At 56.4% G+C, this 57671-nt stretch carries 45 protein-coding genes and 1 tRNA gene (2 of these 46 cut by a window edge); 22 read left to right on the forward strand and 24 right to left on the reverse strand.

Annotation, left to right across the window (positions count from 1 at the left end):
• From AC2FID_RS05070 to AC2FID_RS05105, 8 genes are all read right to left on the reverse strand, one after another.
• Nucleotides 1-5475, reverse strand: the 5' portion of a protein-coding gene (locus AC2FID_RS05070; RefSeq protein WP_496835721.1) for an ATP-binding protein. 174 nt of this gene lie to the left of the window's left edge; 5475 of the gene's 5649 nt are visible here — the first part of the coding sequence; its start codon is at nt 5473-5475; its stop codon lies beyond the left edge, outside the window.
• Entirely contained in the window at nt 5472-7019 is a 1548-nt protein-coding gene (locus AC2FID_RS05075; protein ID WP_496835723.1) for a hypothetical protein, read from the reverse strand. Before AC2FID_RS05075 ends, AC2FID_RS05070 begins: the two co-directional genes overlap by 4 nt.
• A gap of 7 nt (nt 7020-7026) precedes the next feature.
• A complete protein-coding gene (locus AC2FID_RS05080; RefSeq protein ID WP_496835725.1) occupies nt 7027-8862 on the reverse strand; it encodes a hypothetical protein in 1836 nt (611 codons plus the stop codon).
• Nucleotides 8863-9517: 655 nt separating this feature from the next.
• Nucleotides 9518-9593 (reverse strand) — tRNA-Thr (locus AC2FID_RS05085).
• Nucleotides 9594-10294: 701 nt separating this feature from the next.
• Nucleotides 10295-11536, reverse strand: a complete 1242-nt coding sequence (locus AC2FID_RS05090) for an RNA-dependent RNA polymerase family protein (protein ID WP_496835726.1) — start codon at nt 11534-11536, stop codon at nt 10295-10297.
• A gap of 5 nt (nt 11537-11541) precedes the next feature.
• A complete protein-coding gene (locus tag AC2FID_RS05095) occupies nt 11542-11748 on the reverse strand; it encodes a helix-turn-helix transcriptional regulator (RefSeq protein WP_496835728.1) in 207 nt (68 codons plus the stop codon).
• Nucleotides 11749-11899: 151 nt separating this feature from the next.
• Nucleotides 11900-12742, reverse strand: coding sequence for a hypothetical protein (locus tag AC2FID_RS05100; RefSeq protein ID WP_496835729.1), 843 nt, complete (start codon nt 12740-12742; stop codon nt 11900-11902).
• Nucleotides 12743-13202: 460 nt separating this feature from the next.
• Nucleotides 13203-14786 carry a nucleotidyltransferase domain-containing protein gene (locus AC2FID_RS05105; RefSeq protein ID WP_496835731.1) on the reverse strand — a complete coding sequence of 528 codons (1584 nt, stop codon included), beginning with the start codon at nt 14784-14786 and terminating at the stop codon, nt 13203-13205.
• A gap of 887 nt (nt 14787-15673) precedes the next feature.
• Here AC2FID_RS05105 and AC2FID_RS05110 point away from each other — a divergent pair.
• A complete protein-coding gene (locus AC2FID_RS05110; protein WP_496835732.1) occupies nt 15674-17686 on the forward strand; it encodes a DEAD/DEAH box helicase in 2013 nt (670 codons plus the stop codon).
• A 61-nt stretch (nt 17687-17747) separates the two neighbouring features.
• Here AC2FID_RS05110 and AC2FID_RS05115 read toward each other — a convergent pair whose 3' ends face one another.
• The 5 genes from AC2FID_RS05115 to AC2FID_RS05135 are packed head-to-tail and all read right to left on the reverse strand — an operon-like array spanning nt 17748 to nt 23685.
• Complete coding sequence (locus AC2FID_RS05115) at nt 17748-19244, reverse strand: class I adenylate-forming enzyme family protein (RefSeq protein ID WP_496835733.1); 1497 nt, start codon at nt 19242-19244, stop codon at nt 17748-17750.
• Nucleotides 19241-20662 (reverse strand): acylating sulfoacetaldehyde dehydrogenase, encoded by a 1422-nt coding sequence (gene sauS / locus AC2FID_RS05120; protein ID WP_496835735.1) that lies wholly within the window; start codon nt 20660-20662, stop codon nt 19241-19243. The genes AC2FID_RS05115 and sauS overlap by 4 nt, the downstream gene beginning before the upstream one ends.
• Nucleotides 20663-20717: 55 nt before the next feature.
• Nucleotides 20718-21677 carry a Bug family tripartite tricarboxylate transporter substrate binding protein gene (locus AC2FID_RS05125; protein ID WP_472723032.1) on the reverse strand — a complete coding sequence of 320 codons (960 nt, stop codon included), beginning with the start codon at nt 21675-21677 and terminating at the stop codon, nt 20718-20720.
• A 44-nt stretch (nt 21678-21721) separates the two neighbouring features.
• Nucleotides 21722-22177, reverse strand: coding sequence for a tripartite tricarboxylate transporter TctB family protein (locus AC2FID_RS05130; protein WP_496696361.1), 456 nt, complete (start codon nt 22175-22177; stop codon nt 21722-21724).
• Entirely contained in the window at nt 22174-23685 is a 1512-nt protein-coding gene (locus AC2FID_RS05135; RefSeq protein ID WP_282118881.1) for a tripartite tricarboxylate transporter permease, read from the reverse strand. Before AC2FID_RS05135 ends, AC2FID_RS05130 begins: the two co-directional genes overlap by 4 nt.
• 113 nt (nt 23686-23798) lie before the next feature.
• On the opposite strand from AC2FID_RS05135, the gene AC2FID_RS05140 reads away from it, so the two are divergent.
• A complete protein-coding gene (locus AC2FID_RS05140; RefSeq protein ID WP_496835736.1) occupies nt 23799-24827 on the forward strand; it encodes a LacI family DNA-binding transcriptional regulator in 1029 nt (342 codons plus the stop codon).
• A gap of 18 nt (nt 24828-24845) precedes the next feature.
• Here AC2FID_RS05140 and AC2FID_RS05145 read toward each other — a convergent pair whose 3' ends face one another.
• The 5 genes from AC2FID_RS05145 to AC2FID_RS05165 are packed head-to-tail and all read right to left on the reverse strand — an operon-like array spanning nt 24846 to nt 30615.
• On the reverse strand, nt 24846-25856 hold the full coding sequence (locus AC2FID_RS05145; protein WP_472723036.1) for an Ldh family oxidoreductase: 1011 nt from the start codon (nt 25854-25856) through the stop codon (nt 24846-24848).
• A 10-nt stretch (nt 25857-25866) separates the two neighbouring features.
• Nucleotides 25867-26496 carry a DUF3726 domain-containing protein gene (locus tag AC2FID_RS05150; RefSeq protein WP_496707029.1) on the reverse strand — a complete coding sequence of 210 codons (630 nt, stop codon included), beginning with the start codon at nt 26494-26496 and terminating at the stop codon, nt 25867-25869.
• Nucleotides 26493-28178, reverse strand: a complete 1686-nt coding sequence (locus tag AC2FID_RS05155) for a hypothetical protein (protein ID WP_496835739.1) — start codon at nt 28176-28178, stop codon at nt 26493-26495. Before AC2FID_RS05155 ends, AC2FID_RS05150 begins: the two co-directional genes overlap by 4 nt.
• Nucleotides 28175-29152, reverse strand: a complete 978-nt coding sequence (locus AC2FID_RS05160; RefSeq protein WP_496757381.1) for a membrane dipeptidase — start codon at nt 29150-29152, stop codon at nt 28175-28177. Before AC2FID_RS05160 ends, AC2FID_RS05155 begins: the two co-directional genes overlap by 4 nt.
• Nucleotides 29152-30615: an aldehyde dehydrogenase family protein gene (locus AC2FID_RS05165; protein ID WP_496757383.1), complete on the reverse strand. Its 1464-nt coding sequence runs from the start codon at nt 30613-30615 to the stop codon at nt 29152-29154. The genes AC2FID_RS05160 and AC2FID_RS05165 overlap by 1 nt, the downstream gene beginning before the upstream one ends.
• Before the next feature lie 85 nt (nt 30616-30700).
• Between AC2FID_RS05165 and AC2FID_RS05170 the strand changes: the two genes are divergently transcribed.
• From AC2FID_RS05170 to AC2FID_RS05190, 5 genes are all read left to right on the forward strand, one after another.
• Entirely contained in the window at nt 30701-31573 is an 873-nt protein-coding gene (locus tag AC2FID_RS05170; RefSeq protein WP_496761204.1) for a LysR family transcriptional regulator, read from the forward strand.
• Between the two features lie 256 nt (nt 31574-31829).
• Complete coding sequence (locus AC2FID_RS05175) at nt 31830-32780, forward strand: ABC transporter substrate-binding protein (protein ID WP_282169050.1); 951 nt, start codon at nt 31830-31832, stop codon at nt 32778-32780.
• Between the two features lie 78 nt (nt 32781-32858).
• On the forward strand, nt 32859-33896 hold the full coding sequence (locus AC2FID_RS05180) for a quaternary amine ABC transporter ATP-binding protein (RefSeq protein WP_058275713.1): 1038 nt from the start codon (nt 32859-32861) through the stop codon (nt 33894-33896).
• Nucleotides 33889-35478, forward strand: a complete 1590-nt coding sequence (locus AC2FID_RS05185) for an ABC transporter permease (protein WP_058275411.1) — start codon at nt 33889-33891, stop codon at nt 35476-35478. The genes AC2FID_RS05180 and AC2FID_RS05185 overlap by 8 nt, the downstream gene beginning before the upstream one ends.
• Before the next feature lie 54 nt (nt 35479-35532).
• Nucleotides 35533-36507 carry an arginase family protein gene (locus AC2FID_RS05190; RefSeq protein WP_282118890.1) on the forward strand — a complete coding sequence of 325 codons (975 nt, stop codon included), beginning with the start codon at nt 35533-35535 and terminating at the stop codon, nt 36505-36507.
• Here AC2FID_RS05190 and AC2FID_RS05195 read toward each other — a convergent pair.
• Nucleotides 36504-37472 (reverse strand): agmatinase, encoded by a 969-nt coding sequence (locus AC2FID_RS05195; protein WP_496835741.1) that lies wholly within the window; start codon nt 37470-37472, stop codon nt 36504-36506. The two genes, AC2FID_RS05190 and AC2FID_RS05195, sit on opposite strands and share 4 nt — an antisense overlap.
• Nucleotides 37473-37543: 71 nt before the next feature.
• Nucleotides 37544-39064, reverse strand: coding sequence for a trimethylamine methyltransferase family protein (locus tag AC2FID_RS05200; protein ID WP_282118892.1), 1521 nt, complete (start codon nt 39062-39064; stop codon nt 37544-37546).
• A 185-nt stretch (nt 39065-39249) separates the two neighbouring features.
• On the opposite strand from AC2FID_RS05200, the gene AC2FID_RS05205 reads away from it, so the two are divergent.
• Nucleotides 39250-41685, forward strand: coding sequence for a GcvT family protein (locus AC2FID_RS05205; protein ID WP_496757392.1), 2436 nt, complete (start codon nt 39250-39252; stop codon nt 41683-41685).
• Between the two features lie 89 nt (nt 41686-41774).
• The gene (locus AC2FID_RS05210) at nt 41775-42746 is read left to right on the forward strand and encodes a LysR family transcriptional regulator (protein WP_282118894.1); all 972 of its coding nucleotides are present in this window, start codon (nt 41775-41777) and stop codon (nt 42744-42746) included.
• Here AC2FID_RS05210 and AC2FID_RS05215 read toward each other — a convergent pair.
• Complete coding sequence (locus AC2FID_RS05215; protein ID WP_282118895.1) at nt 42743-43768, reverse strand: LacI family DNA-binding transcriptional regulator; 1026 nt, start codon at nt 43766-43768, stop codon at nt 42743-42745. The genes AC2FID_RS05210 and AC2FID_RS05215 overlap by 4 nt on opposite strands.
• 139 nt (nt 43769-43907) lie before the next feature.
• On the opposite strand from AC2FID_RS05215, the gene AC2FID_RS05220 reads away from it, so the two are divergent.
• The 13 genes from AC2FID_RS05220 (at nt 43908) to AC2FID_RS05280 (ending at nt 55144) form a co-directional block, all read left to right on the forward strand.
• Nucleotides 43908-44093, forward strand: coding sequence for a hypothetical protein (locus AC2FID_RS05220; RefSeq protein ID WP_108860892.1), 186 nt, complete (start codon nt 43908-43910; stop codon nt 44091-44093).
• Nucleotides 44094-44117: 24 nt separating this feature from the next.
• Nucleotides 44118-45263, forward strand: coding sequence for a TRAP transporter substrate-binding protein (locus AC2FID_RS05225; protein WP_496835744.1), 1146 nt, complete (start codon nt 44118-44120; stop codon nt 45261-45263).
• A gap of 111 nt (nt 45264-45374) precedes the next feature.
• Complete coding sequence (locus tag AC2FID_RS05230; protein WP_058275420.1) at nt 45375-45887, forward strand: TRAP transporter small permease; 513 nt, start codon at nt 45375-45377, stop codon at nt 45885-45887.
• Between the two features lie 11 nt (nt 45888-45898).
• Nucleotides 45899-47227, forward strand: a complete 1329-nt coding sequence (locus AC2FID_RS05235) for a TRAP transporter large permease (protein ID WP_108860893.1) — start codon at nt 45899-45901, stop codon at nt 47225-47227.
• A 12-nt stretch (nt 47228-47239) separates the two neighbouring features.
• Nucleotides 47240-48547, forward strand: a complete 1308-nt coding sequence (hisD, locus tag AC2FID_RS05240; RefSeq protein ID WP_496835747.1) for a histidinol dehydrogenase — start codon at nt 47240-47242, stop codon at nt 48545-48547.
• Complete coding sequence (locus tag AC2FID_RS05245) at nt 48540-49301, forward strand: SDR family NAD(P)-dependent oxidoreductase (protein WP_496835749.1); 762 nt, start codon at nt 48540-48542, stop codon at nt 49299-49301. The genes hisD and AC2FID_RS05245 overlap by 8 nt, the downstream gene beginning before the upstream one ends.
• A complete protein-coding gene (locus tag AC2FID_RS05250; RefSeq protein ID WP_496835750.1) occupies nt 49298-50278 on the forward strand; it encodes a zinc-dependent alcohol dehydrogenase in 981 nt (326 codons plus the stop codon). Before AC2FID_RS05245 ends, AC2FID_RS05250 begins: the two co-directional genes overlap by 4 nt.
• Nucleotides 50279-50301: 23 nt before the next feature.
• On the forward strand, nt 50302-50712 hold the full coding sequence (locus AC2FID_RS05255; RefSeq protein WP_058279409.1) for a universal stress protein: 411 nt from the start codon (nt 50302-50304) through the stop codon (nt 50710-50712).
• 48 nt (nt 50713-50760) lie between these two features.
• A complete protein-coding gene (gene comD / locus AC2FID_RS05260; RefSeq protein WP_058275426.1) occupies nt 50761-51267 on the forward strand; it encodes a sulfopyruvate decarboxylase subunit alpha in 507 nt (168 codons plus the stop codon).
• Complete coding sequence (comE, locus tag AC2FID_RS05265) at nt 51264-51821, forward strand: sulfopyruvate decarboxylase subunit beta (RefSeq protein ID WP_496835752.1); 558 nt, start codon at nt 51264-51266, stop codon at nt 51819-51821. The genes comD and comE overlap by 4 nt, the downstream gene beginning before the upstream one ends.
• A gap of 162 nt (nt 51822-51983) precedes the next feature.
• A complete protein-coding gene (locus AC2FID_RS05270; protein ID WP_496757401.1) occupies nt 51984-53282 on the forward strand; it encodes a hypothetical protein in 1299 nt (432 codons plus the stop codon).
• A gap of 15 nt (nt 53283-53297) precedes the next feature.
• On the forward strand, nt 53298-54419 hold the full coding sequence (locus AC2FID_RS05275) for a cytochrome-c peroxidase (RefSeq protein ID WP_496835754.1): 1122 nt from the start codon (nt 53298-53300) through the stop codon (nt 54417-54419).
• On the forward strand, nt 54419-55144 hold the full coding sequence (locus AC2FID_RS05280) for an MbnP family protein (RefSeq protein WP_282169036.1): 726 nt from the start codon (nt 54419-54421) through the stop codon (nt 55142-55144). Before AC2FID_RS05275 ends, AC2FID_RS05280 begins: the two co-directional genes overlap by 1 nt.
• Nucleotides 55145-55183: 39 nt before the next feature.
• Here AC2FID_RS05280 and AC2FID_RS05285 read toward each other — a convergent pair whose 3' ends face one another.
• From AC2FID_RS05285 to AC2FID_RS05295, 3 genes are all read right to left on the reverse strand, one after another.
• Nucleotides 55184-55879 carry an outer membrane protein gene (locus AC2FID_RS05285; protein WP_109312619.1) on the reverse strand — a complete coding sequence of 232 codons (696 nt, stop codon included), beginning with the start codon at nt 55877-55879 and terminating at the stop codon, nt 55184-55186.
• 105 nt (nt 55880-55984) lie between these two features.
• Nucleotides 55985-57229, reverse strand: coding sequence for a DUF3179 domain-containing (seleno)protein (locus AC2FID_RS05290; RefSeq protein WP_496835756.1), 1245 nt, complete (start codon nt 57227-57229; stop codon nt 55985-55987).
• A gap of 62 nt (nt 57230-57291) precedes the next feature.
• A protein-coding gene (locus AC2FID_RS05295; protein WP_496835758.1) for a sulfatase-like hydrolase/transferase crosses the window boundary here: on the reverse strand, nt 57292-57671 show its end. Its footprint extends 1288 nt past the window's final position; 380 of the gene's 1668 nt are visible here — the last part of the coding sequence; its start codon lies off the right edge, out of view — the gene reads right to left on this strand; its stop codon occupies nt 57292-57294.

Here is a 57671-nt window from a genome sequence, read left to right on the forward strand (position 1 = left end):
AATGTCGGGAACCTTGTGGATGCACCAGGTTCGCAGGGGTTGTGCCCAATTCACTCCCCCCAGTTTGAAATGCGAGAGGTACTGCGACGAAAGGATAACTCCCATTCCGAACTGGCGACCTTCCAGCAAGAGTTTCTCGAGTACTTCGAACCCGTGCTCCATTATGTGGTGAGCTTCGTCTACGAGCACGAAGGAGTCTACGAAACGGCGTTGGATGTCTCTTTCGTCAATCTGGAAATCTGGTCGGACACGCGACGGCATGTACTCGTTGTAGACCAGGTCCAAAAACAACGTGACCAATATGTCCTGAATCTGGCTCCCAGCATTGATGCCCTTGAGATCCAAGACGAGTGATCGGTCAAATAGCTGCGCGAAGCTCGAGATTTTCTCTCGGTTTGGTTCAAAAATCTCCAAGTTAACCAACGCCCTTAGGGCTGCAGTCACGGAGTCACCCTTTGGCACTGCTTCTCCGTAGATTTCCAGCACGTCCGCGATGAGCGGAAAGCCACGGCCTCGGAAACGATTGTACGCCTCAATAACGCACTCCTCGAGCTTGTTCCGCTGCACCGGGCCAATGCGGTTGACTTTACTCACCACGTCCGCAAAGAACATCGCCCTTCGAATATGAGCGTTTTTGCTGGATCCTTCCGGCAACGCGAAGAAGTTTAGTGGGATAGGTTCTTCGCCCGGTGCAAGCAGCCTCCCATCGATACTCTCTATAAACTCAGCGTCTACAAAGTCGTTCTTGTAATCGAAGATGAGCGTCTTCGGAGCTATTCCGCCGTTGGCGTTCGCTGACCGTGAAAGCTGATAAACTAAGGAACGAACGAACTGCGTCTTCCCCGTCCCTAGGTCGCCAACGACTCCAATGTTCAGTTGGTTCACGCGCGTGTCGCCCGGGTCGAAAACCACTTTCTCGGTCTGGATGCCTTTTGCACGCTCTCCAACTTCAATCGCAAGCCTCGATAGCGCTCCAATTCCCCCTGTCTCTTCGATCTGTTGCGGTACTTCGGAAACCTTGTCCCCACAGGGCTCTTCGGCGGTTTCCTGTTCAAATTTGCTGGTGCCAGACACCTTTTTCGGCTTTTCTTTCTCCTCAACTGCCAGTGTCGTTTCTTCGGTGGCTTGCTTGTTGCCGAGTTGCAGCGCCTCGAGAGGCCGATCAACGTCGCGAGCTGCACTCTTGGCCTCAAGTTCTAGTTGGTCGCGACCAATAGCATCGATGAAGCTCTGCTGTATGTCGTTTTGGTCTCCAGAGACAATCGCGCGCGCCAGCTGGAGTGGGTTAACAAGGACCTGCCACGGGGAATCTAGCGCGGTGCCCCGGGTCTCGATTGACGATCCCGACTGAGTGGCACCTCCCGATTGGAACCAAAGCAATGTACCGGTAGAAGCAAAGAACCGCGCTCTGCCACTCGAGATTTTCTGTAGGAAATCCCTTTCGTTTTTCAGGATTCTGTCCGAGGCGGCCGTGTCACCGTTGGCGCGAAGGGCGAGCGCGGCTTCCATCAAAGAAGTAACCGCGTTTAGGAGAAGGACGTTTGGTCGAGCATTCACGTTATCGCAAAGGCTGCCGAGCAATTTGTGAGAGTTTTCCAGTTGTCCAAGTGCCTCGCGCACCTCAAGATCACGAGGAACTGGGAACGTGCCCTCGCGGCGACGCATTTTCACCTCTACGGGGTGGAGCACGATGTTGAGCGAACCATCCTCGGTGGGGACTGCGCGCACGGCGAGAATGTCAGCGCGGCGGCGGTCTTTTTCGATCGTGCCATCTTTGCCAATGGCCTCGAGTACCGAGTTCACCGCGTCCATCGGCAGCATGCACCGAATCTCGTCAGACGACCCACCTGCTTCCCACGCCCTCAGCGCACGAAAAGAGAGGAAAAAGCCAATCGCACCAACTGTTTGGGTGTGCCCAATTGAAAGCAGAGACGATAACCCGATTCCTCGTGATCCTAGCTCTCCCAGTACCAGATCGGCACCAGGAGTCCCGAGATTTCCAAAAGACGCGACGCAATCGTTTTCCAGCTGGTCCCTGAAATGTGGATCGAGACGCGCGATCGTCGTGTATGGTCGCGCCGGGCCGACGTTTGAGCTAACTCCCTTGGCCGTTCTCGTGAGGAAGGCGGGGCGCCACTCCCAGAGTGCGAGCTCTGAACCCAGGCTGCCAATTTCCTGGGATAGCGTCGCCGGGTCCATGTGGGCGTTTCCCGCGACCGTCCACTGTGCCGGCGAATTCCGGAGCTCGCTTGCCAAGAGACGGCAGGAGACCCCCGGGTAACCGGTTGAGCCAGTGGGAGCTTCCAAGAGGCGGAGGCAATGCCCGTACCCTGGCAAAGACTTGAACGCGTCTTCTGGTAGCCCAGGGCAGTACCCGCTTCTCTGAGTTCCCGGTGCTGCTCTAGACCAGGTCACATGCCTGTTAACGGGAAGATCAGGGGCAGACCCACCGAGTTCCTCGCTCTGGCCAGCATCGATGCTCGTTTCGACTAGCGGGGTTTCCAGAAAACGGACATCCACGCGCGGGCGTTCTTGCTCCTTCCATTGGAAAGGTGGAGGAGCTGTTCTGAAGCCGATTTTCTTTCGCGTCTGGCCAGCGGCCTTCTCGATGGCCGCGAAAACTTGCTCAGGCTCGGGAATCGGACCGCACCGGAGAGGGCTGTCAAAGACCCTGATGCCTCCGGGCAAACGGTCACTACGCAGTGCCACTTCGGCAGCGGCGGCGTCAACGAGTGCGAAGTCAAGCTCACGTGAACGCTGGACCTCGGACGAGGAATAGATCCCCGCGTTGATCTGAGTAACCAGCGGGTGGACTCGTAAGTAGTCGCGCAACGCGGCAGCAACGCCACCGCGATCTAGGCCAGAAGCTGCACCCACAGGAAACCTTCTTCCCAACAGGCTTCCAAGCCTTCCTGTCCCATCCTTGGTTACCGAGTTAGAGGCCAAGAATGACCAACCAGAGTAGAGTCCATCCATGCCGGTATCAAGCGGCATGGCAAGTAAGTAGCTCGTCTCGAAGGGCGACGGGGCCAGATGGGGGAAACTTAGGCCGTCACAGAAGCGGAGCAGGTCGATCACGTCTTCCGGGTTTAAGTTTTCGAGGGCATCGTTCGCGGAGTTTTGCACCGACCAGGACCACCCCATGCGAAGCGGGTGAAGAGGAGACAGCAGCACACCCTCGAGTCTTCCCGCCCTGTCAGTCGCGAGCACTGAGAAAGGAACCGACAGAAGTCCACTGGGTTCGTGGGCCTTACTGTGCCCAAGAAGCTCCGAGAATGAAGCCAGATATCGCTGCAGCCGTTCGAGGGATAGTCCCCTTAAGTCTATCCTGCTTGGCCAAGCGGCAAGGCCGCCTGAATCGCTGGAAAGGTCGGGTAGACGAAGCTCTTTGAAAGATTCCCAGAACCGGTCAACGGCGTCACTGGCCGCTTGATCCAAGACCAAGCGCATCGAGCCGGAGATCTCGCCCCAGGAGTAATAACCAAGGTGTTCATCGAGGCGCGGCCAGTGTGGCGGTTGGGTGTCCCCGATCTGTATCGATACGATCCCAAGTGCCGACTTGAACGCAGTCGACGGTTCCTGAGTGATGCAGTTGTAGCTCAGCCAATCCTCGATGGAGCCCCTCGGATCACGTCTGATCTCACCCTCTACACTACTGTCGATTTCCTCCGAAAGCGGGTCACCCACTGCGCACGCGGTGAACGGCGAGATATGCGCCATTTTTTGGTCGGGCATCCTGATCTCGGCACGCAAGCTGCCCAAGTGCAGGAAGCTGTCGGGTTTAACCTGGAAATCTGTCGAGAGACCCAACTCGAGTTCCTCATTCTCCAGTTTCTCGCTGGCCAACGAGATGGTCGCATCGGGCCATTCGATCTTGGCCTCACACGAGGACTGCATAACGAGGACCCTCGCTTGCGTGGTCGGCCGTCCAAGCGTGAATACTGGTGGTGACGCGTCATCCGACCTACTTGCCACGAGGCGTTCCTCAAGTACCTCGTACCTCGTCGGTGAATGTACGCAGATCTTGTACGTTGGCGTCTTCGCGCGCTGCTTCTCTAGTAATATCGCCGAAGCTCCTCCAGGGAAGGGCAACAGCAACTCGATAGCCTTAGGCCCCCGAAGGATCTCCTTCGCTGCGTCGCTTATCGGCGAGAGGCTGATCTGTTGTGATTTCTGAGGCCAGTTGCCCTTGGTAAGCCTAAGCTTGATATCGAATGCGGCAACGATGTTGCCGTCTGTCTCCTCGACAACAAGGTTGCTGGCAGAGAGCATAGACGATCGGCATTCTACCCCGACCTCAATCTCTCGAGGGTCAAAGAGGTGGCTGGGTCCAAGCGAGACCGCAAAACGACCTAGCCTGGCTTGTTTCGCAGATACTGGCTCTGCAGGGTCAAAGGTCGCGATGTGAACTCGGTTTTGTAGGTTCGGGACAATCGGCAATGCAACCGATCGTGGTCCGATTACCCGGCTGACAGGCAGGTCCTGCTCCGCGACATTCCCGCTAGAAAAAAACGAGGATTCCTGCGTCGTAGACCACGCTTGCATCCATTCTTGGTAGGGGGCTGCGAGGAAGCAGACCGAGAGTAACCGGTGTCTAAGCGTCGACCGCACGGTGGTAAGGTTGTTCCAAGGAAGTATCGAGAGAGCATGATCCTCGCTGGACCCCAACCGGCCGGAACGCCGTTCCTCGTCGCGAATATCAAGTATTGCGAGTTCTACGGTGTCGGTCCTGTCCCACCTATCCGCGATTATGCCCGCGTATTTTTTCGCGTCGTTCTGCCTTGCATACTGGTTGGCAGACATGTTGTCCGGGATCGGCAGCCCGAATGCCGCGTAGCACGCGGCGGCATCGGCCATCGGCGAGCGAGCCTGTTTCATGGCGAGGAGCACGGAGGGTAGATAACGCAAACCGTGGTCAAGGTGATGCCACCAAGCGTCGCTCCAGTTGAGTTCGTCGTTTCCACTCTCCAGATACGCATCCGCCAAGTAGACGCAGACCCTCTCAAGGGTGGAGAGCAGGTTGTTGCTGTGCGAGAGGTGTATGCCAGCCTCCTCGAGGAGCCCGGGAACCTGTGCGAGTATTTCTCGGATGGAGAGTGAGGATCCGGCAACACCGGCGACACCAGCGGGAATACTTTCAGGGTTAAGCGGGTTGTAAGCTTCAAGCGACTTAAGCTGCTTCAGCTCGCCCCGGTGATGCACGAGCAAAGCGGCAACGTGTTGACCATCATCGCGGCTTCGCATCTTGATGGCCATCTCCGAGGAGATTTCCCCCTCTCCCGGCGTAGGACGGACAACATGCGCGAAGTCGTCGACACCGCGCGATGCGTTTGCCTCATCGGCAATGAAATTCAACTTTCCCGGTGCGAAACTAGCCGGCACGCTGACGCTCGACAAGCCGTTGAACTTAGCCAGTAAACGACCCAACGCGCGAGCAAGAATCTCTTTCTCTTTATCCATCTCTTCGTAACTCAAAACGCGACCTGCACCTCGATTGCCTCATCCGCGTCGTGGCTGCCCCTTGCAAGTCCCGCGTCTTCGAGTCGGTTAACGATCGCGGTGAATCCGGGTCGGAGGCACAAAGCCCGGAGGGAACCGTCTATATCAGCGACCCGCGCAACGCCCTGCCCCCTTCCTGAGGACAAACTACTCAGCACGACTAGCCATTCTTGCCCTGGGTCAACCACATGGTAGCGCCCCCTGAGACGAAGTACGCCGTAGAGGTCCCTCGAGCCGGGAGAATCCGATCGCTCGGTCAGCGCGTACATCACCGTTTCCCGGACGTTTTTTGATGGACCGCGGCCCGACCGCAAGTCTTCGGCGGTCCTCTCGAAAGCCTCGGCGATTTGAGCCTCAAGAGACTCTGTTGAACGTGTTGCGCGCCAATCCCGGGCCTTCTCTATCCAGTTGGCGAGACCGTTGGGGTCGTTGTCGAACTCAGCAGGTTTCGGGCAGCCTTCAGAGATCCACTGATCGAGAACCGACAATGATCGAGTTTCCCGTATAACTGCTGTTCCCTGTATGACCGTGGTCTCGATTTGCTCCTTGACGCTTCGCTCGGACACCCGTGCCTCGTCGTTCCAGCGCAGCAGCGGACGCGATTTTGAGAGAGCCGCTCTCACAACGGCACCGGGCTCCTCGTCGGACACCACGCCGAGGGCGAGAGTTCGAAGTAGATTCATTTCGAAGAGGAAACCGAGACCAAGTGCGTTTCGAAGGATGCAGGCAGCCCAGTCCGCCCAGCGACGCCGAGGCATTCTCTCGATCCAACCGTCTTGGCAGAGCGAATCCCAGGAACGGGCAAACCACGAGTAGGGAGTGGCTTCATTCTGCAACCATCGCGGTTGGACACTTCCCACCGCCGCGTCAGGCCCTTCGCATTCCGAAGCGATCACTTTCTTTGCATCCACTAAGAATTCCGGTGCTCCAGCTTCCAATGCATCGTCAAGCCACGGCGCGATCGTACTGCCTTCCCCGCAAAACAACTGGACGAGCTTTCTCGAAGCTGAGCCCTGACCTCCTCCTAGCACGTACATTCGTTCCAAGATTGCGGCGTAATTGGCTGGCCCAGAGGTGCGAAGTAGCCCTGAGCGGTCTTGGAGCAAGGATGTGCCGAGACTCATGGGAACGGCCGCGTAGGATTTCGACTTCGCTGGGCGAAGCGCTCTCATGTCGTCGAGAAGGATCTCCGCGGCGGCCTTGGCCTGCTCGGCTGGAATGTCCAGATTCTGGCGAAGGCTCTCGACGAGCTTTTCCCATCTCGCTGTGCCCTGCCGAGGGCGTGTGTAGCATATGCAAACTTTTTGGGGCACAGAATTGTCGTAACGGTCGAAAGCAATTGCGTTGTATTTCTTTCCCTTTTCGTTGGAACCAAGCGAAACTGATGTACGGTCACGCGCTCGCTCCACAATGCCCCAGGTGAGAGACGAGACAAGAATCTCGGGCATGTTCGCGTACTGCGGCCGGTTTAGGCGAAGGAAAGGGCTGCCTGCGGAGCGCTCGGTGCTATTATTACTCATACTTTCCTCATCGTGGCCGAATGACCTGCGCGTCCGTTCCCACGAAGACCGTGTTGCCGCCCAACCGGGGGTTTGCACGTGCCTCGAGCGACACGAGGCGAGCCCGTAGACGCTCAAGGCGTGGTTCAACGAAGCGCAGCGAGTCCGAGAAACCCGATCCGTCGGTCCTAGACAGGGCTTCGCGCATCAAATGGAAGTCCAGCGGCGTCTCGGCATAGTCCTGGATTCCGGGACGCTGGATTCTCAAAATCATGCGCCCACCGAAGACCGACAAGTCTAGCTTGAAGTCCCTCGGGTCCACCTCGATGGCAACGTGAGCATCGCCAGTGGCAGGAGCAGTCACCCTCGGTCGCATCAACGGCAATCTCGCGAGGGCCCCACTGCGCCCCTGCGTCGGCGGGAGGAAAACTCTCGCGAGCGCGTCGTTGACGTCCCTCGAAAGGCCCTCGCCACGTAGCCCTCGGCGCATACATCTCTGCAACTCACTAATGACATCGACGAAAGCTGGCCTTCCCAAGACGAGCCCGTGGAACCGACGCAAGTATTGTGAATACCATGGAAGCAATTCAACCCGCGCAAGCTCTGAGTGATCACTATTCATCGGGTTCGCGAGCTCGGCAACGACCTTGTCAAGCTCCTCCTCCAGAGGGCTCCAGGCAGGTTTCAACCGATCGTCGACGCTCAGGAATCGCCCGGCAGCTCCCGTTCCATCGTGCGCTTGCCCCATGGCTCCCGCCAGTAGCGCGGGCTTATCCGACGAGAAATCCAGAAGCGGATCAGACGCGATCATCGTCTCGAATGCGTCGTTTTGCGCGAACACGATATCCCGAGTCTGGGCGCCAATGGGCGCACTTGCACGAAGGCCGCCGTATAAGAGCACGTGTGTCCTGAGGCTCGCGAGGGAGACGAGCGCGCGACCCCGGTCCAACGGTGAACTTGCGGTTTGGAAGTCCTCTCGGGTTCGCTTTACCCAGGTCCCGATTCCATCGAGCCCGTCAGCCCCGATGGGCCCCACCAAAGCTAGCGCCGCCAGACCCCATAGGTCGCGGTAAGAAAAATTGAAGCCACCGATGAGCTCTGCGCCACGGGCAGCTCGGCACCAGGCATCGACGACGTCCTCGTTCGAAAGCATGGAGGCATTGGCCCGAATCGGGTCCAAATCCCCCCCGGGCCACTCGTCACCGTTCTCCTCGAGGAATCTTGCCGCGAGTTCACGGAGCGGTTTCTCGAAGGCCGCGTCACGCCTTGCGAACCCGGCACCGCCCTCGTGGACCAAAGCTACGCGGCGCGCTTCGCTGCTTGCTCGCGCACCGTCGGCAACGGGTAACGGTTCCAGTAGCGAAAGATGATCCATGTAAACCACGATCGCCTCGAATTCCTCGCCGTTTGGCGACTTCAGGAAATATGCATCGTGATCAGAAGCTACCCGTGGTTCCCCGCGGATGGACCATCCCTCCACCTCCGTTTTCTCGGTTGTACCGTCCTGAAAGAGAAGGGAGGTGATGCGGTGGGCCACCGCGTTCACGCCATGCATTTTGCGCCCGGAAAACTCTCGTAGTTCGCCGAGTAACACGCCGCGGTTCACGCATGCCAGAAGGTGGTCTTCCCCTTCGATCGCTTGCGTTATGTCCTCGTTGAGGTCGCCCTTGGAAGTCCGGTCGGCCGGAATGGTTGCATCGTTTACGACACGGAGCAACCTACCAGATGGTGTAGTGTAGGTGTATGAGCGCTGCGAGTAGCCGTCAGTCACGTCCTGATTGTTCAGCCTTTCAGCGCGAGCTTGCTGGACGACACGTGCTGCGAGATACGACTTGCCGTTACCAGCGCCACCGACGAGGAACACGAGACACGGTCTTTCCGTTTGTCGGTCACTGCGACATGCCGTGACGAGCTTGTGGCAAGCAGTGAATGCGAAAGGCGAAGCGGGCCCCTCAGGCCAAGGCCCGGCAGCTTGCGACTTAGTTGGTGTTGCAGCGACTTCTGGTCCACCGAAGGAACGCTCGAAGATCCAAACGGGGTAACTGCTACTCAAGACATCAGCCTTTCTGCTCTGCTGGCCCCAATAAACCCAAATATTGCAAGGTTATGAAAACCAATGACATTCATTGTATCAACACCGATCATTGCAGCAAAGTTTTGGTCATTCAATATTCCCACTGTGGGAAATCTGGGAATCGCATCAAAAAAAATGTGATTAATTCGTACAGTGGCTTTCGCAGCGTCTATCGATGAGAAAACGTTCTCCCTTCAAATATTTGAAGTCCCGCCCAGAGATTGTCCGCTTGGCGATCGTGTCCTACTTTCAGTTGCCGCTTTCGTTTTTGGGAACTTAGAAGGCTTGTCCCATGTCCGCGGTGTCAACGCTAGCCGCGTGACAAACCGCTTCGCGCCCTGATGCGGGCATCTGACACTTGGGCAGCACGACAGTATTTGACCCAGCCGCAAAGTGGCTAAATTGCAAGCAAGCGATCTTTAACTTATTGTCTTATTTTGAGGAATGGTGCCGCTGAAGGGACTCGAACCCCCGACTCCATCATTACGAATGACGTGCTCTACCAGCTGAGCTACAGCGGCTTTCTGGACCCTATTTTGGCCCTACTACCAATTCATATCAGCTCGCGGTGCCATATGAATTCGGTACAACCACAATTGCTCTATTGCGCTAGCTTTCAAATGAAAGTTTAGATCGCAATTCCTCTATCTGATTTATGTCAACGTCGTATTCCTTAGCCAGGAAACTGAGCGCATGCCGCAATGCATACTCGGGGCTCGTCTCGCCCTCGCAGTACCAAGGTGGATCTGACAGGTTGATCCCATATCGTAGTCGCGAACGAGAGTGGCGGTTGCCAATATGAATCTGCCCAGCGCGAGGCTGAAGATAGCCTGGCGGGTAATGCGACTTGCCTGGTGTGAAGAACAATCGAGCATCACCAAATTCAACCGTACCGCGACCTTCAACTAAAATTCGTACCATTTTGATCTCCGAATTGTCTGCTGCAGTGGCTACGGTGCGCTTCGAGCAGCAAGTTTTGCATGTAGTTCGCGCTTATCGGGAATAGTGACGTGATACTTTGCATAAATACCACATTTTAAAAATAATGCAAATAATACAAACACTTGTAGCATGCATCAAATTGCGACGTTGAGGCTGAGATGTAGATTTGAACCTGGGTTCAACGTAGTTCTGCATTAAAGACTATAGAATTGAACCCGGGTTCAAAAAATACCGGCACATGGTTGTGCCGGTATAGGTCTGTTGTGGTTCACTAAGAAGCTCACATCGCGGTGTACCTCAAATCAAAAGGGCTTTCTGAAGAAAGATCGTAATCCAGAAGCGTTTCGACATAATAATCCCACCATTCATCTATATCGCTGGCCATAGAGTGACCGCCGAGTATTGCGCGCAACTTTGAACATGCGGAATAAGGTAATTTCGACCCACGAATGCGATCCACCTCAATAAAGTGAGGCAAAACTCGCTCAAGCTTGTTGAAGGTGCCCTGCGCTATACGCACGTCGGCATGCTCATCTTCACAATCGAAGGAAATTTCGTACCCAAGAAACTCGAATGCCTGACCAACTTCATAGTTAACTTGGGTCAATCCGAGCGGCCCAGCGGGGCAGTCCTGTAGAAACTGAACTACTGTGTCTGTTATCTCCCTGCGACCTGCCTCAGACTTCGCGACAACGAGGATGTCATCGACGTAGACGTGTACGAAACCGACGTCTTCGTCGATAGACGGCAGATCTTTCCAGACCCATCCGAGGATCGGCCAAGAAGCAGGGGACCCTTGCATTAAACCCGTGGGCGCACCCGTATTGCTCATGTCCTCCCTGTATAAGGGGGAGAAAATATTCTCGTCTTTTGCGTGGTTACAGACCTCCTTTCCGTATTTGATTAGTGGTGTCGCGAAGTTCAGGTTTTCATTTCGCAGCGAGTGGGAAACAAAACGTTGGTGGACCGGTGGACGGTCAAGAACACATGGATTTATACTGGCAAAGCAGTTTTCGATGTCCAAGGTAGACACATAACAGTGTCCATCATTAATTCGCCCCAGCGCGTCTTGGATCAAAGCATTTCGCCCTTGCCCTTTACGTGAGTAGACATTGTTCGAATGAATGGTTTGCGCGTCGATTATCGCTCCGATTAAATGATGTGTCGCCATGAGATATGTCCCGGGGACGCAAATCTCGCGGCATCCTCCTTGCGGCTTTCGCTTACGATACCGTTGGATTGGTTCATTGAATGTCCCGTCAAGGTCGAATTCCTCCGCCAATGCGTTCAACACTTGTAAGGGGAGGTGATATAGGCCGCTTTTCATAAGGCCGAATAGCTTAGAGTTGTGTGTTCTGAACAAGTCATATGTCGCTTTGCGTGCGCGGCCCCTGTGACCTAGAACGGCCATCAAACCGATATTCTGTATGCTTGTGTGAGTTTCTTGATAGATGCCTTGTTTGATACGAGTTTCTTTTTTGCTTGTCGGCGTCACAGCTGTTTCTATTGTGGGGATGTTCATAAATACTACCCTTCAGCTTGAAACGAACGAAGTTCGATTGCGGGACAGGCGTTTAGCCAGTTGTCGACATCGGCCTCACGCCAACGGACACTGCGGACACCTAACCGAAGGGCTAGTGGGAACCTGTTATCAGTCATCATGTTGTAGATGGAAGACCGACTTAAGCCGGTTTTATAAATCACTTCTGAAAGACGGAGATAGCGTTCGGACATTGTGTCACCTCGTATGAAACTGTGTTGAGGCGCCAGTTTTGAAATGATTCGGATGTGCAGAAAAAGTCGGCGAAGCCTGCCAAATGTATGCCAAAACTGACAAAAAATGGGGCTCAAAAACTGTGAATTGTTAGAGAGCGGGAACTTTAACCTACCATCCGATTTCCTGCATGACGCGATAAAACGTGCGCTTACTTATGCAGGTGCGAATGTTTGGGTTGCTGCGCAGCGCGTCATTCACTTCGTCCAGCAAAACTTCGACGGTTTCCTCTGGTCGTCCATTTGGGTAGCGTTGCAAAAGTAATCGCTTGCATTCTCGGCTTGCTGTCGGTGGACGTCCGGGAGTTTTGCCGCCGGTGAGTTCTATCTGCATTGCAAAAAACTCTTCGGTGGAATGGTCTAGGTATCTATTGAATTGGCGCGTATCTGGGACTTGATCCTCACGAACTAGAAGGTGAGGAAAGCACATTTTGCGGATCATTGTGATATCGCTTTGACTAGGGCCGCCCGAGTGCCGTTCAATTTCATCTGTTCCTAGTAACGTCCAGTTCTCGGTGTTCCAGAAGGGATACCTTAGCTTGCAGTTTTGGACAAACGTTTGAAGCAAATCTACAAAACATCCAAGATCATCGGTTGGGATTTCGACGCCATTGTCAAAACGATCAAGGGGGCCGTCCAATAGCGATCTACTGATTTCAATGGGTTTTAAATTCTTACGGCAAAGAAAGAGCTGTGTATTTTCTTCCAGCAGGAAACGCTCAACCAAATACGATGCAAGCAGGTGTTGTAGGGTAGTCGGATGTATCCAATCTTTGACCATTGGTAGTGTGTCTATTCGTTTGCTTCTACCCGGTTCAGGTCGATCGAATTCGGACTTCTTTGAAGTAAATCGCTCGCCGGATTGTAGGCGCCGCATCAAAACACTTTTCTCAGTAAATTTCAGCGTATGGCGTTGAAGACCATCGACAAAAATAAATCCGGGAGGGCAAGGCATTGGCATCAATCCATGTTAGAATAGAACTTGCATTCTACACTTCTTCCTTTGGCGAACTCTTGTCTCTTATGTGTCGCGAGTTGAAAGTACTCAGCTGTTGCCATTCGGTACCTTTGGTTCAAACAGCCAGCTAAGTGTTGCGTGCTGACCTTAAGAATTAAACTACTGACATAGTTTCACTTGAAACTTTGGCTGTTCCGGTGACGTCGGAAGAGTTGTGTGTTTTTGCACCTGGGTTCAAAATCGAATTGTAGTGAAGTCTCGCTCAATGCTGGATGTCGTTTGAACCTGGGTGCAACACGCTTCTCCGGAAGTGCAGAACTGAACGCCGGTCAGTGCTTTGGTGAGATCTAACTATTTACTTTAGTTTGCTTGAAGATTTGCTCGTGATAGAACTTGCACCCAGCTTCCCACAGATATGCCAAGCGAAGTACTGGGCTTCCTAAGATTACGTTGCCATCTATCTCAGTCCAAACTGCCAATTGTGCAGCATAAAATACTGTTCTGTGACTTTCGTCGTTGGGTAGTATCCTTCCTCAGCGCTTGAAAATGTGTGGATATACCTGGAAATGAGCTCAGGAACAAAACTCTTCGTCAACTCTTTGGTTTGAAATTCAGAAGATACAAAAACTTCGTCCCTCGCATATAGTTGCTTAAGATTGCCTGCCGAAAAAGAGAATGCGGCAGGACTTTCAGGGTAGAGCGTAACATTCCATGCTTCCCAGCCGCCGCCTATATTGATCAATCCGGAACTACAGTGTTCGACCCACGCATCAATAGCATCAACCAGTAGCTGCTCCAGTTCATCCTCATTGTTGGGAAATATGTAGCCGCCATAGAATAAGATAAGGCGAATGCCGTGTTCGATCCGAGAATTCAGCCCGTCAGACTTAGCTCTAGCCTGAAGCACTGATGCCTTCTCTTTGAGCTCCGAATTAGACAGTTTTTCATCCGGTGTCACAAATAGCTCCGCCGCACCGTCTTCTTCTTCAAAAGATATTTCAAACGCGGGCTCTATTCCTGCAGACAAATTTGCACGAGCAGAGACCACAGACCTGTAATTGTCAGATCCTGGCCCGGCCAGCTTTGTGTCCTTTGAAATCAAAAACCTTGAATCCATTTTGAATCTGCTGAGTGCAGAAGTCGACGTCCCCTCTCTTTCGCGACCAATGTAAACCCTACTATCGCTCGGATATTGGCGAAGAATGTTGTCGAATATGACTTCGTTAACATATGCGAAATGGTCAATCGCCATAATTGGATCCACGTCGCCTCTCTCCCCGCTTCTGACGTCAACCCATTCCTTTAGGGTGTTTGAAAGATCTGAAAGGGAGGGATTTTGCAACAGGTGGCGCCTCAGAACATCGGCTCCCACCGACAGAGAAGTGGCTTTCTCTTGATTAGTTTGCTTATCTGCGACCGAGATGGCCAACAGTCGTGCCAACTTTTTGGGAACTGGTGAACTTTCGGCCTTTAGTATTAGGCTTTCGGTTCCGTTTGCTGAAACTCCGACAAATTTGGCTCTTGTCTCCTGTACCTTTTCCAGCGCTTGGATGTGTGAAGGAAAGTGGATGTCGCCGCTTTTATCTTCCCGGATGCAGGATAGTTTTTCCCCCGACATAAGCTCGACTACAGCTGTATTAGATATTATTGCGCTTTGCCCGCCTTTGTGGATCTGTCGCGCCAACTCTTCAGGTGTGACAGGAACAAAGCTACAGATCTGTTGTGTGGCATCTTGTCGCTTAAGAAAATACTGAAGCTCGCGTTCGAGATTGAGTTTTACCTCTCGAAGCCTATTCAATACATCAATGCGTTCATGCGGTTTGAGTTTCGTAAGTTCTACAACGACAAAGATGTCTACGTCACTTTGGTTTGGGTCGAACCGTCTTCCTTGCTCATTAACTAGGCTCCCGAAAAGATACGCTTGGCGCGCAATCTCCCGAACCGTATCCTGCCTGAACTGGTTCTGAAGCAACTCTATCAACTCACCAACCTTTGGGTTGATCCTTAGTGGTCGCGAGGATGTCTCAATATTCGTAGGCATAAACAGGTCCGTTATCACAGGTAATTTCTGATCTTTGCTTCGTAGCGGTCGGTTTTTGACCATGCAACCCTAAGTGAACTGGAAGAAGCTCCGATGCAGCCACAAGTAAGAAGGATGACCGCGCGCAAAGGGCGCGGAAGAATGCGTCCCACCGAAAACCAGAGTGCGTGCAGCGAACTCGCAGAGACTGAGCCGACGTTAAAGCTGGGACTAACTATCTGACGAACCATGATGGCAGAAGGAACTGGGTGCTATGCCCCCTCACGGGCTTCAGCCGGGAACGCCCGGCGACAATTTTTGATACATCGCTCTCAGAGTAGCGCGCCAAGGGAACTCAATCGGAGCGCGGGAGTGCGAGGCTTCCTTTGCATAGTGGTCGGTGACAAAAATACCAGTGGACGCGATCGAAGCTTGTGAAGGAGGCTACCTGCCGTTCGACCTGTGTGCTTGAGGCGACCAAGGACTCGGTGTGAGATTGCAAAGACAGCTCTAGCTTTCGAGTCGTGGTGACCGGGCGTGTCGTCTAGCGGAACGCAAGCTATCTTCAATATGGTAGTTGGGGGTATGAATGGGGGTAAAATTTTAAAAGTTGTAAGATAAAACTGTTATTTGTCATTATTTTAGATAGTTGATATGATGCCGCCCCCGGCACCACTTTATCTGGTAAAGTATTGGTTTCGCATCGGCTTTTGACAGTTGGCTGAAACTGCAGACAAGTTCATCAAAAGATACCTACGTGACCGGCGGTTTTTTACTTCGGTCACCACAAAAGACACGGCTATACATTGCCAGCGACTCCCGTTAAGAGGCGGTCTTTAACCTTGGAAGATGCGCTGATTGCAATACCGCAAGGCACGTATCCCCCGGCTGATACAAAGAACACCACCGTGAAACAGACCATCGCAGATGCGCTTGCCCGCAAGGGTTACGATACTTTGACACAAGTCCAGCAGGCCGTGACACAGCCCGAGCTGGAAGGGCGCGATATGTTGGTGTCGGCGCAAACCGGATCGGGAAAAACCATCGGGTTCGGGTTGGCGATCGCACCACAGTTGCTGGGCGAAGATGAGACGTTCGGGGCGTCCGGCGCGCCGTTGGCTTTGGTGGTTGCGCCAACGCGGGAACTGGCCATGCAGGTCAAGCGCGAGCTGAGCTGGCTGTACTCGGATGCTGGTGCGTTTCTGGCCTCGTGTGTTGGTGGCATGGATATGCGTGATGAACGCCGGGCTCTGGCGCGTGGGGCGCATATTGTTGTCGCAACGCCGGGTCGCCTGCGCGATCATATCATGCGTGGTTCCATTGATCTGACCGCGATCCGGGCTGTGGTTCTGGACGAAGCCGATGAAATGCTGGACCTTGGATTTCGCGAGGATCTTGAGTTCATCCTGGATGAAACTCCGGCAGAGCGGCAAACGTTGCTGTTCTCAGCCACGGTCCCGCGCGCCATTGCTAGCCTGGCAACGCGCTATCAGCGCGATGCCGAGCGGGTGAGCACTGTCAGCGAGAAAACCCAACATGCCGATATCGAATATCGTGCGATGATGGTGGCGCCGCGGGACGGGGATAACGCGATCATCAATGCATTGCGGTATTACGAAGCCCCCAATGCCATCGTTTTCTGTAACACCCGCGCGATGGTGTCACGACTGACCACGCGGCTTTCAAACCGCGGGTTTTCTGTGGTGGCACTGTCCGGTGAGCTGACGCAGAGTGAACGCTCTAACGCGTTGCAGTCGATGCGCGATGGGCGTGCGAGGGTATGTGTGGCGACAGATGTCGCGGCGCGCGGGATTGATTTGCCGAACCTCGATCTGGTGATCCATGCTGAATTGCCCAACAGTCACGAGACGCTTTTGCATCGCTCTGGGCGCACGGGCCGGGCAGGGCGAAAGGGCGTCAGCGCCCTGGTGGTCGAACCGTCATCGCGGAAAAAGGCCGAGCGTATTCTGAAGTTCGCAAAGCTCACGGCGGATTGGGGCGTCGCCCCGTCTTCGGATGAGGTGAACGAGCGAGATCAGACGCGGATGCTCGCCTCTGATGACTGGCAAGTCGAAGTTACCGAAAGCGAACAGGACGCGGTTCGGCACCTGGTTGAAAAATTTACCCCTGAGCAAATAGCAGCAGCGTATCTACGTCAGTATAAATTGCGCCATTCAGCACCGGAAGAGTTGGCCCCGGTTACGGCGGACCGCCCCAAACCCCGCGCCGCCTTTGGTCCGAGCGTTTGGTTTTCCTTGTCTGAAGGTCGCAACCAAAATGCTTCGCCGCGCCATTTGCTGCCGATGATCTGCAAGGCCGGTGATCTGACCAAAGACGATATCGGTGCGATCCGGATTGCCGATGATGTGTCTTACGTCGAGATCCGCGAAGCCAGTGTTTCGGGCTTTCTAGCGGCTGTTGGACCGGGTATGAAAATCGAAGGTTCGAAAGACGTTGTGCGCTTGGATGGCGCGCCTGACGTGCCAGCGTTTGAGCGTCCAAGGTCCAACCGCCCACCCAAGGGTAAACCGCGTCCGCGCAAAGGGGGCACCACCCCGGTTGATTGGAACGATGCCCCGACGCCCCGTAACCGCAAACCCAAGCCCGAAGATCGCAAGCCCAAAAAAGCAGCGGAACGCGGTTTCAAACAGACCCGATCAAAAGAACATGGCTCGACACCGCACCGCGACTCGTCACTCAGCGAGCCGGATGTTAAATTCACGGCAACGAGCGCAAAGAAGAAGTCCCACAAAGCACCTGCCGGAAAAAGTAAAGACGCGAGCGTAAAGCCCGGCGGTAAATCTACCAAAGGCCTACCGCCGCCCAAGGGAAAACCCAGCAGCAAGAAAAATCGCGCCCGCGCTGCGACAGCGAAACCGGGAAAAGGTGGAGACGCCTTGCCGAAACGGCGCAAGACTTAGCGCCGTTCAATGCACGCGGTCGGCCCCGGCTGCGCGCCAGCGGGAATAGTCCCTCTGGTACTCAGCCCTGATCGTCAACGATTTCGAGTATCCGGTTGCGCTGAATCTTACCCGATGGCCCCTTTGGCAGATCATGCAGAATGTGAACCTCGTCAGGGGATTTGAACCGACCCAGTTTGGTCTCACAAATTTCTAATAGGGTAAGCGGCGTCAGCTCAGACCCGTCCCGGATTTTGACAGCGGCTTCGACGGTTTCACCATAGCTGCGGCAGGGGCGTGCAAAGGCTGCCGCTTCGACAACGTCGGGGTGGGAATAAAGCGCTTCGTCGATTTCACGCGGGGCGATGTTCTCGCCGCCCTTGATGATCAGCTCTTTCAGGCGGCCGGTGACATAGACATACCCATCCTCATCCATACGCGCCAGATCGCCGGTGCGAAGCCATCCATCGGCAGTAAACGTGCCTTCGGTCGCATCCGGATCCTTAAGGTATTCAAGCATCACGTTCGGGCCGCGTATGACCAGCTCACCCTCGGTTCCGTGTGGGACGGGCTGTTGGTTTGCATCTCGGATCGCAGCGTCGTTTCCATAGGCAACACCAGGTGAGCCGATCTTGCGCACACCCGGCGGAAGTGGGTTCGAAAGGATCTGCGCGGCGGTTTCGGTGAGGCCCATGGTTTCGACGATGGGAACGTCGAACCGTTCTTCGAAAGCCCGTTGTACGTCCGGTGCCAGCGCAGATGAGGCAGAGCGCCCGAACCGCAACCGCTGACGGGTTTGGATGTCCGGGTTGGTGTCGGATTGCAGCAAATGAGAGATGATGGTCGGGACTACCGAAAACCAAGTTGCCTCAGTTTTTCCAAGATTGTCCCAGAACCGGCTGGCCGAAAACCGTTCGCACATAGCCAGGGACCCGCCTGAAACTAGGGTTCCCATCACAGTCACACAAAGACCGTTGATGTGATAGATCGGCAGGACGCAGAAACCGCGATCCGTGGCGGTCAGTTCATGTGCGACAGCGGTGGTCCAGCCGCCTGCCAAAAGGCTGGAATGGGTATGAACGACGCCCTTTGGTCTGCCGGTTGTTCCTGAGGTGTACATGAGCAGAGCATGGTCGTCGGGCGTCAGGTCATAAAGCTGGGTATCCGCGGCACCAGCATCGTCGATCTGCAAAGGCTTGGTCACGGTAGGGTCGGCTGTTCGGCCGAACAACTCGGCTTGATCCGGGTGCACGAAGGCAAAGCGCGCGCCGCTGTGTTCAAGGGCGTAGGCCACGGCACTGTCGCCAGCGACAAGATTGATCATGGTCGCCCGGAATCCGCCATAAAGAACGCCAAACAATGCGATAAGCGCTTCGCGGCAATTGGGATAGACAAGGGCGACGCTTTCGCCTTTTTGCGCCCCAAGGCTGGTCAACATACCTGCTACGTTTCTGGCCGAGCCGCGCAATTCAGCCCAGCTCAGATCCCGTGCGCCATCAGGAAAAACAAACCCGATTCCGCCCTGATCGGCTCTTAGGTCCAGCCAATCTCGGACAGTTCCTTTGGGCGGTTCCATCATTGGCCAGCCTCCCTCCAGTACGCGCCGAATATATCCTCGAGTGCGGGTTCGCGTGCGGCTATTTCACGCACAATTTTGGTGGTCTGGACGAAGTGCCGCCAATGCAGGTTGGTATCGATAGAGTTTCCGCCCCAACTGCCGCATCCCATAGACAGAGAGAAAGGCATTCCGTTGGTGAAGCTGCCGCCGGTGGCAAAGGTATGGGCCTGGTTCACGATAACCCGGCAGGTGGGTAACTCTCGGCCCAACTCAATGGCGCGCGCGTCGTCGCTGGTGTGGAGGCCGACCGAATGTCCGGCACCTTGATGGGCCAGGACACGCGCTGCGGTCGCCTTGGCAGCCGCATAGTCCGACGCCCGGTACAGCGCCAGAACGCGGCTCAGCTTCTCCCCAGACAGAGGATGATCGGGACCGATCCCATCGGTCTCTACTGCCAGAAACTTCGTGCCGTCGGGTGCTCTGTCTGCCATCCCCAACGCATCAAGCATCTTGTTGGCGTCCTGAGCAATCGCGGATCGGTTGAGGTGCCCGTCTGGCCATAGCCTGGCAATGATACCATCAGCATCTGAAGCAGGGACAAGCGCACCGCCTTCGGCCGCCATTGCTGCGACGAAGTCGTCGTAGACTGCGTTTACCACCACAACTGCGTTTTCGGACGAGCACGAAGTCGCATTGTCAAAACACTTTGACGCCGTGATTTTGGCCGCGGCCGCAGACAGATCGGCGGTTTCATCGACAATCACGATGACATTGCCGGCGCCGACCGCGACGGCCGGTGTGCCGCAGGACTGGGCCCGGTGGACGTTGTTCTGACTACCGGTGCAGATCACCCGATCCGAGGTCTCCATCAGCCGTTGTGTTTTGGCCTTTGATCCCGGTGCGGGGATCATCTGGACCAGGTTCGGATCCAGCCCCAGCTTTTCAAACTCGGCGTGTATGAAGCTTAGCAGCATCTCACAGGATGCCACGCCCTTGGGCGAGGGGGCGACGACGATAGCATTGCCACCCTTGAGAGCATTAATGATGTTGTTGGCCGGTGTAGCGGCCGGATTGGTTGAGGGAACGACCGCGCCTACGACGCCGATAGCACGGGCGATTTCCGTGATGCCTGTTTCAGGATCGTCGCTGATGACCCCATATGTCTTTGCCTCGGCAATGTCGCGCAGAAGACCCAGAGTTTTGCGGTGGTTTTTGGTGATCTTATCGGGGACATTGCCCAGCCCGGTGGTTTCAACCGCCAGTTCTGCCAGCGCCTGATTGCGCGCGGGTTCCATGATCGCCCAGCCTGCCGCCAGCGCCGCCTTGTCATAGAGCGCCTGACTGCCTGTAGCCTCATAGGCAGCCTGAGCCTTGCGCGCATGTGCCACGATCCGGTCCACTTCGGCGATTTCGGGGGCTATGTCGTTTGGAGCGTTCATTTTGGTCCTCGATTGGTTGTCCGGGACGGGTTCTACCCGCCCCGATTTGGGTCGGTTAAAGACCAGCCAGCAATTCGTTCAGCGTCTGCTGGCGCTGCGCCCACATCTCGATCACTTCGTCACGTGTCATGATGTGCATGGGCGAGCCACCCGCTTCCATCTTCTTGGAAACGCGAGAATTGGCGAACATCTCGGGCACGGTTGCGGCCAATTTTTCAATCACCTCAGGAGGTGTTCCCTTGGGCACCATTACACCCCGGAAATTGACCGAGGAGTTGTCCACGTCCAGCCCCTGTTCCATCATCGTCGGAACATCCGGCAGGAACGCGTTGCGTTCCAGATCAGCGACGCCGAGAATCTTCACATTGCCCGCCTCTTGCGCACGGAACGCATCGGACAGGTTGTTGATGCCGCCCATGACTTCACCAGCGATGACGGCCTTCATGGCTGCTGCTCCGCCACCTTTGGTCGGGATGTAGGCCATCTTGGTCCCGGCTGCCTTGTCGATCTGCAGCGCGGCGATGTGGTGGCCCACAAAAAGGCCCGCGCCGGATACCGTCAGCTTGCCTGGGTTTTCCTTGGCATAGGCGACAACATCATCCATCGAGTTGAATTCACTGTCGGCGCCAACCACGAACACGGCCGGGTCTGCGCCCCAGTTCGCGATGGGTTCAAAGCTGTCGGTCGAGTATTCGACGCCACCCTTGATCGACTGGGCGATGAAATGAGGAACGTTGTAGGCACCCAGCGTATAGCCGTCCGGATCGGCCTGAGTTGCGAACCAGTTCCAGCCAACGCGCCCACCGGCACCAGGCTTGTTGATGATGGCGATGGGCATTCCCAGCGCATCCTCGTTTCCAGATGTCATCGTGACGATCCGGGCCTGGAAATCGGTCGCGCCTCCGGCTCCGTAACTGACCATCATCATGATCGGCCGTTCGGGATATTCCTCGGCCATTGCCGCACCCGTCAGGCCCGTCAGAGCCATTGCTGCCCCTGCAATCAATCGTTTCATTTTGCGTTTCCTCCCTGATTTGGTTCATCCGCGCATTTGCGTGTTCAGAACAGAATTTCTCTTGGTGTGTAGACGTTCAAAAGCATGGCAAAGAGCCCGTACATAACCGCCACAAAGACCGCCGTAATGATCCCGCGTTTGATCCAGGTTTTGACCTCGGAATGGGGGGCGGGGTCGTAGATCGACAGCAGGGTAAAAAAGGCGATGGTTGTTGCGGTGTAGAACCCCAGCGTCTTCGCCGCCCAAAATACATAGATCAGCGTGATGATCAGACCCGGCAGCATGTTCACGAACATCGTCCGCGTCACGCCGTTTCCGACCTTGGACAGACCCATGACCGCTTTGCCGAACGTCCATCCGGCCAGTACCACAAAGACCGTTGCGATCAGGCGTGGGAACAGGAATGCCTCGGCGGGTTGTTGCGTGTAACTGACCCATGCGACCCACAGGCCAACGGCAAAGACCAGACCTGACCCGAATACGTGCTGCGAGCGGTTCATGCCTGTGCCTCCTCTTTGGTGGTGTAGCGACGGCTGCGCAGTTCCATCCAGACCGAATAGGCGATCGAGGCCAGTACCACGGCGATCAGGAACAGGTTCAATCCGCCGGTCATGAAGTATGAGGCTTTACCAACGGTGGCGTCAGCGATCATTCCACCCTGGATGAAGTTGGCCTCGGCGATTGGCCCGAGGATCAGGCCCAGTACCAGCGGTGCAGCCGAGAAACCGAAGCGTTCCAGGAAGAACATGCCAATGCCCAGGCACGCCATGACATAGACATCACCCATGGAACCCTGAACCGAGTATGCACCGAAGACCGACAAGGCCAGAACGATGGCTGCCATCACGGATTGCGGAACCTGTGCAACACGCGCTGCAAGACCGGCGACATAGAGGCCGAAGATACACATCAGCACCTGCCCGATCAGCATCGAGTTGATGAAAGTCCACGCCACGTCCGGATGGTTATCGAACAAATCCGATCCCGGGAAAATCCCGTGGATCAGCAACCCGCCCAACAGCACGGCGGCGGTCGGGCTGCCGGGGATGGACAGCGTCAACAGTGGAACAAGCGAAGGTCCAACCATCGCGTTGTTGGCAGATTCCGCGGCAATCACGCCCTCGGAATGTCCAGTGCCGAACTTGTCCTTTTCGGACGAAAACTTCTTGGTCTGGTCATAAGCGACAAGGCCCGCGATCTGTCCACCGACGCCAGGGATCAGGCCGATGATCGAACCTGTCAGCGTTCCGATGCTCAGCGCTCGGGTGCGGCTGAACAGTTCCCTGAACGCCGCCAAGATCGAGTGGCGTTGCACTTCGATCACTTCGGCGCCTGTGTTGTGCCGCCCTTTGGCAAACATGGTCAACACCTGTGGGATCGCAAACAGGCCAATCAACGCGGCGATTATGTTGATGCCGCCGCCCAGTGCGGGGTGAAAGATAAAGCGTTGTGCACCCATGATGTCGTCGAACCCGATGGTCGCCAGCCACAACCCAATACAGCCCGACAGCAAACCCTTGACCACTGAGGCCGAGTCCAGCGTGCCAATGACCGTCACTCCTAGAATGGCCAGCCAAAACAGGTGCGATGGTCCAAAGGCCAGCGCCCATTGCGCCAAAACGGGCGTCAGGAAGATCAGCAGCAGAACGCCAAAAATTCCGCCCACGGCCGATGCCAGAAAAGACAGCTGCAAGGCGCGGGCACCTTCGCCTTTTTGGGCCATCGTGTGGCCATCCAGAGTGGTGGCGATATTCGCCGGAGCGCCAGGGATCTTCAGTAGGATGGCGCTGACCGCGCCGCCAGCCACGGTCGAGGTATAGGCTGCCCCCAGCAGGATCAGGCCTTGCGCGGCCTCAAGTTGGAAGGTGAACGGGATCAACAGGGCCACCGCCATCGTTGGTGACAGGCCGGGGGTCGCGCCCAGAATTAACCCTCCGATCGTGCCGCCCAAAAGCAGCAGGAACGACATCGGCGTGAACACATCTCCGAAGTAGTAAATGAATTCCATCCTGGGCCTCCCAACCCGTCCGTTCGCACTTTTACCTTTGTTGACAAATCAGGTTAGGGGATGAAAATAGTATTGCAAATGTTTTCATAAATTTGACCGGGTAGGGTAAAATTATGGCTAATTTTCAAAAGGGTAAGGTGGATATTGTAGCTGTTGCAAAGGCTGCAAAGGTGTCGCCGTCTACGGTTTCACGCACCTTTAATCACCCCGATCTGGTCAACCCGGCGACTCGCAAAAAGATCAATAAAGCGGTGCAGCGATTGGGATACATCCGCAACCGCGCGGCCCAAACGATGCATGGGAAACGGTCGGGAACAATTGGCCTTGTCGTGCCCACAATCAATCACGCCATTTTTTCCGAGGTCATTCAGGCCTTTTCGGATTCGATCGACCAGGCAGGGTTCAGCCTGTTGCTGGCGTCCCATGGGTATGACCTGGATCGGGAGTATGCGATGGTTCGCAAGTTTCTTGAACATCGCGTGGACGGTGTGGCGCTGGTCGGGTTGGAACATTCCGACGCCACCAACCGCTTAATCACGCAGCAAAAGATACCCGCATTGGCAATCTGGAATTACTCAGAAGAATCACCCCTTCCTTGCGTGGGGGCGGACAACCATCTGGCCGGACGATTGGCGGCCGAACACCTGCTAGATCTGGGGCATCGTGATATCGGGCTGATCTTTCCCGAAACTCAGGGGAACGACCGCGCGCAACACCGCCTTTCCGCTGTGCATGATGCGTTGGGCGAACGGGGGGTTTCCGTACCTGATGAGCATGAAACCCAAGCGCCGTACAGTGTTTCTCAGGCCAAGCAGGCGGCCATGGCCCTTTTGACGACGTCGAAACGTCCGACGGCATTGCTGTGTGGCAATGACGTCATTGCGCAGGGGGCGCTGTTTGCTGCCCAAAAACTTGGACTAAGCGTTCCCGATGATCTGTCGATAATTGGTATCGGGGATTTCAAAGGCTCAGCGGACGTCGAGCCCGGCCTTACAACCATCCGCATTCCCGCAGAAAACATCGGAGCACTGGCCGGTGAGAAATTCACCGATTTCATCACGTCGGATGAACCAAAGCATTTCAGCATCCGCTGTGATTTGGAATGTGTCGCCAGACAAACGACCCGTTCGCTGGCGACCTAACAGACCTGGGCAGAATAGCTAGGCTATGATTGCCTCAATCTTATCCAGCGTGGCCGCATTGACGGCAACACCGTCGGTCTGTGCCTGCCTGCGCTTGCCACCGCGCCCATCGCCGGGCAGATGCGCTCCGTTCTGTGCGCGGATTGCGCCGACCAACTCGCTGATCCCCGAAGCAAACGCATCGCCAGAGGTGGCGGTCGGGTCTATCGCAATGAAGAACTGCCCGGTCTTGGGCGGCCCACCGGCGGTGCCGGAAAAGGGCGAGGCGTTAATGCCAAGGGTCGCGCCGGTCAGGGCTGCGGCCATAATCTCTGTCAGTAGGGCAACACCGACGCCTTTGTAGCCGCCTGACGGTGCCATCGACCCCTTAAGGCCGACGTTGGGGTCTGTGGTCGGGTTGCCATCTGCGTCCAGAGCCCAGCCAACCGGGATCGGTTTGCCTTCGCGCGCGTGTTTCATGACCTCGCTTTTAGCAATCGTGCTGGCGCTTTGGTCGATCAGCAGGGCGGGCTGGCCGTCCGCGCCGGGCGCGGCGATCGAGAAGGGGTTGGTTCCGACGACGGGTTTCGCACCGCCCGAAGGCGCGATCGAAGCCGGAGCATTGGTGAACCCCAACCCAACCAACCCGGCCTGCGCCAACCGGTATGTGTGGTAGCCAAGGACACCGCAGTTATAGCTGTTGCGGATCGACAGTGCCGCGATTCCTTGTTCACGAGCAGCTGGGATAAGGACCTCAAAACCCATATCAATTGCGGAATGGGCAAAGCCGGTTGCTGCGTCCACATTCACTGCGCCGGGGCGCGGGCGCGACAGTTCCGGTTGGGCCGTTCCGTCCACTTTCCCACATTGCACGTGCTCGCAATATATCGGGATGTAGGCCAGCCCGTGGCTGGCAACCCCATCCGCCTCGGTTGCAGCCGTCGCAACGGCCAATGGCCGGGCGTTGGCTTCAGCGGTTCCTGCGGCAACAAGCGCACGGAAGGCGAGATCTTCGATCTGCTCAAGGGTCAGTGTACGGGTTTCAATCATTGGGGCCTCTTCAATCGTTGTCGGATAAGCCCGCTCCGGCCCCGCGCAGGCGGGATTCCTCGGTGGCGGGGGCGTATGTGCGGTGGGCGAACCGGTTTAGTACCGCCCAATCGGTCAGATCGGGTTCAGCCCGTGTTCGATGCGGGACGGGGGCGGTAAGTTGGCCGCCAAGGTGCACAGATACCTGATGTGCCCGGTCCGGGATCGGGGCGTCCAGGGACAAGTCAAAACCGTCGGTTTCCGCTAGTGCGTGGTCATAATCTACGCTCACGCAGGTCGCTAGAAAGCGTGCGGCATTGGCCGCAAATGGAAGCAGCAGTGCGGGTACGGCTACGTTTCTTATTGCTATCGGGGATGAATTCAGGCGGTGGGCACAATCAGACAATAATGCGCCGGTCACCAATGGGCACAGCTGGTTTTCGCTCTGCCATTCGCCGCTCAGATCGGACGGGGTGTGTGTCTTTGGTGTACTCGCCAAATCAAGTTGCAGCAGCTGAGCCAAAGCACCGGTACCGTTTTGCCCGTGCGCGCACAGCCAGCGCGTTGCTTTCGCGGCTTCCTCAGCAAGTCCCCAGCTATATCGAGCTCCTCGGGTCGCACGCTTTGCGGTGGCTTCGACCTCATTCAGCGAGACGTTCATTGGGAAAGCTCCGGATAAACCCACAGATCTGCGGTTTTGGCATTCAGGTCTTCGGGGTAGGGCGCGCCAGCGTACATGCAGATACGCACCCAGCGGTCCGAGCGTGGGTCAAAATGCGTAGCACCAAAAAAGGATAACTTGGCCCGGAGCATATCGATGGGCATGACCCCAGCGCTGATCGTGTTGTCGCGAAGCTCGCCATATGGCGCGACAAGGCCGATCTGCGCACGCCGGATCGTGTGACGGTGTTCAGGATGGCGCAGTAGGAACTCGGCTATCGACCTGTCATCCTGCCAATTCTCAAGGTCCGCGAAAGCCAGCGCGGCGTCTCTGGCCGGGGCAAGGGGCTGTTCGTATTCGGCAATTGGTTCCTCGAACCGTTCACCCAAGCGTGGTTCCAGTTTTTCTTCAGACACGTACCAGGCGCGCGCGCAGTTTGCCTCTGCCGACCATTCCAAATCCAACGCCCAACCAAAGCGGTCCTGAATCGCGGTGCGGACCTGATCGACGGTCATGCCCCCGTTGATAACCTGTGCCTGCGCATTCCCGTCAGCCATACAGCCGGTCAGGCCATCCACCAGATCGCCATAGGGTTCCAGAACAAGTGAGGCGATCAGTTCCTGCCCTTCTTCGCCAAGTGCGGTTTCGGACCATCGGATCAGCCTGTCCCACGGGTGGTCCTGCCTCAGGTCATTCTGATCCAGGTAGCTGGTAATTGCCGCAAGATCGGCATTCAGCGACGCAAGCTTCTCAATCTGGACCGGATGCTCTGATCGCCACCACGACATCGACAGTTTGCTACGATCGTAGATTTCACGAAAGTGTCGGGCTTCATCCTCAGACGCTGTTTGCAGGGATCGCACCCGTGCCAAAGCTTCTTCGCGCGTCATAATCCAATTATTGAACAGCACCGGGTGGTTCACGATGAACGGCGCCATGCCAAGGCCGGTAGAGTTACCGATGCCCAGCCACTGCGCAATCTCGGGGTCCAGATCCGCCGTCTGCATACCGCCTTTGGCGAGGGCCATATGTTGCACCAGATCGCGGACAAATGTTCGCGTCAGGTAGACCGACAGCATTTCCGCCTGAAACGGTGCGTGCAGTTCTGGCCGGTTCGCTATCTTCTCGCGATCTGCGGCGCCGAACTTGCCCGATCCGTATACGGCCGTCGTCCGCATCAGGTAGCCAACTTTATGGATTTGCTCCAAGTCGGGCTGTTGTCCGGCAGCCAGCCTGTCGACCACGTGTTTCCACAAACGTACAGACCGGTTGGCGCGGGACAGTGACAGCTCGCTTTCGCTTACGCGCCCTGCCTCTTGCAAAGGAACGTTTTCTGACAGGCGTTGGATGTCCTGCTCCGTTGGGATGCCATCGAATAATGCGAAAGTGGCGTCCCACGCCTCGGCGATCACCCGGTCCGACCGTTGTTCGGGCGGCAGGTCATGGGCAAACGCAACCAGCGAATAGGCGCGATCCGGACCTTGCGCCGTGTAGACAGCGTGGCCGACGCCGTTTTCGTCGATCTCAAAAACAGGGCGCGTAAAGGCCCAGTTCTCACGCGCCATACGCCGGGTCAGTTGCCGCATGAAGCTGAGTCTGCACTGATGCAGCGAGCCCAGCCGCGACAGGCGCATAACCTGCGCAGGATCGCGTCGAGGGATATCAGTACTGACGTGGTTCATGCAGTTCGCGGTCCAAAGTTCTGATCGAAAAAGCGGTACCAGTTGCCGCCCATGATGCCCGAGACTTCTTCGGCGTTCATGCCAACGTTGCGCAGCCCGGTTTCGATATTGCCGAAGTCGCGATTGTCTTCAAACCAGCTCGGCATTGGCGGAAAGCCGGGATTGCTGGCTGAACCTTCACCATAGTCAATTTCTTTGGTCCAGCGACCAACGCGCATCCATTCGACGATGCTGTCGGGTTGATCCTGACACAGGTCAGTTCCAATCCCCAGATGTTGTGCACCGTATTTTTCGGCCGTACGGGCGATCATCTCGCAAAAACTCTCTAGCGTGCAGTCGGATTTGTCTTTCAGGTGATGAGGGTAGACCGAAAAGCCCAACATCCCACCGTTTTCGGTCACTGCGCGGATCACCGCATCGCGCTTGTTGCGCAGGGCAGGGGACCATTCGTGCGGGTTGGCGTGCGTAATGGCAATGGGGCGTTCGGACATCTCGGCGGCCTCGATGGTCGAGCGATCCGCCGAATGGCTCATGTCTACGACAAGCCCAACACGGTTCATTTCTTTGATGACCTGTTTGCCCATGCGGGTGATGCCGGTGTCTTCGGCCTCATAGCAGCCGGTCGCCAGCAGCGACTGGTTGTTATAGGTCAGCTGCATGAACCGCGCGCCCAGATCGTGCAGGATTTCCACCAGCCCGATATCATCTTCGATAGGCGAGGGGTTCTGGAAACCAAAGAACACAGCGGTCCGCCCGGTTTCCCGGGCGATGTCGATATCACTGGCCCAGCGGCCCTTCATGATCAGGTTGGGGTATTGCTCGAACCAGCGGTTCCACTTTTCAAAGTTCAGAACCGTTTCGCGGAAGTTCTCGTGATACGAGATGGTGACGTGGATCGCATCCACCCCCCCTTCGCGCAACTGGCGGAAGATCTTCTCAGACCAATTGGCGTATTGCAGCCCGTCGATGCGCATCAGACCGGTGTTCCCGCGCTGATGTAGGCTGTTTTAACAGTGGTATAGAATTCAGCCGCTGCCTTACCCTGCTCACGTGGACCGTACGAGCTGTCGCCGCGCCCGCCGAACGGAACGTGATAGTCAGTGCCTGCGGTCGGCAGGTTGACTGTGACAACACCGGTGCGTGCGTTGCGGCGGAAGTGCGTTGCGCGCGCAAGGCTTTGTGTCACGATGCCCGAAGTCAGTCCAAAGTTGGTTGCGTTCACCACGCTCAGCGCTTCGTCATAGCTGCCGACCTTGATGACGCTGGTCAACGGCGCGAACATCTCTTCGCGGTTGATCCGCATATCGTTGTTGGTGTTCAGGAACACGCCGGGGGACATGTAGAACCCGTCATGCGGCATCTCAAGTCGCTGACCACCGCAGGCCAGTTCTGCGCCTTCGGATTTGCCCAGATCGACATAGGCGAGGTTTTCGCCCAGCTGTTGTTCGCTGACGACCGGCCCCATCTGAACGCCTTCTTCCAGGGCGTGGCCAACTTTCATGGCCTGCGCACCCGCGACAAGTTTTTCGACAAATGCATCGTGCACACTGGCATGAACGACCAGACGCGAGGATGCGGTACATTTTTGACCTGTACCGCCAAAAGCTCCGCCCAATGCCAGCGTCACCGCCAAATCCAGATCGGCGTCATCCATCACGGCCAGCGCGTTTTTCGATCCCATCTCCATCTGAACTTTGGTCAGGTTCTGAATCGCAGCGGCGGCGATGCCTTTGCCAACCGGAACGGAACCGGTGAAGGAAATCGCGTTGACCTTGGGGCTTTCAACCAGCCGCTGACCGATCGAGCGGCCCGACCCCATGACAAGGCTGAACAGACCCTTGGGGATGTCCTGACGTTCGATGATCTCGGTCAGGGCTACGGCAGAAGCTGGCGTGATGTTGGCGGGTTTCCAGACAACTGCGTTGCCATAGCACAGCGCCGGAGCAATCTTCCAAGAGGCCGTCGCGGTCGGGAAGTTCCACGGGCTGATGATGGCAACCACACCCACGGCCTCGCGGCGAACGTCAATTTCAACACCGGGGCGGACGCTGTCGGCGTTCTCACCGATCTGGCGCAGGCATTCGGCTGCGTAATAGGTAAAGAACTGACCGGCGCGATAAACCTCGCCCTTGCCTTCGGCCAGCGGCTTGCCTTCTTCGCGGGCCAGCAGGGTGCCCAGCTCTTCGGCGCGCGACATCAGCTCGTTGCCGATATTCATCAGAACCGCTTGCTTGCGTTCGGGGCCGTAGGCTTCCCATTCTGCCTGTGCAACACGCGCCTGATCCAATGTGGCCTCAAGCTGATCCGCGCTTGCCTGTGCGAACATGCCAACCAGATCGCTCAGATCCGAAGGGTTACGGTTTTCAATTTCGGTCTCGCCCGCCAGCCATTCGCCAGCAATCAGGTTCAGTTTTGTCACGATGCGCCCCAGAGTCATGAAAATTGGTCTGGCGCAGAATGGCTTTTTGAGTAGATATCAGTCAAACTCAAATAAATTGAGCAAACTTCAAAAAAGGTGAAGCTTGGCAATCAAGATCGAGACCCTACGGTGTTTTTGCACCGTTGCCCAAACAGGCAACCTGATCGAGGCGGCCGACCGGTTGGGCCGCACGCAGTCGGCGGTCTCGATGACCCTCAAGCAATTTGAGGATCATCTGGGTAAAAAGCTCTTTGAAGGAGAGCGCAAAAACCAGTTGTCCCCGTTGGGGTTACAGGTTTTCGAAGTGGCATTGAAACAAGTCCGCCAATTCGATCAGGCCGTCTTGGATATCATGGCCGCAGCAAAAGCAGAGCACGGGTTGCTGCGCATCGCGTCCGTTCCATCGGTTGCGGCGCTGATTTTTCCTAAGGTTCTGGCCTATGTCACAGAACGCTTTCCCGGCGTAAAAGTCGAATTGCGCGACACAGATACTCAGCAGGTATTGGACGCACTGGTTGAGGGTAAAGCGGATATTGGCATCGCCTCAGGTCAGCACGCGCTGAACGGAGTTCGGTCGCTTCCGTTGTTCAAAGACAGGTTTGGGCTGGTATGCGCCTCTGATCACCGTTTGATACGACAGCCAAATACGCCAACAATTGACGAAGTCCTGACACTTCCGTTTATACGAAACGCGCTCTGCGATCTGATTCAATCGCCCAAGTTCCGGGCATCCGAAGCGCAGGCGGATGTTACTGTTCACAACACCCATTCCCTTATCACAATGGTCAAGACCGGGGATTGGGTAACGGTGTTGCCGCAATCGGTCGCAAGTTTCATGCCCGAGGCGACGGCGTTTCGCGAAATTGCGGATTTGCCCGATCAGCGCCAGGTCTGCCTCTATGTCAGTGAACATGCGCGGTTCAAGCATCTGACCGAAGAGGCGGTCGCCTACATTCTGGAACTGGGCGCTGCCTGATGGCAGAGTACGAGTTCACGGCCAATTTTCGACAAAGCCGAAACATTTCTATGATAATATCGAATTTGAGTACTTCTTGGACGTAACGCTTGATGGGTGACGCGTCACCATGTTTCAATTTTTCTTGCCGGGTCGGCGCATCGTGCGGCTGACCCAAAAATGGGAAAGCATCGGCTTTCCGACTTTGTTTGCAAGGTGCACCACGGCCCTCGGGCATAGAAAAACAGCGCCGCAGACGTCCAACATGGAGACACAAATGAGAAAATTAGCCACGTTACTAGGAGGCGCATCCGCTGTGATCGCTGGACCCGCCCTTGCTGCTGATATCGTGATCGGCGTGCCGAACTGGCCTTCGGTAAATGCGACGGCACATATTTTGAAAGTTGCGATCGAACAGAACCTCGGTCTTGAGGTTGAACTTCAGAATGGCACCAACCCGATTGTGTTCGAGGCGATGGACTCCGGTGCCATGCACGTACACCCCGAAGTTTGGATGCCCAACCAACAAAACCTGCATGATACCTACGTAAAAGATAAGGGAACGGTTACGTTCAACGCAAACGGAGTTGAAGCCTTTCAGGGTATGTGCGTCGACAAGGCAACCGCCGAAGCACATGGCATTACGTCCATTGAAGACCTGACAAATCCCGACAACGCCGCGCTGTTCGACAGCAACGGTGACGGGCAGGGTGAGCTATGGATCGGTGCGCCGGGATGGGCGTCGACCAACGTCGAAAAAATTCGGGCCAAATCCTACGGTTATGACCAAGTTTTTGAACTGACAGAAATTGACGAGACAGTGGCTTACGCGAATCTCGACAATGCAATCAAGGCAGGCGAGCCGTGGGTTGGGTTCTGCTACACGCCGCACTATGTGTTTGCCCTGCATGACATGCAGATCTTGGAAGAACCGGCGTACGACGCAGCCAAGTGGAACGTGCTGCAGCCCACAGATGATCCGGACTGGCTAGAAAAATCCGAGGCCGGCGTTGCCTGGGATCTTGCCTACCTGCATTTGCACTTCGCAAAGTCGCTTGAGGAAGAATATCCGGAAGTGGCGACCATGCTGTCCAACATGAAACTGGATACGGACACTGTTTCGGCGATGACCTTTGCATTGGTGATCGAAGGCCAAGAGCCTTTGGCTTATGCCGAGGAATGGGTCGGTGCGAACGAAGATGCCGTTCTGGGCTGGATGTCAAATTGATTGACGCCCACCGGAATTGAAACTCTGGCAGGCCGTCGGGACAGCCCCGGCGGCCTGTTTTGCACCAAAGGGACAAAAATGACCGAAACAGTCGTTAAACTGACGGATGTCTGGAAAATCTTTGGCGCAAAAGCCGAAGAAGCCATGGAAGCCGTCCGGAATGAAGGCATCGGAAAGCCTGAAGTTCTGGAAAGATTCAATTGTGTTGTTGGCGTGCAGGGCGCGTCCTTCGAAGTGCCACGGGGCGAGATTTTCTGCATCATGGGCCTGTCAGGCTCTGGCAAATCTACGCTGGTACGACACGTCAATCGCCTGATCGAACCGACCGCCGGAAAGATCGAAATTCTGGGGCAGGATGTCTCCAAGATTTCCGAGGCCGAGCTGCGTCGCATTCGGGCCATGCAAATCGGGATGGTGTTTCAGCACATGGCACTGATGCCGCACCGCTCGGTTCGCGATAATGTCGCCTACCCGCTGGAAATCCGCAAAGTGTCGAAATCGAAACGCTGGGCGGTTTCGGATCACGCATTAGGGTTGGTAGACCTGACGGGCTACGAAGACCGCCTGCCCAAAGAATTGTCGGGCGGCATGCAGCAACGTGTTGGGATTGCCCGCGCGCTGGCCTCGGACCCCGAGATCCTGCTGATGGATGAGCCGTTTTCAGCCCTTGATCCGCTGATCCGCCTGCAATTGCAGGACCAGTTCAAAGCACTGGTGGCGCAATTGAAAAAGACGACGCTGTTCATCACGCACGATCTGGACGAGGCCATTCGCATAGGCCATCGCATCGCCATCATGAAAGACGGTGTCATTGTGCAGATAGGTACGCCGGAAGATATCGTCATGAACCCGGCAGACGATTACGTGCGAGAGTTCGTGCAGGGCATTTCCAAGCTGAAACTGGTCAAGGCGCATTCGATCATGGAGCCGATCGAAAGTTACTCTGGCCCGACCGATGGCGCACCACGCGCGGATGAAGGGGCGGATTTGGACCAATTGATCGACCTTGCCGTCAATACGGACCTTCCGGTCATCATTACCGATGCTGGCGCTGATGTAGGCGTGGTCACTAAACCGCGTTTGCTGCGCGGAATTCAGGGGGGCAAAAATGACTGATGCAACCACGGAAGTAAAAGTCACGGCCGCCTCGGATATCGAAGTCGATCGCGAGGCGCTGGACCGCTCGATCCACGAATTTACCGGGCCAAACGGCGACTACTACGTCAACGCGTTTCACAAAATCCATGACGCGACCAGCGGTATTCCCAATACCTTCAACATCTGGGCGGCTGTTTTGGGACCATTCTGGTCTGCGTCCCGCGCGATCTGGGGGATGTTCTGGACCTTCCTGATCCTGGAAATCATCGCCTGGGTTCAGATCGGCCGCGGTGCCTGGGGCAACCCCGGCGCTGATCTGGCCGAACGGGCTGAACGTCAGCAGACCCGCGCGAACGAGCTATTGGAACGTGCGACTGCGGCCACCGAAAAGGCGGACATTGACCGGTTCAACAAACTGGCAGCGAATATCCAGAAGGCCGCAGATGCCAGTTTTGAGAAAGCGGCGTCGGCCCAGTCTGAGGCGTTTGGCATCATGGTTACAGGCCTGTTGATGTTGTTGGTTTTCAAGCTTGCGCAAGGTTTTTATGCGGACCGCGTGTACGAAAAGCAGTACTCGAATTGGCGGACAGATCCTGCCAGCACCGAAAGCGGCCGCTCGACCCGCAACACTGTTCTGGGTGCTGTTTTGGTGGCCGCAATTGGTCCGCTGATCGTGTACAAATTCACCGTCAACGCCTCACTCCCATTGTTGGATGCATTCCCCGAGCAGGAAGTCTCCGCGATGATATTGGGCGAAGGCAACGGAACGTTGTTCTCAAATCTGGCAAGCTGGATGGAGGCGCAGATAGATGCAGCCGCCGCAGCCGGCGGGGATGTATTCGACGGTATCGTGGCGGGTGTGCGATCTGTTCTGGATGCGTTGACGGTGGCATTGATCGGTTCCCCGTGGCCGGTTGTGATGTTGGTGATCTGTGTGACCGCGTGGCGCGCGGCAGGGCCAAGGGTGGCAATCTTCACCGCGTCTTCGTTGGCCTATATCGCGCTTCTGGGGTATTGGGATGTGGCGATGGAAACCGTAGCCTTGGTGGGCGCGGCGGTGCTGTTGTGCGTTGTGTTCGGCATTCCGCTGGGAATTTGGTTTGGTAAATCCAAACGCGCCTATCGCGCGGCGGAACCAGTGTTGGACCTGATGCAGACATTGCCGGCGTTTGTCTACCTGATCCCAATCATCGCTTTCTTTGGCACCGGTAACCCCCCGGGCATTCTGGCGACGATCATCTTTGGTATGCCGCCGGTCATTCGTCTGACCGCGCTGGGGATGCGCGGGGTTCCGGAAAGCATCAAAGAGGCTGCCGTGGCTTTTGGGGCATCGAAATGGCAGTTGCTCAAGGATGTTGAGATCCCGCTTGCCCTGCCGTCGATCATGACCGGCGTGAACCAGACCATTCTGATGTGCTTGTCGATGGTGGTGATTATCTCGCTGATCGGCGGTGGAGGTCTGGGCAAGGAAATCCTTGAGGCGCTGCAATACGCTGCCAAAGGTCCGGGCCTGCTGGGTGGGTTCGCCATCCTGTTCCTGGCCATGGTCATGGACCGTATCGTTCAAGGTGCCTTCCGCCGAGAAGACGAGAAACTCTGAACGCAAACGCCCCCGGTTCACATCGGGGGTGTTTTTCTTTCACCGGAGACGCAGATGACCGACCGTTACGAACAGTCTATGATGGACAATCTATATTGGTGGGGGATACCGACCCTATTTCGGTGCCCCAATCAAGGTCCCGAAGGGCAGGACATCGCTTTGGTCGGAGTGCCGCATTCGGCAGGCAACGGCACAACCGAGCGGGATCAGCATTTGGGCCCGCGTGCTTTGCGGCATGTCTCGGCCGTACAGCGGCGGGTACATTCGGTGTTTGAAATTGATCCGTGGAATAGCGCAAAGATTGCAGATGTGGGCGACGTTCCATTTCCGCGGGCAAACGATAACGAAGACTGCATCGAACGGATTACGGCTTTTTACAAAGACATCGATGCAGCCGGTGCGCGCCCGGTGTCGATTGGCGGCGACCACTCCATCACTGGCGGGATAGTGCAAGCGCTGGGTTGCGGTAGACTGGCTGGTGGAGAGCCTGTCAGCTTTCTGCATTTGGACGCGCATACTGACGTCTTCACCAAGGTCGATCATTTCCTGGGGGCGAAGAAATCAGCGGCCCATTGGGGCGCGTATCTGGCGGATCAGGGGCAGGTCGACCCCACGCGATCCATGCAAATCGGACTTAGGGGCCATCCACGAAGCTTGGACTGGCTGCAGCCGTCCTACGACTATGGCTACAACATCGTCACCATGCGTGAATTTCGCCAGCGCGGGCTGGCGGATGTCGTGGCTCAGACCAAAGAAATTCTGGGCGACCGCCCGGTCTATATCACGTTCGATCTGGATTGCCTTGATCCCACTGTCGCGCCTGCCGTGTCCAATCTGGAACCGGGCGAGAAGGGTTTCGATATTGACGAGGCTGTCGGCATTCTGCGTGCCGCGCGCGGGTTGAACATTGTGGGCGGGGACGTCGTTTGCATGATGCCAACCAAGGACAGCCCGAACAACATCACCGCGCTAACGGCAGCTGCGGTGATGTTCGAAATGATCTCGATGATCGCCGAAAACGCCAGCTAGCGCCGTGCGTCCACAGCCTGCGCCAAAACGCAGAGCAGTTCGAACATCAGCGAAATGCCCAGCCACGCGGTGCCTCCATTCGGATCGAATGGGGGCGATACTTCGACCAGGTCAGCGCCAATCAGGTTCACACCAGACATCCGGCGGATGACCTGCTGCGCCTGAAAACTGTTTGGTCCCCCGATCTCGGGCGTTCCGGTGCCAGGGGCGTAGGTTGGGTCAACAAAATCAATGTCATAGGTGCAATAGGTTGGTGCTTGCCCAACGATACCGCGCACCTCGGCCATCACGTCGTCGATGCCCCGATCAAATAGTTCCTCGATACGGATGATGCGAATACCCTGTGCCTCGCCCCATTCGATGTCTTCGGTGTTGTAGGCGGTGCCCCGGATGCCAACCTGAACAAAGCGTTTGGGGTCGACCAGTCCTTCTTCTACCGCGCGCCGAAACGGAGTGCCGTGGGTGAACTTATGGCCGCCAAAATAGCTGTCGAACAGGTCCGTGTGGCTGTCGAACTGGATCAGGCCGACGGGGCCTGCGGCTGCAAGCGCGCGCAAAACGGGCAGGGTGGTCAGGTGGTCCCCGCCAGCGGTGAGCGGAACAATGCCTTTTGCCTGTAGGGTTGAGTAGAAATCCGTAACTCGGTTCAGAGTATCTTCGATATCAACCGGATTGGGCGCAACGTCGCCAAGATCGGCGCAATTGACCATTGAGAACGGCGCGACGTCTGTGACTGGGTTCATCGCGCGGATCATCGTGGAATAGTCCCGCAATTGTCGCGGACCATGCCGCGCGCCAGGGCGATTGGTAGTGCCGCCATCCCACGGGATGCCGATGAGACCGACCTGAACATCCAAAATCCGTTCGTGATCCAGGTCCAGGCTGGGCAAACGCATGAACGAGGGGATGCCGGCAAACCGGGCCAGCTCCATCGCCGATACCGGCTGAAAAAATGAATCGGTCATGGCCTTATCCTTCGCGCAATTCCCATTGGACCCTAGCGGCCCAATGAAGTGTTGGGAATGCTCTGTGGCTTTTATATCAGAATGCGGAAACGTTTCCGGATTTCGGCATCCAGTTCGGCGCTCAGGTATTGTGGGTGATGACTGGCCAGAACCTCTTTTGCGTGATGTCGGGCAGATGACCATGCGTCTTTCGCACCATCGTTTTGCCACGTGCGGGGCTCCTGTCGATCGGCGAGTTCGGGGTAAAAGTAATCCCGCTCCATCGCCGCATAGGTTTGTTCACTTCCCAAAAAATGCCCGTCACCCAGAACAGAATGGCAGATGGCGTCAAAACCCAGGTTTTCCTCGCTCACCTCAATCCCGCGCAGCGCCCGATAAGTGTGTGAGTGCATTTCGTTATCCAGAACAAAACCCTCGAAACTAGCGCCCAATAGCGATGCGGTCATGCCTGAGCTTTCATAGATCAGGTTGCCCCCGGCCAAGGCCGCCGCAAGCGAGGTCATGCCTTTTTCAAGGCCATATTGTGCGTCGATGGCCTTTGCGTCGGTCATGGACGCGGCTACGCCCGAGGGCAGACCTAACCAGTTCGTGATCTGCGCTGAGGCGGCATTCAGAACAGCCGTCTCTCCGCTGCCGCCGGCAAAAGACCCGGTCCTGAGGTCTACGATGAAAGGCCAATTGGAAAACACCATCGGAAATCCGGGTCTGATCGCGTAGACCATGACAAGGCTGGCCAATGTCTCGGCCAGCGATTGCGCCAAAAACCCGGCCAAAGTCGCCGGGGCCGTGGCACCGGCCTGCGCGGCCGTGATGCACGACATGGGAATGTTGTGGGCGACGCATTCATAGACGACATCAACCGCATCCTCCCCATACCGCAGTGGCGAAATCACTGGGCTGATATGAGCTTTCAGGAAGGGGCGTTTGGCGAATTCACCCGGCCCTCCGGCGACGATATCCAGCAACTCGACAATGGGGCCGACATGTTCGGCCAGAGTAAACGATGTTGCCACTGGTTTGGTCGTATTGCGCACCAGCGCATAGGCGGTGTTGACGTCCAGATCGAATACATCAGGTACGTCTGTGGCCACGCAGCATCGGGTGAACCAGCTGACATTGGCCAGCGTGTCCTGCAATCGGGTGAAGTCGTGCAAATCCGCCAAGGTAGAGGGGCGATAAAGGCCGCTATCGATGTCCAGCGTTTGAACGGCGGCGCCACCCGTGCCGAAATACACGCGGTCGCCGCCAACCTCGATCGAGCGGTTTTCGTCCCGGCCATGGAGCACGAAACTTTTGGGGGCTGTATCGATTGCGCGCTGAACCATTTCACGCGGGAACAGCAACCGGTCTTGCTGACCCGCCTGCGCACCTGCGGCTTTGAGGTCTGCCGCTAATTTGTCTGGCACGTTTCCCATGCCCAAACGTTCCAACAGCTGCAGTGCTGTATCGTATATCTGTTCGATCTCGCGTTGGCTCAGAGGTTTATAAGCGCCGCCCTTCTGGCCGGGTGGGCAGGGGTCTACGACCGGTTTGGCTGCTCGCTGGGCATGCCGCGCTTTTCGGCCGCTGCGTTTAGAACCCTCTGATGACATCCGGTCCAATTCCTTTTTATCACTTTCCTGCACCGTAAGGGGCGGAACATCCCGGCATCAAAGGCGAATTGCCGTTTTCAGAATCCGAAATCGCAGTTTCGATTTTCCTGCACCCGCATTTGCGCAGTTGTCGCCTAAGCCTTTTCTTCCGCAAAACTTGGACGAAATCTTACGGAGCAAAGCCAATGAAGTCGCGTACCAAAGTCGTTGTGATAGGTGGCGGCATCGCCGGATGTTCGACCCTCTATCATTTGACGCAAGAGGGGTGGACCGACGTGGTGCTGGTCGAACGGAACGAATTGACCTCGGGCACGACATGGCATTCGGCCGCGCAGGTGACGAACTTTGGCATGAACCAGACGATGGTGGGCCTGAAAACGCACTCAATCCAATTGTACAAGGAGTTAGCCGACGATCCGGATTATCCGATCAACTACCACCACGGGGATGGGGGGATACGCCTCGCCAACACCGAAGGCCAGATGCAGGGCTATCACCACTTTGCATCCATGGCGCGGGGTATGGATGTGCACTTCGAGGTGATTGACGCGGACGAATGCGCCCGCCGCCACCCTCTGATTTCAACCGACAACCTGATCGGCGGGCTGTGGGACCCGCTGGACGGCGATATTGACCCCGCTCAGTTGTGTCAGGCATTGGCGCGCCGGGCGCGCAAGGCAGGGGCAGAGGTTTATCGGAATACACCAGTGACTGGTCTGGTGCAGCACGCCGACGACACCTGGACTGTGCAGACCAAGCATGGTGACATCGATTGCGACATCGTGGTCAACGCCTGCGGATATCGCGTCAACGAAGTCGGTGCCATGATGGGCGTTCATCATCCTGTTTCGTCGATGGAGCACCAGTACTTCCTAACCGAAGAGATACAAGCGATACGCGACGCGGGTCACCGGATGCCGCTGCTGCGTTGTCCAATCAGCGACTATTATTGCCGGCAGGAAAAAAACGGCCTGTTGCTCGGGTTTTACGAACAGGACTGCAAAACCTGGGGTATGGACGGGATTGATCCGAACTTTGTGAACGCCCTTTGCCCCGACGATCTGGATCGCGTGACGGACGTGTTGGAGGGCGCATTCGCGCGGATGCCAGCGCTAATGGAGGTTGGTATTCACACCGTGGTCAATGGGCCGATTACTTATACGATCGACGGGGCTCCGCTGGTGGGACCAATCCCTGGCAAACGCAACGCCTTTTGTATCATCGGTCTGCGCGCAGGGCTGGGTGAAGGTGGCGGGCATGGGTGGTTGCTGGCCCAGCAGATCGTGCATGGCGAGGCTTGTTACGATACGTGGTGCCTCGACCCTCGGCGGTTCACTGGTCATGCAAATGTCGAATTGACCGCGCTCAAGGCCATCGAAGATTATCAAAACGAATTCCGGTTCCACTTTCCGCATGAACATCGCCCAGCAGGGCGTCCCGCCAAGACCACACCTCTGACGCCGGTGCTGGCGGCGGAAGGGGCCGAGTTCACTGTGGTCAATGGGTGGGAGAGGGTGGATTACATCAAACCCTCGCCGGAGTTTACGCCGACGCATAGTTTCGGTTTTGACGAAACATTTGATGTGGTCGCCGCTGAGGTTCGGAATGTGCAATCGGGTGTTGGACTGGCCGAGGTGAACGGGTTCAATCGGATCGAAATCACTGGAAACGACCGGCATGCTTTTCTGGACCGGATGTTCTGCGGGCTTGTGACCCGGCGCGAGGGGCGTGTTGGGCTAGGATACCTGCTGAACCATCATGGTATGATCAAAGCAGAGGCTACTGTCGCCAATCTACCGGCCAGCGACCGGGGGGAGGCGCGCGTCTGGTATGGCTCAGCCGCAGCAAGCGAATTTCATGACATGGATTGGCTGCGTCAGCACATGCACGGCGATGAAGACGTTCAACTGCGAAGTCTGACAAATGACCAAACCATATTGGTCCTCGCTGGCCCGAAGGCGCGAGACGTCTTGTCGGCCTGCGCGCGCGGTGATTGGTCGGCCGAGGTTTTCCCATGGCTCGGTGTGCGCGAGTGCTTCGTTGGCATCGCTCCGGCTACGGTCATGAACCTCAGCTTTTCCGGTGAATTGGCTTATGAGATACACGTGCCCAACGCCTCGCTCTACGCGGCCTATCTGGCGTTACGGCGAGCAGGTGAGGCGCACGGGTTGAAACTGTTCGGAGCGCGGGCTGTTGAATCGATGCGGATGGAGAAGAGCTTTCTTCATTGGAAAGCAGACCTGATCACCGAGTTCGATCCGTTTGAAACCGGATTGGACAGGTTCGTCCGATTGAATAAGGGTGATTTTGTCGGGCGCGACGCGTTGATGAAACGGCAATCGGAAGGGCCTCGCAAAAAGCTTGTCGCACTTCAGGTCTCCTCGACCCTGGGTCCTGCACATCCCGGAGCGTCCTTGATGCAGGGGGATCAGGTGGTCGGCACCGTCACGTCAGGCGAATGGGGGCACCGCACCGGGCTGAACCTGGCGCATGCTTTTGTCGATCCCGTCTGCACGGATATAGGCTCGGAAATGGAATTGGACAGCTGCGGACAGAGGGTGCACGCAACGGTCATTCCACCATGCCCATATGACCCGGGCTTTGACCGGATGAAGGCGTAAGCCTGAACCCAAAGTCAAATTCAGCATTGCCGTTCGGTCAAATCTTTGCTTGGCTAGTTTCGAGCAAATCGAAACAATGATTGGCACCCATGTCCAAATCGCTGAGCCTGAGATGGTTGGAAATCTTCCAATTGATCGCCAAATCCGGATCGATCCAACAGGTCGCGTCCGAAACGGGTCTGTCGATCAGCACGGTCTCGAACCACCTGCGCAGCTTGGAGAACGCGCTTGGTATCGAGCTGGTCGATCATGGGCGCAGACCCATGGGCCTGACACCCGCGGGCGAGGTCTTTGCGCGGTACGTCCGCGACGGTTTGACTGTTCTAAAGCGGGGCGAGGCCGAAATCCGAACGGGCAACTGGCAACACGCGACCGACTTGCGATTGGCGCTTATTGACGATTTCGACAACCAGATCGCGCCTGATATGGTCCGGTTTCTGGCGCAGGCATTGCCACGCTGCAATTTTCGTCACTATACGCGTCCCAGCCACGAAATCCTCGCCAAGCTACAGGAACATAAACTGGATGTGGGCGTTGCCACCCGACCACCGGGACGAACCGAAGGATTGATCGAATACCCGTTGATGCGCGACCCGTTTTTGGTCGTGCTTCCCAACAGTTTTGAAGGGTCGCCCGAAGAGTTGTTTCATCCGGACGCGGATCTACCCCTGTTGCGATATTCTCGGGACTACGTGATCGGGAAGCAAATCGAGATCCAGCTGGCGCGTAGCAAGTTCAGCTTACCGAACAGGTTCGAACTGGAATGCAACCAGTCGATCATCGGTTTGGTAGCCCAGGGTAGCGGTTGGGCGATCACAACGGCCGCCTGTTTTCATCGGACTCAGCGGTTCCATAACAGCGTCAAAGCAATGCCGTTTCCGGGCAGAAATTTCGTGCGAACCGTGTCGCTGTTCACGACCGAAGTGTATCCCGTGACGACCTCGGAATTGATCCAGAAAGTTATGGTGAAACTGATCCGGCAACATTTTACCCGCCCAATGTGCGCCAAGCATCCTTGGTTGAAAGACGATTTCCGCACGATGGAGGGCGAAGCGGCTTAGCCCGACGCGGGCTTGCCAAGCGACGGTCGATTTACAATTCTCGTCGCCAGTTGTTCGCCAGTCCCTGCGGTTTGGTTTTCGACCATCTCAATCAATTGCAGGGCTGCTTTATGCCCCATTTCACGGTGGGGGACATGCACTGTGGTCAGCGCCGGGGAGACGATCCGGGCCAGTTCGATATCATCGAAGCCCGTGATCGAAACATCGCCGGGTACATCGAGCCCCATTTTTTGCGCCTGTCGCAAAGCACCAGCGGCTAACACGTCATTACCACACAGGATTGCTGTCGGCGGCGTGGTGGCGTTCATCAGGTCGCTAAAGGCTTTGGCGCCGTTTTCGATTTCATACGACGTTTCGATAACGGTCAGATTGTTGGCCTCAAGCCCACGATCAGCGACTGCTTCTCGGATGCCCTGAACCCTGAGACGGGCGCGGTCATTTCCGTCAACGCGAGCCGAGATCACGCCGATCCGCGTGTGCCCCAACCCAATTACGTGACTGGCGAGGTCGAACATCGCCGCGCGATTGTCAAAGCCGACCGAAGGCAGTTTGGAGTCCGGCAGATAAGACCAGGCGACCAAAGCAGGAATATTGCGCTGGTCCAGAAAGTCATAGATCTCGGGATCGCGGTCATGCCCGATTAGCAGCAACCCGTCAGCACCACGCGCAATCAAGGTCCGGATTTGTTCTTCTTCGATTTCCGGTTTGTAGGCCGAACTTGAAACCAAAAGCGTATAGCCGCGCTGGTGCAGTTCCTCCTGAAAGGCCTGAAGGCCCCGCGCAAAAATCGCGTTTTCCATGGTTGGAATGATCGCGCCGATGGTGAACGACCGCTTGGCCGCCATTACACGGGCTGCAAAGTTTGGCGTGTACCCAAGCGCATCAACCGCGGACTGCACGCGTTCACGGGTAGCTTTGACCACCCGGTCCGGACTGTTGAGGCAGCGCGACACAGTGGCCGTCGAAACACCTGCCATTTTTGCCACATCATCCAGTGTCGGCGCCGACCGGGATTTCGCCATTTCCAAACTCGCAATTTGCTTTTGCTGATAACTCTAAACTCAACTGCGGTGAGAGGGAAGCAATTATGTAAGCGCTTGCATTTTACATGTAAGCGCTTACAAATGACGTTGGGCCGAATCTAAAAAGGGAGTCCAAGAGATGTTTCTGGCTGCGTCCGCACTCGTGTTTGCCGTCTATTTTGCGAACGTGGCGTTGGGGGCTTTTGCAAACAGCGCCTTTCTTGGTGACGTCGGAGAGATGTTGGTTCTGTTCGCGGCGTCGATCCTGTTCGTTGTCGCAATTCTAAAAAGGGAAGCTGTCCGCGACGCAAAAAAGGATGGCTGAATTTTTTGCTTGGGAGGGCACTAAATGAAAAACGACAGAAATGAACTGGCGTCCGTCGAACGCCGTAATTTCCTGAAGCTCAGCGCCAGTGGGTCATTCACTGCAGCGCTGGTCGCAGGTGCAGGCGGCGTCCTTTGGTCGTCCGAGGCCGTGGCGCAGACAGCCAAAGAAGAAAGTGAGCGTGAAAAGGCCGCCGATCATGTCATGACGGTCGCGACCGCATATGTACTGGGCGCGTCACGTAGCTATCCGATCATGCAGCTTGATCTGAAAGAAAACATCCAGAACGCGACGAACGGCAAGGTGTACGTCAAACTTGCGCCGGGTGGTCAGCTGGGTGCCGGTGGTGCATTGGTGCAGAAAGTGCAGGGCGGAACCATTCAGGCGGCGCAGCATTCGCTGTCCAACTTCGCCCCGTTCGCGTCGACAGTAGACCTTATCAATATGCCGTATCTGTGCGGGTCGAACCAGCGGTTCACCAACCTTGTGCATTCCGACACATGGCAGAACGAAGTACACCCGAAAGTCGAAGCAGCCGGCTTCAAGGCCCTGTTCTATGTGGTGATCGACCCGCGCGTCGTTGCCGTGCGTCAGGGTGGTAATGCCATCATCACGCCGGGTGACATGAGCGGCGTGAAGTTCCGCGTGCCCGGCTCGAAAATGCTGCAGCAGTACTACCGCATGGTCGGCGCGAACCCGACACCTGTTGCCTGGGGTGAGACCCCATCGGCGATCAAACAGGGTGTTGCGGATGCGCTCGATCCGTCGGTCGGAGCGCTGTATGTGTTTGGCTTCAAGGACATCCTCAGCCACGTGACCTTTACGCAGGCCGTTCCGGACAGTCAGGTTTATTCGTGTAACCTCGAATGGTTCAATTCGATGCCGTCGGACGTTCAGGAAGGCATCATGTGGGGTTCGGAAATGACCAGCCATCAGAACCTTTCCAAAGTTCCCTCGGCCCGTGCCTTTGCCATGGCCGAACTGAACAAGGCCGGAGTGGAATTCCATTCGCTCAACGCGGATCAACTGGCTGAATGGGAAAGTGTCGGCGGCTACCAAAACGCCGATTGGGATCCGTTCAAGACAGAGTTGGCCGGGTCGATGGACGCATTTGAGAAACTTGTCGAGGCGGCCGGGACGCAAGGCAAGTACTACGTCCACGACGCATGACCTAAACCGGCGGGCGTCTTTTTGGCGTCCGCAATCACTCAACAGCAGTCAGGCCTGAAAGGGCCCTAAACAGAAGGCCGTGCCTGACTGTTCTGTCGCCGAGGGAACACGATGACCTTACTCCGAAATATTGATCGCAACGCCGAGCGCTGGCTGCTGCTGGTGTTCTACGTGATGCTGGTCATCACCATGGCCATCGAGGTTCTGCGGCGCGAGATATTCGCTTATTCCTCGATCTGGGGAGAAGAAATCGTCCGATATTCCTTCATCTATCTGGCCTGGATCGGTGCTGCGGCGGCGGTCAAAGAGCGGGCGCATATCCGGATTGATGTCGTCATGCATTACCTCGGGCCGCGTCCCAAGGCCCTGCTGTACATCTTTGGCGATCTTGTGATGTTCGCCGTCGCTGTGATCGCGCTTTATTGGTCATATGAGGCGGTTCACGTCTCGGCCAAGTTCGGGTCAGTGACTGACGGCCTCCGGGTGTCCAAAGTCTGGTTCCTGATGGCGGTGCCGACCGGTTTTGCGCTGATGATCTGGCGCCTGATCCAATCTTTTATGCGTGACATCAAATCCCTTCGCGACGGCACGCCCGTCTTCGAAGGTGACAAGCTGTTTGACTGAGGGGATTTGAGATGCTCTGGAACACTCTCAATCAAACCGTAGAACTGGGCTGGGATTTCTACCTGCCCGTCATTCTGTTCGTTGTTCTGATCGCCATGGCTGTTCCGGTTTGGGCGGCGATTGGTTCTGCTGCCATCGTGATGTTGGTCATGTCGGGCGATCTACCGCTGAGCCTGGTGGGCGAGAGCCTGTTTACCGGGATCGACGCCTTTGCCCTGACAGCGGTGCCGCTGTTTATCCTGACAGGTGACGTGCTGGTCCGTACCGGTTTGTCACGTAAATTCCTGGATGTGGCTGAGGCGCTGACTTGCTTCGCCAAGGGCGGGTTTGGCTCGGCCACCGTTCTGGTTTGCGGCATGTTCGCCGCCATTTCGGGTTCGGATGCCGCTGGCGCGGCCGCTGTCGGTCGCATGACCATCAACCGGCTGGTCGAAAGTGGATATCCGCGCCCCTACGCCTGCGCCTTGGTCGCGGCGGGGGCTTGTACCGGCATCCTGATCCCACCGTCGATTGCCTACATCATCATCGGTTTGGTGCTGGGGATTTCCGCGTCGACCCTGTTCCTGGCTGCCCTGATTCCCGGTCTGGCGATTCTGGTTTCGATCCTGATCACCAACATCATCATGAACCGTCTTTACGCTTATGAGGGTGGCGGCATGATGACGATGGGCGAGTGGCTGGCCAATTTGGGCAAGGCCCTGAAATCCGGCTGGTACGCCTTTATTGTGCCCGGGATTATCTTCTATGGCATCTTCTCGGGTCGCCTGACCCCAACCGAGGCGGGCGCTACTGCCGTGGTTGTCACCATCATCATGGGTTTCATCATGCGCACCCTGACACTGGCCGACTTTCCGTCGATGTTGGTCAGCTCAGCCAAGGTGAACGGGGTGATCCTGCCGATCATTGCCTTTTCGGCCCCCTTGGCCGAGGCGCTGGCGATCATGGGCGTGCCGCAAGGGTTCGTCGCCTCGATCACGTCGCTGACCGACGATCCGTACCTGCTGATCCTGCTGATGATCGGTATCCTGATTGCTGCGGGCTGCGTTATGGAAACGACCCCCAACATCGTGATACTCGCCCCGATCCTTAAACCGTTGGCCGATAACATCGGAATGAACGAAATTCAGTTCTGCATCATGATGATTACCGCGCTGGGTGTCGGGTTTATCACGCCTCCACTTGGCCTGAACCTGTTCGTCGTATCTGGCATTACGGGTGAGTCCATTCTGAAGATTGCGGCCCGTGCTATTCCATTCGTATTAACAATGCTGATCGTAGTTCTTCTGATTGCTTACGTTCCGGCGGTTTCGACCACTTTGCTTCCTGAAATCTACCAATAGGACCTACTGAAAATGCCTCGCGACTATCTGAAAAAGGCGACCCTGACGGCTCAATCTCATGCCACGGAAGTGCATGATACAGTGAAGACAATCCTTGCCGACATTGAGGCTGGCGGGGATGCCAAAGCGCTGGAATATGCGGTCAAGTTCGACAAGTTTGACGGCAACGTGTTGATGACCGCCGATGAGATCGAGGCCGCCTGCGCGCTTGTCCCCGAAAGGCTCAAGGCGGATATTCGGTTTGCTCACGACAACGTTCGCCGGTTTGCTGAAACGCAGAAATCCACGGTGTCTGACGTTGAGATGGAAATTGTCCCGGGCTTCGTCGCTGGCCAAAAGGCCATCCCTGTGGACGCGGCTGGCTGCTATGTGCCCGGCGGACGCTATAGCCATATTGCCAGCGCGATCATGACGGTCACTACGGCAAAGGTTGCCGGGTGCCGCCACATCACAGCCTGTTCGCCGCCACGTCCGGGTGAAGGCGTGGCGCCTGCGATTGTCTATGCAGCGCATATCTGCGGTGCGGACAGCATTTTGGCCATGGGCGGCGTTCAGGGCGTGGCCGCAATGACCTATGGTTTGTTCGGCCTGCCGAGCGCAAATATTCTTGTGGGCCCAGGCAATCAGTTTGTGGCCGAGGCTAAACGTATTCTCTATGGCAAAGTTGGCATCGACATGATTGCCGGGCCGACGGACAGCCTGATCCTTGCGGACGGTTCCGCAGATGCGCATGTAGTTGCCACCGATTTGGTGAGCCAGGCGGAACACGGGTACAATTCTCCGGTTTGGTTGGTGACGGATGACCGGGACCTAGCGCAAAAAGTCATGGAGTTGGTGCCAGCGCTGATCGAGGATCTGCCTGAACTCAACCGGGAAAACGCCTTTGCTGCGTGGCGCGATTATGCCGAAGTCATCGTCTGTTCAGATCGTAAAGAAATGGCGGCCTGTTCGGACGACTATGCGCCCGAACACCTGACCGTTCAGGCCGAGGACCTGGATTGGTGGCTGGGTCGGTTGACCTGCTATGGATCGCTGTTCCTGGGTGAAGAAACCACAGTGTCCTACGGTGACAAGGCGACTGGTACGAACCACGTTCTGCCGACATCCGGCGCGGCCAGCTATACCGGCGGCTTGAGCGTTCACAAGTACATGAAGATCGTCACATGGCAGCGCGCTACACGCGAAGGCTCGAAATCCATTGCCGAGGCGACCGCTCGTATTTCCCGGCTGGAAGGCATGGAAGGGCATGCGCGGGCTGCAGACGTGCGCCTTGCCAAATATTTCCCTGACGAACAGTTCAACCTGACCGCCGATGAATGATCCGCGCGCGTTGTTCGATCTGACCGGGCGTGTCGCTTGCGTGACCGGCGCAAGCGCGGGCCTTGGGCGTCGTGCGGCGATTGTATTGGCCTCAGCGGGTGCGTGCGTCGTTGGTGTCGCCCGTCGACCGGAAGCACTGGCAGATTTGCAAGCTGAAGGGGGCGACAGCGTGGCCACAGTTGTTGCCGACGTGGCCGATCGGTCGCGCATGACATCGCTCACCGAAGAGGTCTCAGCCAGTTTTGGCGCGCCGGACATCATTGTACATGCGGCGGGCATCAACACGCGCGAAGTGGCCGATGACGTGACCGCCGAAGGCTGGGACAAGACGCTTGAGCTGAACCTGAGCGCCCCGTTCTTCCTAAGCCAGGCATTGGTGCCTGCGATGAAAGCTCGGGGGTGGGGGCGGATCGTGAATTTCGCCTCGCTTCAGACCACGCGCGCTTTCCCGGGCGGTATTGCTTATGGAGCCAGCAAGGCCGGGGTCGGGCAACTGACGCGGGCCATGGCCGAGGCTTGGTCCGCTGACGGTATCACTGCAAACGCCATCGGGCCGGGTTTTTTTCCGACCGAGCTAACGCAGGCCGTGTTCGATGACCCCGACCGGGCAACCCGTAACGCGGCGCAAACCTGCATGAACCGGAACGGGCAGATGAAGGATATCGATGGGCCGATCCTGTTCCTGTGCTCACGGGCGTCCGACTACGTCACAGGGCAAGTTTTGATGGTCGACGGAGGGTTTACAGCGAAATGAAAGCGCTTGTTTATCAGGGTGTTGAGCATTTGGCCTATGAGGACGTACCAGATGCTGCGCCCGACATAGGTGAGCAATTGATCCGGGTCGAGGCCGTCGGGATTTGCGGCTCGGATATGCACGCCTATTTGGGTCACGATGCGCGCCGACCTGCACCACTTATTCTGGGCCACGAGGCCGCAGGGACGATTGTTGGAGGTCCACGCGACGGTACGCGCGTAACGATCAATCCTTTGGTCAACTGCGGTGTCTGCCCGGCGTGTGAGGCCGGTCGGGAAAACCTATGCCCCAGCCGGCAGATCATCTCGATGCCACCGCGTGAAGGGGCTTTTGCCCAATATGTGGCCATGCCAGATGCAAATCTGGTTGAGGTGCCGGACCACGTATCATTTCAGCAGGCTGCTTTGGCTGAGCCATTGGCGGTTAGCTGGCATGCGGTTCGTTTGGGCCTTGAGGCGCTGCATCAGGGAATGGCGCGTGATGCACTGGTGATTGGCGGCGGCGCGATTGGTGTGGCGGCAGCTTTGGCACTGGCAGCAGCCGGCGTTGACGATATTGTCATCATCGAACCGAATGATATGCGGCGCGCCTATTTACAGAGTTTGGGCTCTTTCAATGTGGTTGAAGCCACGGATGATACGTTCTCACTGGTTGTTGACGCAGTGGGGTATTCTGCGACCCGTGCTGCCGCTTCCCATCACGTTCAGCCGGGCGGCGTTATCGTGCATGTTGGGTTGGGTGAGGATGCTGGCGGTTTGGATATACGTCGTATGACCTTGCAGGAGATCACGTTTATCGGCACCTATACTTATACTGCCGAGGATTTCAGAAAAACCGCGCAGGCGATTTTCGATGGCCGTTTAGGCCCGTTGAACTGGATACAGGAACGGGCCTTGTCTGAAGCTGCCGACGCCTTTCGCGATTTGCGGAAAGGTGCTGTGGCCGCACCTAAGATCATCCTCGCACCCTGGGTCTAGTCCAGGCAGAAACGGAGGTATTCATGTATAAAAAAATTCTCGTCCCAATGGCGCTGGATCATGGGATTTCGCCGCACACTTTGGAAATCGCCAAAGCCTTGTCGGCAGAAGGGGCCGAGATCGTGGCCCTGCATGTCTACGAGATGCCTCAGGGCTCTGTCAGTGCCTATCTCGACAAGGATGTCGTCGCCGAAGGCTTTCGCGCGGCACGCACCTTGTTGCGGGAAAAAGTTTCGGGGCTTGAAGGTGTTCAGGCCGAGATTGTCAAAGGTCACACGGCTCGCACGGTGATCGACTTTGCGACACAAAACAAATTTGACTGCATCGTCATCGGTTCGCATGAACCGGGTGTCAGCGATTATTTTCTGGGATCGACCGCCTCGCGCGTCGTCCGTCATGCGCCTTGCGCCGTGCACGTGCACCGCGGGCTGTAACCCGTCAATCGCGCTAATTGCGCCCCATACAGGACTAACATATCGGACATGAACATAGACAAAAAGATCACCGACGATCTGGTGGCCAACGACATCTCATTTGTCACCACGGTTCCGTGCAAGCAATTGGCCGGCGTCATCGACGAAATCGACGCGCGAGAAGACATCTTTCACATCCCGTCGAACAAAGAGGATGAGGGCATGGGCCTGTGTGCTGGTGCCTGGATGGGCGGCAAACGCCCCGCGATCATCATGCAGAACACGGCCATTGGCGTAACCATCAACACGTTGGCGACGCTGATCCAGTATTACCGGATGCCTTTGCCCATGTTGATCTCATATCGCGGAGAGCTGCGCGAACCCGTCGCCTGCCAGGTCGAGATGGCGGTGCATACCAAGGCGCTTCTGGCACAGATGAACATCCCGACCTACCACTTCCATCATCAGGCAGATGTCGAGGAGCTGGATGCGATCCTGAAATACACTTTCATGTGCAACAAGCCGGTCGCCATTCTGACCGACGCCAATTTCTGGGGAGGCTATGGCGACCAATGATCCGTTCTGAAATCCTGAAAGAAATCGCCCCGATCCTGCGAGATCAACTGGTTGTTTGCAACATCGGCATTCCCAGCCAGGAGCTGCACGCCATCGACGACCAGCCCACCAATTTCTACATGCTGGGCACTATGGGGTTGGCCTCAAGCATCGGCCTGGGTCTGGCCTTGTCTCAGCCAAAGCCGGTCATCGTAATCGACGGTGACGGGTCCATCCTGACCAACCTCGGCACCTTGCCGACCATCGCCAACAACGTGGCTGACAATTACATCTTGCTGATTGTCGATAACGGATCTTATGGGTCGACCGGGGATCAGCCGACTTACGCGGGCAAAAAGACATCGCTGGCGGCTGTGGCGCAGGCCTGTGGTTGCGAGAATGTGGTCGAGTGCCAGGCCGAGGACACGGGGGCCGCATTGCAGGCTGCGCTCGACAGCGGCCAAATGACAATCATCGTCAGCAAGTGCGCAAGCGGCAATGCCAAGATGCCGGTAATCACGATGGACCCGGTTGTGATCCGCGACCGCTTTATGAAGGCCGTCCAAGCGTCATAAAGAAGTCGACCTGCAGGTATTCAGCTTACGCCGTCCCGTTCGGGGCGGCGTTTCTTTGGTCGATTGCACCCCAATTTGATGCAGTTTCCTGAATGTGATATGACGCTACGTAAAGTGAATTTCAAAAACATTTTTAGAAGTTTCATCGCAAGGGGGAAAATTATGAAATTCAAATTGCTTGCGCAGAGTGTACTTATCGGTGCCGGGCTGTTGATGGTTGGCCTAACGCCGGCGCAGTCTCAGACCCGCGAGGAAAGTCAGGGCATGGTTCTGCTGCGCGGTCTGCCGACGTTGGATACAAATCACAGCATCGCGATTGTCGAGCTGGATCCGGAATCCGACCAGTTCGGAGAGCTACTGAGTGAAGTTGAGCAGCCCGATATTCAGCATCCATTGCATCACCTCTACTACAGCCCGAACGGGCGTCTCTATTCGACCGGGTTGGACCCGTCCTGCAGCCTGGCTGAAATTGGACTGTCCCGCGATTCCAGCGGAACGCCGGTGATTGAGGGCTTTACCTGTCTGGATACCCAAGGGCAGATTGTTGGCGAGGACATCATGTGGGCCACGTCGAACGGGCAGGAGTATATGTTCGTGACCTTCATGGGTGGCACTGGAGGCGATGATGGCGGCTCGGTTGGTGTTTTCGACACTCAGACCAACGAGGTGGTCAAAATTATCGAAGCACGCAAAAGCCAAGTCGGCGAGGGTGAGCCATATATCATGTACCCACACGGGATATCTGCGTTCGACGACCGCATGGTGGTCACCTCGACGATACATCCCGATATGACGACTGGCGTTGGAAATGTGTTGACGATCATAGACCTCAACACGCTTGAACCCATCCAAAACATCGTGGTCGAAAACGAAAAGCCGTTGGATTTTCCGTCGTCACCTGTCGAGGTGCTGTTCGCACGACCTGACATGCATGCCGACATTGAACCAGCCATTCTGGCCAATACGATGTTCGGATTCGAGACCTGGAAAATCCCCTACGACGCCGGTTCCAAAACCTTTGGTGAAGCCGAAGTCATATATAGTGGCGTGGCCAATGAAACCGCTGTTCCGCTGGAGTTCTATGGCACTGAAGATGAGCTGTTCATCTCTCATGGATTACCGGGTGTTGTGAAGCGCTATGAACTGGCCGCACTGCCCGAGCTTGTGTCCAGCGGGCCGGACATCGTTGCCGATCCGGGTGCACATCACATGATCTTTTTCACGTCCGCTTCGGGCAGAGACCTGATCGCCGTTCAAAATAACCTGCTCAATCTGGGCAACGCGGCTGATGACGACCCAACGGATGTGGATTTTATTGCCGACCTGAACGCACACACGATCACGATCCATGATCTTGAGACGGGCGAACGTATCGCCGAGGTCAATTTCAAGGAGCGCTACAACAAAGGCGTGGACAACGTTGAAGGGCTGTTTGGTTCGGGTTTTGTGCACCACCATTAATGCTCTGGGGGCGTTATGCTTCGGGTGTTTTTGACAGCGGCCGTCGCCGTGGTGATCGCGGCGACGGCGTGGGTTTTCTGGGACCGGGCACGCAGGCCGACGGCGACGCCGATTGCTGGCTTCTCGGCGCCTTTTGTTTTCGGACGCTTTGCTGTGCCGCCGGACAACCCGCTGACGGAAGAGGCCTTTGCCCTTGGGCGCCACCTGTTCTACGACCCTATCCTGTCCGGCAACAATCAGGTGTCCTGCGCGACATGCCATATGCAGGCTCTTGCCTTCACTGATGGTCTGGCAAAGTCGCCCGCATTGTCGGGCGGAGAGCTGGAGTTCAGCTCCATGAGTTTGACCAACCTTCTTTGGGGCCAAGAGCGGTTCTTCTGGGACGGTCGCGCAACGTCGTTGGAAGCGCAGGCATTGATGCCGATTCAACACCCGGACGAGATGGATCAGGACCTAGGAGAGCTTGTCACAGAATTGCAGGCATCCCGCGACTATCGGCGGATGTTCCGCAAGGCATACGGGGAAGTCAGCGCCGAAAACGTGGCCCGGGCATTGTCGACCTTCATGCGAATGCTGATTTCGTCGGATTCAAAATACGACAGGTTTCTGCGTGGCGAAGTGCGTTTGACCGCGCAGGAAGAACACGGGCGCAAACTATTCATGGCGCATCCGGACACCAAGGTTTCATTACGTGGTGGGAACTGCATCGACTGCCACAGCCAGTTTTTGACTTCCGGGTTTCGGGACGCATTGGATGGGTTTTCAAACAATGGGCTGGATTCCGATGACGACCTGCCGGATGGCCTGATGGCCGTGACCGGCAATCCGGCGCACAAGGGCTTCTTCAAAGTGCCGACACTGCGCAACATCGCAGTAACCGCGCCCTACATGCATGATGGCCGGTTCGAGACATTGGAAGAGGTCATGGATCACTACAATGACGGGATTGTCGTCAGCGATACGCTCAGCCCTTTGATCCTTGAGGCCGACAATGCGCCAGAGGCCGGGCAGGTCACTGTGGGCCTGCGTATGACGCCCGACGAGGTGCAGTCCATCATCGCGTTCCTGAACACGCTGACGGATGAGGGTTTTCTGACAAACACACAGTTTTCCAATCCGTTCGAAGGAGACGGCTGATGCGTATTTGGATGACGGCGCTTGCGATACTGTTGTTCGTTGGCGGAGCGCTGTTCTTTGCCCTTGGTCCTCAGCGCACTACGACGATTACTTTGACCTTTCATGCGAAGATGGGTGATCATCCGTTGGTGTTTGATGAGTTCGTGTACGAAAACCCCGCCGGGCGCGGCACGTTCAGGGTTCGTGACTTCCGGCTCTACCTCAGCAACCTGACCCTCTCGCAAGATGGAGCGCTGTTTGCTGAGCCTGACAGCTATCATCTGCTCCGGTTCGACAATCCGGAAACAACCCATTCGATCAGGCTGAACGACATTCCCTTGAGCAGCATTGAGCACATCCGTTTCATGATCGGCGTAGACCCAGAAGCCAATGGCTCGATCCAAGCGCGCGGGGATCTTGATCCCAACAGTCAAATGGCATGGAATTGGGAGGTCGGCTATAAATTCGTCGTGATGGAAGGAACGCTGCGGATTGGCGAAGAGGTCTCGCCGTTGGTCTATCACGTTGGGTTTTCGGAAAACGCGCGCGAGGTCGATATCCAGTTGCCACCGGATATCGTTGTTGAGGGCGATGTGGACCTGCACATGAACGTCGATGTTGCAAAGCTATTTGACGGGCCCACGCAAGTCGACCTGCGTATGCTCTCATCAGTCAAATTCAACCGCGAAGACGCCGCCATGCTGGCCGACAACTACGCGGTCATGATCACCCCGATGTTTAAGTGACTTTGGATCGGGTAAGGTTTGAAGGGCTAAAAGAGCCCCTCAGAACCGATAAGTCGCACCAATCATGGGGCCGGACTGTTCGAACGTGAAATCGTTGCCGTCAATCTCGTGATCGAAAGAGATATAGCGATAACCGCCGCGGATCACCCACCTGTCGTTGATTTCATAATCCGCAGTCAGCAAGACCTGCCATGTTTCGCTGTCGCTGCTGAAGCCGCCGTAATCAAAAAAGCCAGTGCCGGACCACCTGTCGTTGAATGCGACGCGGGCTCGAACGCCGATGACCGGGTCTGTCCAGCTTTCATCGACACTGACGGACCGGCCCGGGGCTGCTCCGGGAAGGACGGTGAAATCGGTCTGCGTCCGGAACCAGCGGAAACCGCCGACCAGGTCCACGTAGGACGTATCTGTAGTATAAGCCCGGTAGCCTACATAACCGCTGAAAAATTGCGTTGTGAGAGAGGTTTCAAGACCAGAGCTTGCCGGACCGGGCGTGTCATTGCTGAAAGAGACGTCCACATAGTTGTAGTCGGCCAACAGTGACCAGCGCCCGTTCGATGCACCAAAGACGCCCATGAAGGCCAGATCGAGATTTTTTAGTGCGTCAGAGAAGCTGAGCGTTCCATCAACTGTGCCGCGGGCTGTTTCCTGCGTAACCTCCGTTTCAGGCATGAACAGGTAAATTGTTGCCTCATAGGACCAATCGGACTGCTGCGCTACAGCGGCAGTTGTCATTGGAATCCAGGTCGCCACGGCCCACGCAGCGGTTGTTATTGCCCTCTTAAAGACCATTTTGATCCTCCGTTTGTTCCAATTTGGCAATCTGATCTGATTGCTCACTCATTCAGCGGCTTCGCCAGACTGTTGTACGCGCGCGCCGACACGGTTGATATCGGTTTCCGGAAAGAACTCGGACCAGACATGCCAGAATACACCGGCACGCAGGGTCTCGACGCGTTGCAGTTTTCCCTGATCCGACATCCCCCAGAAATCGCAGCGGGTGATTGGCTGGCCTTTGTCATTGTACCAAACGCCAAGGCTTTCGTACTTTGGGTCCAGACTGACAACCACGTCTCGTCCACCGACATTTGCGTTTACGATCCAGTCGTTCTCGACCACGAAATCATCGGTCCAGCAGGCGGCATCATTGCCGATCGTGATCCCCCAGACATAGGACTTATTCGGAAGCCGGTCGTCCGATCGGTCCATATTGTCCATGACGGGCGCATCTTCCTGATGCTGGCGCGCGATCCCCCAGCCAAACGTAATTTCCGTCACCATATCCAGCAGCCGCAAAAACGGGTTCGGCGAGGGCTTGTTCAGATACACCTCGCCATCGGGAAACGCTTTTTGAAATCCGCGGAACGTCATCCGATACGTGGGCCAGGGCTGCATCTTTGCTTCGGGGCGCACAGGGCAGGCGGGCCCATCCGCGCCAGTATCGCGATCCGCCTCGCGAAACCCATAGATCTGTTGGATGGGTTCCCCGGTTTCGTTGTCTCGCAGGATCAGGTTGTTGCCATGTTGGGCCAGAACTTCAAGATCCAGCCGGTTGCCATCGATACGGGGGGCATAGCCTTGCCCAAGGTTGGCCATCGCGCAAAAGGTCATGACGATATCTTCGCCACCCAACCCGTCGGCATTGCCGGCCAAATGGGGCCGCATGATTTGCGCATCGGGGTGCGCGCGGGCGTGACCATTGTTTTCAATAACGATGACCGGCGCAGTCGGGCCGATGAATTTTTGCGCCTCGGAAATGGGAAAGTAGGCCGCAGTGTTGAGTTGATTCCTCAGCCCCAGATGGACCCACACATAGGGAAAGCCATACAAAACCAGAACCAGCAGCGCCGCGACCAGCCAAAGCCAGAATGGGCCGCCGCCCAGAATGAAATGCGCAAGCGTAGCGATGGCAAATCCGCTCAACCCCACTGCGATCAGGCGGTATTCGTGCCGGATAAACCGGATCATGTTTTTGCGTTTAACCTTAAGCACCATTTGCGAAATGTCGCCAAGATCGCGGAAATAGACGAACCCGATACCCAGTGAAACGACTAAACCCAGAGCGAAAATGATGTTTCCTGCCATATGGTTATCCTATTTTCGGGTTCCAATAGGCCGCCTGCGGGAAAACTGCGGGCGGTCAGGGATTATTGCTGTGGTGCCGCGCGTTTTATGAGAAACGCGTCGACGGCTAGCTGGGTTTCGGGGCGGGTGTTTTCGATCCCCTCGTAGGGCGCGCCATATGCTGGAGGCACATCCGGGAATTTTTCCTTTCGTGCCATGTGACGACCCAAGATGCGCACAAATTCCTGGCCGCCCCATGCGCCAACCTCGGTCGAGACTGAAAATTCTTCACGAGTATCTCGATAGAGGTCAAAGAACTTGGCCGCGATCGGGTTCTTGCCCGGAGGCGGCAAGATGAGTTTGAGCTGATCCTTGACGATCGCCTCGGGTTTTTTGTCCGAATAGATGATCACGTGATCGCGACGCGATTTGGATTCATCGTCGAAAAGTAGCGCAGCGGATT

The sequence above is a fragment of the Ruegeria sp. CDSC068 genome (assembly GCF_059610545.1).

What these genes read in the sequence shown, in the direction of transcription:
- hisD (WP_496835747.1), top strand. Translation starts at nt 47,240, where the DNA reads ATGCCTCGCGACTATCTGAAAAAGGCGACCCTGACGGCTCAATCTCAT.
- AC2FID_RS05205 (WP_496757392.1), top strand. Translation starts at nt 39,250, where the DNA reads ATGAAGTCGCGTACCAAAGTCGTTGTGATAGGTGGCGGCATCGCCGGA.
- AC2FID_RS05275 (WP_496835754.1), top strand. Translation starts at nt 53,298, where the DNA reads ATGCTTCGGGTGTTTTTGACAGCGGCCGTCGCCGTGGTGATCGCGGCG.
- AC2FID_RS05290 (WP_496835756.1), bottom strand. Translation starts at nt 57,229, where the DNA reads ATGGCAGGAAACATCATTTTCGCTCTGGGTTTAGTCGTTTCACTGGGT.
- AC2FID_RS05100 (WP_496835729.1), bottom strand. Translation starts at nt 12,742, where the DNA reads ATGCCTTGCCCTCCCGGATTTATTTTTGTCGATGGTCTTCAACGCCAT.
- AC2FID_RS05235 (WP_108860893.1), top strand. Translation starts at nt 45,899, where the DNA reads ATGCTCTGGAACACTCTCAATCAAACCGTAGAACTGGGCTGGGATTTC.
- AC2FID_RS05160 (WP_496757381.1), bottom strand. Translation starts at nt 29,152, where the DNA reads ATGCGCATCGACGGGCTGCAATACGCCAATTGGTCTGAGAAGATCTTC.
- AC2FID_RS05280 (WP_282169036.1), top strand. Translation starts at nt 54,419, where the DNA reads ATGCGTATTTGGATGACGGCGCTTGCGATACTGTTGTTCGTTGGCGGA.
- AC2FID_RS05245 (WP_496835749.1), top strand. Translation starts at nt 48,540, where the DNA reads ATGAATGATCCGCGCGCGTTGTTCGATCTGACCGGGCGTGTCGCTTGC.
- AC2FID_RS05215 (WP_282118895.1), bottom strand. Translation starts at nt 43,768, where the DNA reads ATGGCGAAATCCCGGTCGGCGCCGACACTGGATGATGTGGCAAAAATG.
- AC2FID_RS05150 (WP_496707029.1), bottom strand. Translation starts at nt 26,496, where the DNA reads ATGAACGTCTCGCTGAATGAGGTCGAAGCCACCGCAAAGCGTGCGACC.
- AC2FID_RS05195 (WP_496835741.1), bottom strand. Translation starts at nt 37,472, where the DNA reads ATGACCGATTCATTTTTTCAGCCGGTATCGGCGATGGAGCTGGCCCGG.
- AC2FID_RS05095 (WP_496835728.1), bottom strand. Translation starts at nt 11,748, where the DNA reads ATGTCCGAACGCTATCTCCGTCTTTCAGAAGTGATTTATAAAACCGGC.
- AC2FID_RS05155 (WP_496835739.1), bottom strand. Translation starts at nt 28,178, where the DNA reads ATGAACCACGTCAGTACTGATATCCCTCGACGCGATCCTGCGCAGGTT.
- AC2FID_RS05180 (WP_058275713.1), top strand. Translation starts at nt 32,859, where the DNA reads ATGACCGAAACAGTCGTTAAACTGACGGATGTCTGGAAAATCTTTGGC.
- AC2FID_RS05255 (WP_058279409.1), top strand. Translation starts at nt 50,302, where the DNA reads ATGTATAAAAAAATTCTCGTCCCAATGGCGCTGGATCATGGGATTTCG.
- AC2FID_RS05135 (WP_282118881.1), bottom strand. Translation starts at nt 23,685, where the DNA reads ATGGAATTCATTTACTACTTCGGAGATGTGTTCACGCCGATGTCGTTC.
- AC2FID_RS05220 (WP_108860892.1), top strand. Translation starts at nt 43,908, where the DNA reads ATGTTTCTGGCTGCGTCCGCACTCGTGTTTGCCGTCTATTTTGCGAAC.
- AC2FID_RS05225 (WP_496835744.1), top strand. Translation starts at nt 44,118, where the DNA reads ATGAAAAACGACAGAAATGAACTGGCGTCCGTCGAACGCCGTAATTTC.
- AC2FID_RS05210 (WP_282118894.1), top strand. Translation starts at nt 41,775, where the DNA reads ATGTCCAAATCGCTGAGCCTGAGATGGTTGGAAATCTTCCAATTGATC.
- AC2FID_RS05185 (WP_058275411.1), top strand. Translation starts at nt 33,889, where the DNA reads ATGACTGATGCAACCACGGAAGTAAAAGTCACGGCCGCCTCGGATATC.
- AC2FID_RS05250 (WP_496835750.1), top strand. Translation starts at nt 49,298, where the DNA reads ATGAAAGCGCTTGTTTATCAGGGTGTTGAGCATTTGGCCTATGAGGAC.
- AC2FID_RS05230 (WP_058275420.1), top strand. Translation starts at nt 45,375, where the DNA reads ATGACCTTACTCCGAAATATTGATCGCAACGCCGAGCGCTGGCTGCTG.
- AC2FID_RS05200 (WP_282118892.1), bottom strand. Translation starts at nt 39,064, where the DNA reads ATGTCATCAGAGGGTTCTAAACGCAGCGGCCGAAAAGCGCGGCATGCC.
- AC2FID_RS05285 (WP_109312619.1), bottom strand. Translation starts at nt 55,879, where the DNA reads ATGACAACTGCCGCTGTAGCGCAGCAGTCCGATTGGTCCTATGAGGCA.
- AC2FID_RS05130 (WP_496696361.1), bottom strand. Translation starts at nt 22,177, where the DNA reads ATGAACCGCTCGCAGCACGTATTCGGGTCAGGTCTGGTCTTTGCCGTT.
- sauS (WP_496835735.1), bottom strand. Translation starts at nt 20,662, where the DNA reads ATGAACGCTCCAAACGACATAGCCCCCGAAATCGCCGAAGTGGACCGG.
- AC2FID_RS05125 (WP_472723032.1), bottom strand. Translation starts at nt 21,677, where the DNA reads ATGAAACGATTGATTGCAGGGGCAGCAATGGCTCTGACGGGCCTGACG.
- AC2FID_RS05090 (WP_496835726.1), bottom strand. Translation starts at nt 11,536, where the DNA reads ATGAACATCCCCACAATAGAAACAGCTGTGACGCCGACAAGCAAAAAA.
- comD (WP_058275426.1), top strand. Translation starts at nt 50,761, where the DNA reads ATGAACATAGACAAAAAGATCACCGACGATCTGGTGGCCAACGACATC.
- AC2FID_RS05145 (WP_472723036.1), bottom strand. Translation starts at nt 25,856, where the DNA reads ATGATTGAAACCCGTACACTGACCCTTGAGCAGATCGAAGATCTCGCC.
- AC2FID_RS05165 (WP_496757383.1), bottom strand. Translation starts at nt 30,615, where the DNA reads ATGACTCTGGGGCGCATCGTGACAAAACTGAACCTGATTGCTGGCGAA.
- AC2FID_RS05105 (WP_496835731.1), bottom strand. Translation starts at nt 14,786, where the DNA reads ATGCCTACGAATATTGAGACATCCTCGCGACCACTAAGGATCAACCCA.
- AC2FID_RS05175 (WP_282169050.1), top strand. Translation starts at nt 31,830, where the DNA reads ATGAGAAAATTAGCCACGTTACTAGGAGGCGCATCCGCTGTGATCGCT.
- AC2FID_RS05115 (WP_496835733.1), bottom strand. Translation starts at nt 19,244, where the DNA reads ATGATGGAACCGCCCAAAGGAACTGTCCGAGATTGGCTGGACCTAAGA.
- AC2FID_RS05075 (WP_496835723.1), bottom strand. Translation starts at nt 7,019, where the DNA reads ATGAGTAATAATAGCACCGAGCGCTCCGCAGGCAGCCCTTTCCTTCGC.
- comE (WP_496835752.1), top strand. Translation starts at nt 51,264, where the DNA reads ATGATCCGTTCTGAAATCCTGAAAGAAATCGCCCCGATCCTGCGAGAT.
- AC2FID_RS05270 (WP_496757401.1), top strand. Translation starts at nt 51,984, where the DNA reads ATGAAATTCAAATTGCTTGCGCAGAGTGTACTTATCGGTGCCGGGCTG.
- AC2FID_RS05140 (WP_496835736.1), top strand. Translation starts at nt 23,799, where the DNA reads ATGGCTAATTTTCAAAAGGGTAAGGTGGATATTGTAGCTGTTGCAAAG.
- AC2FID_RS05190 (WP_282118890.1), top strand. Translation starts at nt 35,533, where the DNA reads ATGACCGACCGTTACGAACAGTCTATGATGGACAATCTATATTGGTGG.